44 protein-coding genes are annotated in these 40,997 nt (G+C 65.9%); 13 read left to right on the forward strand and 31 right to left on the reverse strand.

Annotation, left to right across the window (positions count from 1 at the left end; translation table 11 throughout):
* Nucleotides 1–106: 106 nt before the first annotated feature.
* Both R2834_22885 and R2834_22890 read right to left on the reverse strand, forming a co-directional pair.
* On the reverse strand, nt 107–304 hold the full coding sequence (locus R2834_22885) for a hypothetical protein (GenBank protein MEZ4703192.1): 198 nt from the start codon (nt 302–304) through the stop codon (nt 107–109).
* Between the two features lie 137 nt (nt 305–441).
* A complete protein-coding gene (locus R2834_22890; GenBank protein MEZ4703193.1) occupies nt 442–1,317 on the reverse strand; it encodes a PfkB family carbohydrate kinase in 876 nt (291 codons plus the stop codon).
* A gap of 102 nt (nt 1,318–1,419) precedes the next feature.
* Here R2834_22890 and R2834_22895 point away from each other — a divergent pair, with 102 nt between their 5' ends.
* The 8 genes from R2834_22895 to R2834_22930 all read left to right on the forward strand — a co-directional run bounded on the left by R2834_22895 (nt 1,420) and on the right by R2834_22930 (nt 6,985).
* Nucleotides 1,420–2,586 (forward strand): MFS transporter, encoded by a 1,167-nt coding sequence (locus R2834_22895; GenBank protein MEZ4703194.1) that lies wholly within the window; start codon nt 1,420–1,422, stop codon nt 2,584–2,586.
* A 151-nt stretch (nt 2,587–2,737) separates the two neighbouring features.
* Nucleotides 2,738–3,667 carry an ATP-binding cassette domain-containing protein gene (locus R2834_22900; protein ID MEZ4703195.1) on the forward strand — a complete coding sequence of 310 codons (930 nt, stop codon included), beginning with the start codon at nt 2,738–2,740 and terminating at the stop codon, nt 3,665–3,667.
* A 36-nt stretch (nt 3,668–3,703) separates the two neighbouring features.
* Nucleotides 3,704–4,411, forward strand: a complete 708-nt coding sequence (locus R2834_22905) for an ABC transporter permease subunit (protein MEZ4703196.1) — start codon at nt 3,704–3,706, stop codon at nt 4,409–4,411.
* A 114-nt stretch (nt 4,412–4,525) separates the two neighbouring features.
* The gene (locus R2834_22910) at nt 4,526–5,515 is read left to right on the forward strand and encodes a GldG family protein (GenBank protein MEZ4703197.1); all 990 of its coding nucleotides are present in this window, start codon (nt 4,526–4,528) and stop codon (nt 5,513–5,515) included.
* Nucleotides 5,509–5,841: a hypothetical protein gene (locus tag R2834_22915; GenBank protein ID MEZ4703198.1), complete on the forward strand. Its 333-nt coding sequence runs from the start codon at nt 5,509–5,511 to the stop codon at nt 5,839–5,841. The genes R2834_22910 and R2834_22915 overlap by 7 nt, the downstream gene beginning before the upstream one ends.
* Nucleotides 5,842–6,096: 255 nt before the next feature.
* Nucleotides 6,097–6,309, forward strand: coding sequence for a hypothetical protein (locus tag R2834_22920; GenBank protein MEZ4703199.1), 213 nt, complete (start codon nt 6,097–6,099; stop codon nt 6,307–6,309).
* A gap of 213 nt (nt 6,310–6,522) precedes the next feature.
* Complete coding sequence (locus R2834_22925; protein MEZ4703200.1) at nt 6,523–6,678, forward strand: hypothetical protein; 156 nt, start codon at nt 6,523–6,525, stop codon at nt 6,676–6,678.
* Nucleotides 6,679–6,688: 10 nt separating this feature from the next.
* Entirely contained in the window at nt 6,689–6,985 is a 297-nt protein-coding gene (locus tag R2834_22930) for a hypothetical protein (protein ID MEZ4703201.1), read from the forward strand.
* 37 nt (nt 6,986–7,022) lie between these two features.
* Here R2834_22930 and R2834_22935 read toward each other — a convergent pair whose 3' ends face one another.
* From R2834_22935 to lptC, 8 genes are all read right to left on the reverse strand, one after another.
* Nucleotides 7,023–7,715: an SIS domain-containing protein gene (locus R2834_22935; protein MEZ4703202.1), complete on the reverse strand. Its 693-nt coding sequence runs from the start codon at nt 7,713–7,715 to the stop codon at nt 7,023–7,025.
* Nucleotides 7,597–7,956, reverse strand: a complete 360-nt coding sequence (locus tag R2834_22940; protein ID MEZ4703203.1) for an SIS domain-containing protein — start codon at nt 7,954–7,956, stop codon at nt 7,597–7,599. The genes R2834_22935 and R2834_22940 overlap by 119 nt, the downstream gene beginning before the upstream one ends.
* Complete coding sequence (locus R2834_22945) at nt 7,847–8,077, reverse strand: hypothetical protein (protein MEZ4703204.1); 231 nt, start codon at nt 8,075–8,077, stop codon at nt 7,847–7,849. The genes R2834_22940 and R2834_22945 overlap by 110 nt, the downstream gene beginning before the upstream one ends.
* Before the next feature lie 354 nt (nt 8,078–8,431).
* Nucleotides 8,432–8,611 carry a hypothetical protein gene (locus tag R2834_22950; GenBank protein MEZ4703205.1) on the reverse strand — a complete coding sequence of 60 codons (180 nt, stop codon included), beginning with the start codon at nt 8,609–8,611 and terminating at the stop codon, nt 8,432–8,434.
* Between the two features lie 377 nt (nt 8,612–8,988).
* Nucleotides 8,989–10,020: a 3-deoxy-7-phosphoheptulonate synthase gene (locus R2834_22955; protein MEZ4703206.1), complete on the reverse strand. Its 1,032-nt coding sequence runs from the start codon at nt 10,018–10,020 to the stop codon at nt 8,989–8,991.
* A 127-nt stretch (nt 10,021–10,147) separates the two neighbouring features.
* Nucleotides 10,148–10,915, reverse strand: coding sequence for an LPS export ABC transporter ATP-binding protein (gene lptB / locus R2834_22960; protein ID MEZ4703207.1), 768 nt, complete (start codon nt 10,913–10,915; stop codon nt 10,148–10,150).
* Between the two features lie 76 nt (nt 10,916–10,991).
* Nucleotides 10,992–12,476: an OstA-like protein gene (locus R2834_22965; GenBank protein ID MEZ4703208.1), complete on the reverse strand. Its 1,485-nt coding sequence runs from the start codon at nt 12,474–12,476 to the stop codon at nt 10,992–10,994.
* Nucleotides 12,477–12,486: 10 nt separating this feature from the next.
* Nucleotides 12,487–13,029: an LPS export ABC transporter periplasmic protein LptC gene (gene lptC / locus R2834_22970; GenBank protein ID MEZ4703209.1), complete on the reverse strand. Its 543-nt coding sequence runs from the start codon at nt 13,027–13,029 to the stop codon at nt 12,487–12,489.
* Nucleotides 13,030–13,294: 265 nt separating this feature from the next.
* On the opposite strand from lptC, the gene R2834_22975 reads away from it, so the two are divergent.
* The 3 genes from R2834_22975 to R2834_22985 all read left to right on the forward strand — a co-directional run bounded on the left by R2834_22975 (nt 13,295) and on the right by R2834_22985 (nt 15,281).
* Nucleotides 13,295–13,654, forward strand: coding sequence for an STAS domain-containing protein (locus R2834_22975; protein MEZ4703210.1), 360 nt, complete (start codon nt 13,295–13,297; stop codon nt 13,652–13,654).
* Between the two features lie 62 nt (nt 13,655–13,716).
* Nucleotides 13,717–14,160, forward strand: coding sequence for an ATP-binding protein (locus R2834_22980; protein ID MEZ4703211.1), 444 nt, complete (start codon nt 13,717–13,719; stop codon nt 14,158–14,160).
* Nucleotides 14,157–15,281, forward strand: a complete 1,125-nt coding sequence (locus R2834_22985) for a SpoIIE family protein phosphatase (protein ID MEZ4703212.1) — start codon at nt 14,157–14,159, stop codon at nt 15,279–15,281. The genes R2834_22980 and R2834_22985 overlap by 4 nt, the downstream gene beginning before the upstream one ends.
* Before the next feature lie 74 nt (nt 15,282–15,355).
* On the opposite strand, the gene menE is transcribed toward R2834_22985, so the two are convergent.
* From menE to menB, 3 genes are read right to left on the reverse strand one after another with little or no spacing between them, the layout of a single operon-like run.
* Nucleotides 15,356–16,837: an o-succinylbenzoate--CoA ligase gene (gene menE, locus R2834_22990; GenBank protein MEZ4703213.1), complete on the reverse strand. Its 1,482-nt coding sequence runs from the start codon at nt 16,835–16,837 to the stop codon at nt 15,356–15,358.
* Nucleotides 16,830–17,741 carry a 1,4-dihydroxy-2-naphthoate polyprenyltransferase gene (locus R2834_22995; GenBank protein ID MEZ4703214.1) on the reverse strand — a complete coding sequence of 304 codons (912 nt, stop codon included), beginning with the start codon at nt 17,739–17,741 and terminating at the stop codon, nt 16,830–16,832. The genes menE and R2834_22995 overlap by 8 nt, the downstream gene beginning before the upstream one ends.
* 3 nt (nt 17,742–17,744) lie before the next feature.
* The gene (menB, locus tag R2834_23000) at nt 17,745–18,569 is read right to left on the reverse strand and encodes a 1,4-dihydroxy-2-naphthoyl-CoA synthase (GenBank protein MEZ4703215.1); all 825 of its coding nucleotides are present in this window, start codon (nt 18,567–18,569) and stop codon (nt 17,745–17,747) included.
* A 152-nt stretch (nt 18,570–18,721) separates the two neighbouring features.
* On the opposite strand from menB, the gene R2834_23005 reads away from it, so the two are divergent.
* Nucleotides 18,722–19,021 (forward strand): Dabb family protein, encoded by a 300-nt coding sequence (locus R2834_23005; protein MEZ4703216.1) that lies wholly within the window; start codon nt 18,722–18,724, stop codon nt 19,019–19,021.
* 6 nt (nt 19,022–19,027) lie between these two features.
* Here the strand turns inward: R2834_23005 and R2834_23010 are convergent, their stop codons facing one another.
* The 10 genes from R2834_23010 to R2834_23055 form a co-directional block, all read right to left on the reverse strand.
* Entirely contained in the window at nt 19,028–19,768 is a 741-nt protein-coding gene (locus R2834_23010; GenBank protein MEZ4703217.1) for a CPBP family intramembrane glutamic endopeptidase, read from the reverse strand.
* Nucleotides 19,769–19,774: 6 nt separating this feature from the next.
* Nucleotides 19,775–21,520 carry a 2-succinyl-5-enolpyruvyl-6-hydroxy-3-cyclohexene-1-carboxylic-acid synthase gene (menD, locus tag R2834_23015; GenBank protein MEZ4703218.1) on the reverse strand — a complete coding sequence of 582 codons (1,746 nt, stop codon included), beginning with the start codon at nt 21,518–21,520 and terminating at the stop codon, nt 19,775–19,777.
* Nucleotides 21,495–22,922: an isochorismate synthase gene (locus R2834_23020; GenBank protein ID MEZ4703219.1), complete on the reverse strand. Its 1,428-nt coding sequence runs from the start codon at nt 22,920–22,922 to the stop codon at nt 21,495–21,497. The genes menD and R2834_23020 overlap by 26 nt, the downstream gene beginning before the upstream one ends.
* 50 nt (nt 22,923–22,972) lie before the next feature.
* Nucleotides 22,973–23,644: a histidine phosphatase family protein gene (locus tag R2834_23025; protein ID MEZ4703220.1), complete on the reverse strand. Its 672-nt coding sequence runs from the start codon at nt 23,642–23,644 to the stop codon at nt 22,973–22,975.
* On the reverse strand, nt 23,641–24,270 hold the full coding sequence (locus tag R2834_23030; GenBank protein ID MEZ4703221.1) for a hypothetical protein: 630 nt from the start codon (nt 24,268–24,270) through the stop codon (nt 23,641–23,643). Before R2834_23030 ends, R2834_23025 begins: the two co-directional genes overlap by 4 nt.
* Nucleotides 24,271–24,400: 130 nt before the next feature.
* A complete protein-coding gene (locus tag R2834_23035) occupies nt 24,401–25,090 on the reverse strand; it encodes a DUF4230 domain-containing protein (protein MEZ4703222.1) in 690 nt (229 codons plus the stop codon).
* Nucleotides 25,091–25,093: 3 nt separating this feature from the next.
* A complete protein-coding gene (locus R2834_23040) occupies nt 25,094–26,128 on the reverse strand; it encodes a hypothetical protein (GenBank protein MEZ4703223.1) in 1,035 nt (344 codons plus the stop codon).
* Nucleotides 26,129–26,199: 71 nt separating this feature from the next.
* Nucleotides 26,200–27,702 (reverse strand): oligosaccharide flippase family protein, encoded by a 1,503-nt coding sequence (locus tag R2834_23045; GenBank protein MEZ4703224.1) that lies wholly within the window; start codon nt 27,700–27,702, stop codon nt 26,200–26,202.
* An 18-nt stretch (nt 27,703–27,720) separates the two neighbouring features.
* Entirely contained in the window at nt 27,721–29,022 is a 1,302-nt protein-coding gene (locus R2834_23050) for a polysaccharide pyruvyl transferase family protein (GenBank protein ID MEZ4703225.1), read from the reverse strand.
* Nucleotides 29,019–30,101 carry a glycosyltransferase family 4 protein gene (locus R2834_23055; GenBank protein ID MEZ4703226.1) on the reverse strand — a complete coding sequence of 361 codons (1,083 nt, stop codon included), beginning with the start codon at nt 30,099–30,101 and terminating at the stop codon, nt 29,019–29,021. Before R2834_23055 ends, R2834_23050 begins: the two co-directional genes overlap by 4 nt.
* Before the next feature lie 179 nt (nt 30,102–30,280).
* Between R2834_23055 and R2834_23060 the strand changes: the two genes are divergently transcribed.
* Nucleotides 30,281–31,861 (forward strand): c-type cytochrome domain-containing protein, encoded by a 1,581-nt coding sequence (locus R2834_23060; GenBank protein ID MEZ4703227.1) that lies wholly within the window; start codon nt 30,281–30,283, stop codon nt 31,859–31,861.
* Here R2834_23060 and wecB read toward each other — a convergent pair whose 3' ends face one another.
* The 8 genes from wecB to R2834_23100 form a co-directional block, all read right to left on the reverse strand.
* Complete coding sequence (gene wecB, locus R2834_23065; GenBank protein MEZ4703228.1) at nt 31,862–32,947, reverse strand: UDP-N-acetylglucosamine 2-epimerase (non-hydrolyzing); 1,086 nt, start codon at nt 32,945–32,947, stop codon at nt 31,862–31,864.
* Between the two features lie 20 nt (nt 32,948–32,967).
* Complete coding sequence (locus R2834_23070) at nt 32,968–34,263, reverse strand: glycosyltransferase family 4 protein (GenBank protein ID MEZ4703229.1); 1,296 nt, start codon at nt 34,261–34,263, stop codon at nt 32,968–32,970.
* 5 nt (nt 34,264–34,268) lie between these two features.
* Entirely contained in the window at nt 34,269–36,782 is a 2,514-nt protein-coding gene (locus tag R2834_23075; GenBank protein ID MEZ4703230.1) for a YfhO family protein, read from the reverse strand.
* Nucleotides 36,783–36,824: 42 nt separating this feature from the next.
* Entirely contained in the window at nt 36,825–37,112 is a 288-nt protein-coding gene (gatC, locus tag R2834_23080) for an Asp-tRNA(Asn)/Glu-tRNA(Gln) amidotransferase subunit GatC (GenBank protein MEZ4703231.1), read from the reverse strand.
* A 3-nt stretch (nt 37,113–37,115) separates the two neighbouring features.
* Nucleotides 37,116–37,922, reverse strand: a complete 807-nt coding sequence (locus R2834_23085) for a sugar phosphate isomerase/epimerase (GenBank protein ID MEZ4703232.1) — start codon at nt 37,920–37,922, stop codon at nt 37,116–37,118.
* 77 nt (nt 37,923–37,999) lie between these two features.
* Entirely contained in the window at nt 38,000–39,316 is a 1,317-nt protein-coding gene (locus tag R2834_23090) for a type II and III secretion system protein (GenBank protein ID MEZ4703233.1), read from the reverse strand.
* Nucleotides 39,317–39,531: 215 nt separating this feature from the next.
* Complete coding sequence (locus tag R2834_23095; GenBank protein MEZ4703234.1) at nt 39,532–40,536, reverse strand: hypothetical protein; 1,005 nt, start codon at nt 40,534–40,536, stop codon at nt 39,532–39,534.
* Nucleotides 40,537–40,581: 45 nt separating this feature from the next.
* The coding region (locus tag R2834_23100) for a hypothetical protein (protein ID MEZ4703235.1) at nt 40,582–40,997 on the reverse strand (416 nt) is incomplete at its 5' end.

Genomic DNA, 40,997 nt, shown 5'->3' on the forward strand with positions numbered 1-40,997 from the left:
CAGCGAGCCTCATCACCGCGAGCAAAGCGAGCCTCATCACCGCGAGCGCAGCGAGCCTCATCACCGCGAGCGCAGCGAGCCTCATCACCGCGAAGCAAAGCGAGCCTCACACTTCCGTCTTCTCGCTGTTAGCGGCGAGGGTGCGTTCGAGGAGCGTTTCGACGTAGCGCTTCCCATCTTCTACCGTCATGTAGGACCACTTGAGGGTCCAGCCCAGCTGCCGCCACTGTTGGTAATCCGGTATGTCCGAAAGCCGCTCGCCGAAGGAGATCGGAAACTTGCGGTATTTCACTTCACGTTGCATGACGCGTACTGTGCCTGGATGGAACGAACTGACTGCTTCCCGGGGGCAGCCGGCAAGTCCTAGCAGTATCGCAACCTTCCGGCAAGCCTATAGCGTTGTGACAGAATTGCCATCGTCGGGAGGAGCCGGCGGGGCGGCTAATGCCCGCCGAGGCGTCCGATGACCTCGCCGGCCCGCGCCGCGCCGGCGGCCCCTATCGCGGCAAGCGACGCGCCGCCGCCCTCCCCCATGCGTCCCCCCAGACGGACCAGTGCGGCGAGGGCGCCCGCCAGAAAGGCATCGCCGGCGCCCGTCGGGTCGATGCAGGCCGTCTGCGGTGCGGGGACGTGGACCGATTCCGAACCCGCCGTCAGCCAGGCCCCGCGCGCGCCATCCGTCAGGATCCGGAGGGCGAACGACGACGCCGGCGCGGCGCGCTGGATCCACGCCCACTCCGCCGGCCCCGACGCCAGGAGGTCGACGTCACCCAGGAAGGCGACGAGGCGTTCCTGGGCATCCGGCGGAATCCGGTCCAGTGGGATGTTCGGGTCGAACGATACCCATCCCCCGCCGGCGCGTACCCGCCGGGCGAGCGCGCCGGCCGTCGCCGCCGTGACCTCGCCCAGGAAGGCCGTGCCGTTGACGTGCAACACAGCATCGGGTGGATGCAGCGCGTCGGCCACGTCCTCCAGCGGCAGGGTCTGGTCCGCGCTCCGGCGGTTGACGATGTCGACGTCGCGCCGGCCGTTCGCGCCGTAGGCGATGAACGCGCGCCGCGTAGGCCGGTCGGGGTCCACGCCGAGGTAGCAGGTCGAAACGCCCCGGCGCTCCAGTTCTTCCCGAAGGAAGCGGCCGGCGGGATCGTTGCCCACGCGGCTCATCAGCACGGGTGCCACGCCGAGGGTCTGGAGACCCACCGCCACGTTGGCCGCCGCGCCGCCGGCGCACTGCCGGAACGTGCGCGTCTCGGCGAGGGGACGGCCCTCGACCCCGATGTAATCAACGATCACTTCACCCAGGCAACCGATCTTCATGTTCTTCACCGGAGTATACTGCCGATTTCCTGGCCGGCGCGCCGGTTATCCTCTTCCTGCAACGCGATAGTCGCCATGGGTGCCTCTTTGCCTCCTTCTACCTTGCTGACGGCTACGGCAGGATCCCCGCCGCCCTTCAGCCGCGTCGCGCCATATATCGGGGTGTTTTTTGTGCTGGGGCTGGCGCCGGCCGCGCTCGGCCCCACACTGCCCGCGCTCGCGGAGCAGACGGGCGTCACCCTGAAAAGCATCGGCTTCGTGTTTACGGCGCGCATGGTGGGGTATATGGTGATGACCTTTTTCATCGGCCGGCTGATCGACGGCCGCGCCGGCCATCCGCTCATCGGAGGCGCGCTGGGCACGATGGCGGCGATCATGCTGCTGGTGCCGCACATCCACTCGCTGCCGTTGCTGTTGCTGCTGCTCGTCTTCCACGGCTCGGCCAGCGCGACGGCGGATATCGGCACCAACACCCTGCTGCTCAGGACGTTTCGCGAAAAAGTGGGACCGTACCTGAACGGGCTCCATTTCTGCTTCGGCGCCGGCGCGTTTCTCGCCCCCATCCTCGTCGCCCAGGCCTTCCGCTTCACCGGTCACCCGCTGTTCGCCTACCTGGGCATCGGCGTACTCGCCATCCCGGTCGCGATATGGGTGATCCGCATCCCCAGCCCCGAGGTCACCGTCCGACCGCACGGACATGTCGAGGCGCGCCCCGACCTCCGGACGATGTCCATGCTGGTGTTCTTCTTCTTCATGTACGCCGGCATCGAAGCCGGCTTTTCGGGCTGGATCTACACCTACGCCATCGAGCGCGGCCTCGCCCGGGTAGATACCGCCGCGTACCTCAACTCGACGTTCTGGGGCGGACTGATGGTGGGCCGGCTGATGTCGGTCTACGTGTCGAGACGCTACCTTCCCCGCCAGATCCTGCGGGTGCACCTCATCTGGGCGATCGTGAGCATCGGCATGGTGGCGGCAAGCACCGTCCTGCCGGCGCTGATCTGGGTCGGGGCGCTGAACCTGGGCCTGGCGGCGTCGACCATTTTCCCCACCGCGCTCGCCTTCGCCGAGCGCAACATCCCGCTGAGCGGCAACATCACGAGCCGTTTTTATCTCGGCAGCAGCATCGGATCGATGACCTTGCCGCTCCTGACCGGCTTCCTGATCGACGCCGTGAGCCCGGAGGCCCTGACGATCATGGTCGGCGTGTGCGCCTTCGCAGCCCTGGCCGATATGCAGCTGATCATCGGAATGTGGAAGAAATCGTGAAGGCACCAAATGCCCACAATAGGGCCCGGCGGACGGTCGTTATCGCCATGCTGGCGACGCGCCCCCCGGCGCACTGTGTTTTATCAGGAAATCCGCTATTTTCCGGTCGCGGTCGTGGACCGCTCCACGTGCTGTACGAACACCCTGCATCATGATTGAGGTAAACGGACTCACCAAGACGTACGGATCCGAACGCGCGGTGAACGCGATATCGTTCGAGGTCCGTCAGGGAGAGGTGCTTGGCTTTCTCGGGCCGAACGGCGCGGGCAAGACCACGACGATGAAGGTCATCACGTGTTATCTCCCGCCTTCCGAAGGCACCGTCCTCGTGGACGGGCTCGACGTCCGCAAGGACGGTCTCGAAATCCGACGCAAGATCGGCTACCTCCCCGAGCACACGCCGCTATATCACGACATGCAGGTATACGACTACCTGTCGTTTGTCGCGGCGATGCGCGGCGTGCCGGCCGGCGACCGATCGAACCGCATCGCCCAGATGGCCGACGTATGCGGCCTGGGCTCCGTGCTCTCGAAAAAGATCGACGCCCTGTCCAAAGGCTACCGGCAACGGGTGGGCCTTGCCCAGGCGATGATCCACAACCCCCCCATCGTCATCCTCGACGAGCCGACGTCGGGCCTCGACCCCAACCAGATCGTCGAGATCCGGGAGCTCATCAAGGCCATCGGCACAGAGCGGACGGTCATCCTCTCCACCCACATCCTTTCGGAAGTGGAAGCCTCGTGCGATCGCGTGCTCATCATCAACAAGGGCTCGATCGAGGCGGACGGCACGCCGGACGAGCTGCGCACCATGTACCGCGGCGCGCAGCAGATCCGTTTCGGCCTCCAGCACGCCGGCGCGGACGTGGCCCCCGCCCTGGAAGCCTGGGCAAAGGCCCGCATCACGGGCCAGCTCGTTCAGGACGGCGAGACGCTCTTTACCCTGTCCACCGACCTCAAGGAAGACCTCCGGCCCGAACTCTTCCGCATGGCGGTAGACCGGGGCTGGACGCTCACCGAGCTGCACCGCAACCAGGCCAACCTGGAAGACATCTTCCGTCAGCTCACCACCACGGCCTGACGGCCGGCCGCCTCATCGTTTGTTGTCGCTACGATCATGCATGAAACCTGGACCCTGACGAAGCGCGAGTTGCACGCCTATTTCGACAGCCCGGCGGCGTACGTCGTGCTGAGCGTGTTTCTCCTGTTCACCGGCTGGTTCTTCAGCAACCCGCTGTTTATCGAAAACGTCGCGTCCCTGCGTACGTTGTTCGAGTTCGCCCCGTTCATCTTCCTCTTTTTCGTGCCGGCGATCACCATGTCGCTCTTCGCCGAGGAGCGCCGCGCCGGCACGCTCGAGCTGCTGCTCACGATGCCCATCCGCGACTGGCAGATCATCGTCGGCAAGCTGCTCGCCGCGACGGTGCTGCTCATGGCCGCCCTCGCGTTGACCTTCGTATACGCCATCACACTCTCCATCCTGGGCGACCTCGACTTCGGGGCCACTGCCGGCGGCTACCTCGGCCTCCTGCTCTTCGGGATGTCGTGCGCGTCGATCGGGCTCCTCGCGTCCAGCCTGACGCGGAATCAGATCGTGGCGTTCATCCTCGGATTCGCCATCATTTTCGTGCTGTACATGCTGGATAAGGTGACGCTGTTCGTCCCCCAGTCGCTCGCCGGCATATTCCAGTATCTCAGCCTGGATTACCACTACAAAAACCTGCTGCGCGGAGTCATCGACACGCGCGACATCCTGTACTACCTGTCGGTTACGGGATTCGCCTGTGTGCTGACGGCCTACAACCTGGCCCGCCGGCCCGAATGACCGCGTCGCCCCGGTCTGGCCGGGCGCCGTGCGTCGCGCCGCCAGACCGGGACGCTGCATGTACCTGCAACATCTCCGAGACGCAAGCTTTTGCATCTCGGCAAGGACAAACCCATGAAACGCGACTGGAATACCCGTACGGCCCTGCTCCTGATCGGCCTGATCCTGGTGGCGGTCAATCTGGTCGGCATGAACCTGTTCGGCCGGCTCGACCTCACCGACGACCGGGTCTACTCGTTGTCCGACGCCTCGATCGACATCGTCGAATCCCTGCCCGACCCGATCACGATCAAGGCGTTTTTCACCGACAACCTGCCGGCGCCCTATAGCGACAACCGCCGCTTCCTCAAGGATAAGCTCGACGACTACCGGGCCTACGGCGGCGCCAACGTACAATACGCGTTCGTCGATCCCGTGGACGATGAGGAGCTGCAACAGGAAGCCGCCCGCTACCGCATCCCGCCCGTCCAGATCCAGGTCTTCGAACAGGACAACGTCCAGTTCAAGAACGCCTATATGGGCGTGGCCATCCTCTACGGCAACAAGCGGGAAGTCATCCCCGTGTTCGAGGACCGCGCCACGCTCGAATACGACATCACGAGCGCCATCCGCCGGCTCACCCGGGACGCCCTGCCCTCCATCGGATTCCTGAGCGGACACGGCGAGCCCGCGCCGGCGCAAGCGATGCCGTCGTTCTATCAGCAGCTCGGGCGAAACTACGAGCGCAAGACGATCACCGTGGTCGATTCCACCGGCCGGCTCAGCGAGGCGCCCGACGCGCTGTTTATCGTCGCGCCCCGGGATTCGCTCCCCGAAGCCCACCTGCGCGCCATCGACACCTATCTGATGGAGGGCGGCCGGCTCGCCGTGCTCCTCAACCGCGTGGATGTGATCATCCAGGCCGGCCAGGCCTTCGAACACAACACGGCGCTCGAATCCCTGCTCGCCTCCTACGGCGTGGGGCTCCACACCGACCTCGTGATGGACGAGCAGAACGCCCCCATCTCGGTGCAGCGCCCGATGGGCTCTACACGGTCAGCCAGCAGATCCCGTATCCGTTCCTGCCCGTCGTCACGAATTTCAACGCCGGCAACAACATGGTGAACCGGATCGGCAGCGCCATGCTGTTCTTCGCGAGCACCGTGGACACCTCGCTGGCCCTGCCGCCCGGCGCGACGCGTGAGATCCTGGCGTCCAGCACCCAGCGAAGCCAGCTCCAGGAAGGCTTTTATGATCCAGCCGGCTTCCCGCCCGAGATGAACTTCTCCGACGGGCCGTTCCCGCTCGCGGCCGCCTACACGGGTCCTTCCCCAGCGCCTATGAGCCGGGCGTCCAGAGCGCCGGCACGCGCATCGTGCTGGTGGGCGACGGCGATTTCATCAACGAGTCGATCGTCGGCGCCGTGCCCGCAACATCAACCTGGGGCTTAACATGGCCGACTGGCTCGTCCAGGACGACGCGCCTCGCGATCCGGTCCAAGAGCAACGAACCGCGGGTCCTCCGCGAGACGTCGGAAGGCGCCCGCGCCTGGATCAAATACGGCAACATGCTCGCGCCCCTGCTCCTGCTGGTGGCTTCGGCCTCTTCCGCTGGCAGAAACGCCGTTCGAGGCAGATCGTGCTGGCGCCCTGAAGCGCCGCGCGACCGCCATCGACTCCACCAACCTCGCTTCCCGCACCGATCCCATGCAACAACGTCAACTCCTCTGGTTGCTCGGCGCCCTCGTCGTCCTCGTGGGGATTGCTTTTGCAACAGGCTCTTTCAACAAAAACGCCTCCACGCTCGACCTCCCGGCGCTGAAGATCCCCGGCAACGAACTGACGCGCATCGTCATCACGCGCGGCGGATCGCCGTTCGCCTTCGAAAACAGGAGGATGGATGGCAGGTCGTCGAGCTGATCGCCGGCAAGGCCGATAGCGCCCTCGTCGCCCAGCTCATCGCCAACCTCACCGCCATCGAGCTGGAGACCATCGTGTCGAACAACGAGGAACGGTATGCCGAATACGGCCTCGGCGAGGGGGAAAAGCAGGTGGACCTCATCTGGCCGAGCGGCGGCAAGACGATCCTGATCGGCGGCAACGGCCCCGATCTCCAGTCGTATTACCTGCGCATTGCCGGCGACCGCCGGGTGCACCTCACGAAGGGCCGCCCCCAACCTGCCGGACGACACCGACCGCTGGCGCGACAAAACCGTCCTGGCCATCCCGCGCGGCAACATCGAGAAGGTCGTCGTCTCGGGCCGGACGCCGGCTACGAACTCGCACTGACCGCCGAAGGATGGTCCATCTCCATCGACGGAGACGGCAGCGAACCGGCGGACTCGTCCGCGGTGATGGACTGGCTCTCCCGCTTCGCGCCCTCAAGGCCGCGGGCTTCATGCGCGGCACCACGGCCGCCGACATCAAGGCCAACGCCACGCATCAGGTCCACTTCAGCATTCCGGGCGCCGGCACCCAGACCCTCTGGATCGAGGCGCGCGAAACCGAACTCGCCGCCACGGCATCCGGCCAGGACACGGCCTACCGGCTCAACTTCAACCAGCTGAGCAGCTCACCCGCAAGCCGGCACCTTTGAGAACTAGCGCCGGGCTTCGCCGCGCGTCACTCCACCGTCACGCTCTTGGCCAGGTTTCGGGGCTGGTCGACGTTGCCGCGCAGGACGGCGATGTGGTAGGATAGCAGCTGCAGCGGAATCGACGCGAGGATCGGCGAGAGGAACGGCTCGGTCGGCGGGATGTGGATGACATGCTCGCACAGCTCGTCGAGTTCGTGATTGCCTCCTCGGTGATCGCGATGACCGAGCCCTGGCGGGCCACCACCTCCTCGATGTTGGAGATGACCTTGTCGTACGTCCCGTCTTTCAGGGCGATGAACACCACCGGCATTTGCCGGTCGATGAGCGCGATCGGCCCGTGTTTCATTTCCGCCGCCGGATATCCTTCCGCGTGGATGTACGAGATCTCCTTCAGCTTGAGCGCGCCTTCGAGCGCGACGGGGAAATTATAGCCGCGCCCGAGGCGCAAAAAGTTCGTCGCGTAGCGGTACGTGGCGCTGAGCGAGCGGATCTCCTCGTCGATCTTGAGCACCTCGCGGACCTGGTCCGGCAGGCCGGCCAGCGCCCGAGGTGATAGGCCATCGCCGCCGGCGTGAGCGTCCGCCCCTCCGCCAGTTTGAGCGCGATCATGCTCAGCACGAGCACCTGCGCGGTGAACGCCTTCGTCGACGCCACGCCGATTTCGCCCCGCATGGAGGTACACACCGGCGTCCGTCTCGCGCGCGATGGTCGAGCCGACCGCGTTGCAGATCCCGAGCACCGGGACGCCCTTCCGGGCTGCGCTCGCGCACGGCGGCCAGCGTATCGGCCGTCTCGCCGCTCTGCGAGATCACGAGCACGATGTCTCCCTGGCGCAGAATCGGGTCGCGGTAGCGCAATTCGCTAGCGTATTCGACTTCCACCGGGATGCGGCCAGCGCTTGATGAGGTATTCGCCCACGAGGCCGGCGTGCCACGACGTCCCGCACGCGCAGATGATGATGCGGTTCGCATCCCGCAGCGTATCCATCACATCGATCAGGCCGCCGAGCAGGATCCGGTTTTCATCCACGAGGACACGGCCGCGCATGCAGTTCTCGAGCGAGGCCGGCTGCTCCATAATCTCCTTCAGCATGAAATGCGGATAACCGCTCTTTTCAATCTCCTCGAGATCCCATTCCAGTGTGCACCTCCTTCTCCAGCGGCACGTTGAGGATAGTGCGCACCTGATAGCCGCCGCGGCGGACTTCCACCATCTCGCCGTCGTTCAGGTAGACGACCTGGCGCGTGTGCTCCACGATCGCGGAGGCGTCGGAAGCCAGAAAAACTCGCCATCCCCCACGCCCAGGATCAGCGGACTCCCCTTCCGGGCCGCCAGCAGCAAATCGGGATCGCTCTGGAGACGATGACGATGCCGTAGGTGCCGGCGAGCTGCGTGAGCGCCTGCTGCATCGCCTGCGGCAGCGGCAACCTGCCTGCGGATCGTCGATCAGATGCACCAGCGCCTCGGTGTCGGTCTGACTCGCACAAACGTATACCCCTGCCGCGTCAGGCGTTCGCGGATGGTCTGGTAGTTTTCGATGATGCCGTTGTGCGCCAGCGCGAAATCGCCGTCGGCCGAGACGTGCGGGTGCGCGTTGATGTCGCTCGGGAAGCCGGCGTCGCCCAGCGTGTGGCCCGATGCCCAGCGTCCCGTTCATCCCGCCGGCGTTCAGCGAACCCGTCAGGTCGCTCACCTTCCCCTTCTTCTTCCGAACCGTCAGCACATCCTCGACGGTGGCGATGCCCGCCGAATCGTAGCCTCGGTATTCGAGACGCTGAAGACCTTGAACGAGAATGGGCTGGGCCTGACGATGCCCGATATATCCGACAATGCCGCACATAAGCGCTGGAAATCTAGGGTGAGATGAAATGCGGGGAGACGCACCGGAGGCGCCCCGATCACGGATCGTGCCGAACGGATGGGCGACGCGTCGGAGAAACGCGGAAGGCGCGTCGGGAGGTGGCTGCCGGCCCGATTCCCAACGCCGCCCCGATAGCGAGGTTTCAGCGGCCGGCGGGCGAGGCGACCGTCCGCCCCACGGCTTCCGCGATGAGCCGGATCTGCTGCATGAGTTCGACGAACTGCTCGAAAAAGAGCGCCTGGGGACCGTCGCGCAGCGCCGATTGCGGGTCGGGGTGGATGTCGATCAAGACCCCGTGCGCGCCGGCGGCGACGGCCGCGCGCGCCATCGGCGTCACCTTGTTGCGGAGCCCGATGCCGTGGCTCGGATCGGCGAGGACGGGAAGGTGGCTCTTGGACTGCACCACAGGGATCGAGGACAGATCGAGCGTATGCCGCGTGTACGGCTCGAACGTCCGGATGCCGCCCTCGCAGAGCATGACGCGGGCGTTGTTCTGGGTCAAGATTTTTTCAGCCCCCATCAGCCAGTCCTCGATCCGGGCGGCGAGGCCGCGCTGCAGGATCACCGGCTTGCCGGTCCGCGCCACCTCCGACAGCAGCACGTCGTTCTGCATGCCCTGCGCCGCCACGAGGAAAATGTCCGCCGCGTCGGCGGCCTTTTCGACCAGCGCCTGGTCGGCCACCTCGAGCACGAGGCTGAGGCCATGCCGGCTTGCGATGGCGCGGATTAGATCGACCCGATCGTCCGCCGGCCACTGCGGCGTGTGCGCGGCCTTCTTCGGGCGCAACAGACTCGTCCGCAGAAACCGCACGCCCTCCGACACCAGCAGGGTGGCCACCTGCTCCAGTTGTTCCTCCGACTCGAACACCCGCGGTCCGGCCATCACCGCGACCCGGTCGCTCCCGATCGGAATGCCGTTCACCTCGATTACCGTATCGCTGCGCCGCCAGGTCCGGCTGGCGATCTTGTAGGGATCGGTGACCCGATACACCTCGGCCACCCCCTCCAGCACCTGCACCTGACGCAGATCGAAATCAGGCCGCACACCGATCGCGCCCAGCACCGTCTGATGCACGCCGCTCGATCGATGCACATCGAACCCGAACCGACTCAGCCGCCCGATGACGGCCTCGATCAGCTCCTCTTCCACACCGGCTTGCATGACTACGACCATGGGGGAAACGGATTTGAGATTGAAGATTAAAGATCAAGGATCAAGGATGGAAGCCATGCCGTGTTCGGGTACCGGATGTTTGATCGCCAAAACATCCCTTAAACCATGAACCTTAAACCTTGAACCCCTACTTGTACCGCTCCAGGGTAAACTTCTCGCCAAGATAGCGTTTTCGCACTTCTTCGTCGCTCGCGAGGGCCTCGGCGGTGCCCTGTTTCAGAATGCGGCCTTCGTAGAGCAGGTAGGCGCGGTCGGTGATCGCCAGGGTCTCGTGGACGTTGTGGTCGGTGATCAGCACCCCGATCCCGCGGTCCTTCAGGCCGGCGACGATCGACTGGATGTCCTCCACCGCGATCGGGTCGACGCCGGCGAAGGGCTCATCCAGCAAAAAAAAGCGCGGATCGGACGCCAGGGCGCGCGCGATCTCGGTGCGCCGGCGCTCTCCGCCCGACAGCATGTAGCCCTTCGACTTGCGCACCCGTTCGAGCCCGAACTCCTCGATCAGGCTGTCCACGCGGTACGCCCGCGCCTTCCGGTCGAGCGACTGGAATTCCAGCACCGCGTGCAGGTTGCCCTCCACGCTGAGATGGCTGAAGATCGACGCTTCCTGCGCCAGATAGCCAATCCCGTAGCGCGCCCGCTTGTACATCGGCACCCGCGAAATATCCCGGTCGCCGAGCAGGATCTGGCCGGCGTGCGGCTTCACCATCCCGACGATCATGTAGAACGTCGTCGTCTTGCCCGCCCCGTTCGGCCCCAGCAGCCCGACGATCTCGCCCTGCGCCACATCGAGGCTCACGCCGGAGACCACCTCCCGCTTCTTGTAGCGGCGGACCAGGTTGCGCGCCCGGAGAACGAGCGTGCCGGCGGATGCCATGTGTGTTGCTTCTTCCATTTTCCCGTCATCCTGAGCCGCCGCGATCCCATCGCGGCGCGTCGAAGGACCTTATTTTAACGGACGCTGCACCCTGTCACGGTTCGTCGCGCTCACCGGCCGCGGCGCGGAACGCGTCGAGCCGCGTCTTGCGCTCCGGATCGAGCAGCCGTTCCATCGCCGGCCGGCGTTCGGGCTGCCAGCGGAAGCCCTGCAGCTCGAACGGAGAGGGAATCAACGCAACGGGATACATCACGTTCTGCGTTCCGGACAATGCCTTGAATAATTTCAGCTCATTGTTGGCAAACTGAAGCAAAATCGTATCGCCCGACGCGCGGACCGCGCCATCGACCCCGCCGGTGTCGTTGCTGCGGTAGTAGATCGCCTCGGCCTGGGGCCAGACCCTCAGGCTCTGGAGGGAATCCTCCCGAAACAGCCCCATCAGGTTTTCGCCGCGCAACTGGTGGATGCGCTCGATCGTCGTATCCTCCTGCGCGGCAAAGGCGTTGCCCCGCACGAGGAGGGAATCGATGGAGCCGGCGGTCGCCGTGGCCCGCAGGCTGTCGCCCGTGATCTGGTAGAACTGGTACCAGGCCATCGGCTCCTCGTAGAACCGGTTCGACTCGCGCAAGGGCCTCCCTTCCAGCGCGATCCGGTCGTACACCGACGAATCCGCCACCGCCGCGAACTTGCGCTGCCATACCCGGACGGAATCCACGGCGATCAGACGCTGGAGCGAGTCTTTCCGGAACACATCCAGCCGCGTGGCGCGCATCAGCAGCGTGTCCGTGTCGACGCCCGTCGAATCCCGCCGGAACTGGGCAAGCAGGGCGTCGCCGACGATGTTGCTGATCCCGTTCCGGTTGTCGTTGAAGGCGTAGTCGCCGAAAAGGTAGGACTGCGAGAGGGAATCGGATTCGGACACGCCCTCGCCTCCGCCGATGCGCTGCACGAAGACGCGCCCACGCCCGATGGAGATTTCGGTCTCCCGGAAATAGGTGACGGAGTCGGCCTCGAGGTGGGTCCGATCTTCGTCCAGCACCACGTCGTGATAAAACTCGGCGCGTTTCTCGTCCGAGAAGTATTCGCCGCCCTTGCTGCGAAGCACGGTGAGGCTGTCCACCAGCCGCACGTCGCGGTCGAACACCGTGCGCTTTTCGTTCGCGTAGTACCAGGCAGACGGCGCGTAGACGTCGACATCGCCATCGGTGAGCCAGACGTTGCCGGTGGCGCGCCCTTCCTTGATGCGGGTGTTGTAGACTATGCTGTCCGCCCTCAGCGAGTCGCCGCGTTCGACGATCATCACGCGTCCGGTGAGGACCACCCGGTCCCGTTCCAGATAGCGGATGACCCGATTGGCCCAGAGGCGGGTGCTGTCCTGGACGAGCCGCACATGGCCTTCGAGGATCTGCACCGGGTCGTCGCCGACGTTGCCGCGCGAGAGGCGGTCGGTGTTGAGGATCTGGACCTGTTTCTCCGTGGAATCGCGCGGCGTAAGGCCCTGCGCCCGCGCGCCGGCCCCGCCGGCTGCCCCCCAGAGCGCCGCCGTCGCGATCGTTGCCAGTATCCAGTGCAGCCTCATGACGTGGCGTCTATTGCTCCTCGACCAGTACCTGCCCCGTAACCCGCGACAGCGTGTAATGCTCCAGATCCTCGTCCGCGTCCAGCTCGTATCCCTGGACCTGCTCTTTCGGGGTGGTGATGCGGACGAAGCCCGGCGTCGTGACCTTGCGGTCGGTCTCGTCCCACACGAGATGCTCGGTTTCCAGCCGCTTGTTGTCGTAGGTGTCCACGATCACGTTGCCGCGCGACTCGAACCGGCGCTCCGTCTCGTAATAATAGAGGATGTCCGCCACGAGCACGGCCGAGGAGTCGCCGGCCTCGTCGAACAAAAACGCCGTGACGCGCTCCTCCGGGGCCGACTCGTCCGTGCGCAGCAGCAGGTAGGTGCTGTCCGCCTGTTCGATCTTCGCCATGTAGCCGGCGAGGATGGTCACGCGCGGCCGCTCCCCTTCCGCCACGCTGAATCGGGCCCCCCAACTTTCCTGCGCCGGACGCTGATCCAGCTGAATTTCTTCCCGCGTCGGCACCTCGCTCCCTACGGGGCGGCAGCCGGCCGTAACGAAATACACCATGAGCACGGCAAGGGCCGGAACGCTTGCGTAAGAGACTGGTTGTATGGGCACGTTCCGTTTCATTCTGATGGCGGAGCATCGGGCATATCGATCTCCCGATCATCTTCTCTTCTTCCCCTGCACGTCCAGTCCCCTCCGGTCAACGATACTGTTTCGCTTGAACGCGAGAGGTGCGAAAAGGGTTTTACTTTTCATAGCGCGAGCCGATACCCAGTGAGACCTCTTACGCTCTAGGTAACGGTATATCTTCTTAACTGAGACGCACATGAGCTTTAAAATCGAGCCTCATGACCAGGAAACGGCGGTCGTAACCGTTGGCAAAACGCTCGACTTTCGTAACGCCGAGGCCTTCAAAACTGCCTGCCAGGAACATGTGGATGCGGGGAAACACAACTTCATCCTCGACTTCACGGACACCGGCATCCTCGACTCGACGGGTCTGGGATCGATCTTCTCCCTGTATCGGAAGGTCTCGCCGCTGAACGGCCAGGTCGTTTTCGCTTCGATCTCCCGCCCCGTGCAGGTGGTCGTTCAACTGACCCGCACGTATAAGGTTTTTCGTCAATTTCCGACGGTCGAGGATGCGCTCGAAGCGCTTCAGCAGGGCATTCCCTCGCATCGGTAGTTGACGCGGTCGGTTTCGTAGAACCGAACACCTTGTGCCCCGGGTTATCTATGTACAATACGATGCACTATTTCACGGACCTGGATACCCTCGTCGATGATGTGCATGGCCTCTTTGAGCGCTGGGAAGAACAGTACTCAACGTGCGAGCCGTTCTCACTGGATACGCTGATGGCCGCCAAGCTGGCCATCCACGAGTGGGTTGCAAATCTGAAGCGTCACGCGACATTCGCCGTACCTGACCCCCGCGTGGGGTTGTGCGTTTCCCCGAGCGCCGACGGCCTCGCCTGTGTCGTGGAGGACAACTCCGTAGGATTCGACCTCGACGGGTACTTCAAAAAACACGGCTCAATCACCCAGGTCCTTCCAGAAAGTGGCATGGGATTGCATTGGATCAAGTCATTCGCGAACAATCTGCGCTACCAGCGGGCCCCGAGCGGCTGCCAGCAGCTGGCGTTTTTTGTACCGGACAATAACGATCCCTCTCTGGACATCCTGTTTTCATGAGCGATTATTCGATCCTGGTCGTTGAAGACGAAGAGATCCTGCGCAGACTCCTCGAAATTCGCCTCAGCAAGCTGTACACCGTACGCACGGCGGAGAATGGAGAAGATGCCCTGGCGAAGGTGGCTGAAAACACGCCGGACCTGATCATCTCGGACATCATGATGCCCAAGATGGACGGATTCCAGCTGCAGCAAACCCTCCAGGAGCAGCAGAGCACGCGCGCGATCCCGTTCATCTTCCTTACGGCAAAAGCCGACGACAACAGCCGGCTCAAAGGCCTGCGCATGGGGATCGACGACTATATCACGAAGCCGTTCGACCTCGACCAGCTCCTCTCCCGGATCGAGCGCCTGCTCGAACGGACGCGGCTCTTCCAGACCCAGCTCGACGCGCGCATCGGCCAGGACTTCTCCAACAAGCTGATGCCCAAGCGGCTGCCTGAAGTGGATGGCTATGCCGTCAGCTACTTCAACCGGCCCCGCGAGCACGGCGGCGGCGACCTCTTCGACTGGACGGAGGCATCCCCCGGCGTCTACTTCTTTACCATCGGCGACGTCATGGGGAAAGGGCTTCAGGCGAAATTCTACGCCTTCAGCTTCCTCAGCTATATCCGCGGCACGCTCTACGCGATGCTCAAGACGACCCAATCGCCGGCCGACCTCATCCGTCGCGTCAACCAGATCATCATGGAAGACGAGATGATGGAGGACACCTTCGCCTCGCTCCTGCTGATGCGCTGGGAGCCGGCGAAAAACGAGATTACCTACACCAATGCCGGCCACTGCCGCCCCGTCCTCGTCTCACCGGACAAGACGGAGGTGGTCCCGTACAGCGACGTCATCCTCGGGCTGGACAAATACGCGGAATTTGTCGACACCACGATCAAGATGCCCGCCGGCGCCTCGATCGTTACGTATACCGACGGCCTGCTCGAGCAACGCCTCGCCTCCGGCGAGATGCTCGGCGAGGAAGGCATCGCCCGCCTTTCCGCCAGCGCCATGAACGATACGGACCCGATCGCCGGCATGCTCCGCCGCATCCTCGAACAGAGCAAGGAGCCGACCTTCGCCGACGATATCCTCGTCTTCTGGCTCAACCGCCTCGTCGAGCAGCACGCGTGATCGTGTGAGCGGGACGTCTGGATGGTTCAAGGCGGTAGATTCAAGGTTCAAGTCACAGGCAACCAGGCCGCCACTCAACCAGGCCCCTCCTCAAGAGGAGGGGCGGATCCCGAAGACGCAACGCGTCGTCGGGACGGGGAGGTCCGCAACGTGGAGGCCGCCCGCTCCGCAAACCACGGCCGCGGCGGCTTCAATCCCGCCGGCGCATCCGCCGGCCACGGCGCGATCCCGACCGGCAGCTTGAACCGTGGCAACCCCTCCGCCAGCTGACGCAGCAGCGCGTCCTCCCCACCGTACGCCGGTCCGGTCTCCACAAACGCGAACGGCCGTTGGCCGTAGACGGCATCCGGCACCGGCACCACCAGCGCCCGCAGCACGCCGGCGCACCGCACCAGCGCCTGCTCGATTTCCTCCGGCTGGATGTTTTCGCCCCCTGAGATAAAGAGGTTATCGCGCCGGCCGCGCACATGGAGCAGCCCCTGTTCGTCGAGCCGCCCGAGGTCCCCCGTCGCATACCACCCCGCCTCGTCGAACGGCTGCTGCAGCCCGTCCGCCGTCAGATAGCCGGCGAAAAGTGTCTTCCCGCGGACGTGGATCTCGCCGGCCCCGTCGATCCGCAGCTCGCGATAGGGCAGCAACGCGCCCGAAGAGCGCAGCTCGGCCAGTCCGGCCCCTGCCCGCGTCGTCGTCACCTGAGAGCCCATTTCGGTCAGTCCGTATGTCGTATGGATCGGCCAGCCCCGCTCCAGTGCCCGTTCCAGCAAACCCGACGGCACCTGGCTGCCGCCCAGCAACACTGCCCGCAGCGCGCCCGGCATCACGCCGGCGTCGAGGAGCCGTATCAACTGCGCGGGCACGAGCGAGAGGTGGGTGATGTCCCCCTGCCCGAGGCGTTCCTCCAGCGGGGTGGACGAGGGCAACACGCCGAGCGACGATCCGGCGAGAAAGGTCCGGAACAGCACCCCGATGCCCGAGACGTGGTACAGCGGCAGCGCCAGCAGCCACCGGTCGCCGGCGCCGAGGGGCATGTTCTGCGAGGCCCCGAGGGCGTTGAAGTAGAGCTGTCCGAAACGGAGCAGCGCGGCGCGGGGCCGGCCGGTGCTGCCAGAGGTGAACAGCGCGGCCGCCGGCGCATCCAGATCGAACGCCGCCGGTCGCTCCTCCCCGTCATCGGACGCGAAGGCGTCGCCGGCGCGCCACGGTATCGGCCGCGCGCCGGCGCGGGTCGTCCCATCCGCCGCCAGCAGGAAACCGATGCCCAGTTCGTCGATCCGCGCGTCGATCGCCGCGGCCGGAAGCCGGTCGCTCAGGGGGCACACGACCGCCCGCCGGCGCATCGCCGCCCAGAACGCGGCGATGGCGTGCCGGTCCGCCGGCCCGATCGTCGCCACCCGATCTCCCGCGCCAACCCCCTCCGCCGCCATCGCCGCTTCCACGCCGGCGATCATCCGATCCAGGGCCCGATACGACAGCGTCCCCGCGGCGTCGACGAGCGCGGGCGCCTCCGGCGTCGCACGGCCCCGCTCGGCTATCGGACAGGGCAGCGCATCATACATTCCATCCCACCGCGAACACGATGCTGTAGAGGAGCAGCAGCCTCGCGGTGGCGCCCAGCATCGGGTTGAGGATGGCCGGGGCGCGCTCGCGTCCGAGCCGGCCCACCATCGGCAGGCCGGCCAGCGCCACCGCCGAACAGAGCAGCACGGGCCAGTGCCCCCCGGTCGCCACCGCCAGCCAGATCGGGATCAGCGCGGCCGCGACGAGGCACACGCCGTACAGTCCGACCCCGAAACGGCGCCCAAGCCGCACGACGAGGGTGCGCTTCGCAGCCAGTCGGTCCTCTTCCACATCGCGGACGTTATTCACCAGCAGGATCGCCACCGCCAGCAAGCCCGGCGCGAGGCCGGCCTGGAGCACCAGCGGGTCGATGGCAAGCGCCTGGACGTAATACGTCCCGCCCACGGCGACCGGGCCGAAAAAGATCAGCACGAACAGATCCCCCAGCCCCAGGTACGCGAGCGAATAGCGGCCGGCGGTGTAAAGAATCCCCGAAACCACCGACGCGACCCCGATGATCACCACCGGCAAGCCCCCCCGCCACATCAGGTAACCGCCGGCGACGACGGCAAACACGAAGGTCAGGTACGCCGCGAGCCGGATGGCCTCGGGGCGGACCAGGCCGGCCTGGGTGACGCGGACGGGGCCCTTACGGGCTTCGGTGTCCGCGCCCTTCAGGAAGTCGGCGTAGTCGTTGTAGAGGTTCGTGCCGATCTGGATGCAGATCGCGCCCACCAGCGCCAGCACGGCCGACACGGGGTGGAAGACGCCGGCCTCGAACGCCATCGCCGTCCCCATCAGCACCGGGGCCAGCGCCGCCCACAGCGTTTTGGGGCGCACGGCCGCCCACCAGATGGCGAACCGGGACATCGCGGCCGGCTGCGCGGAGGGGATCGTGTTCATGGATCAGGGGCGATAGGGGAACTGCCCGAAATCGGGCTTTCGTTTCTCCAGATACGCCTTTTTGCCCTCCTGCCCTTCCTCCGTCATGTAGAAGAGGAGCGTGGCGTTGCCGGCGAGTTCCTGGAGCCCCGCCTGCCCGTCGCAGTCCGCGTTCAGGGCCGACTTGAGGCATCGGATGGCGAGCTGCGAGTTGGCGAGAATCTCGCGGCACCACTGCACGGTTTCTTCCTCCAGACGCTCCAGCGGCACGACAGTATTGACGAGGCCCATGTCGAGGGCCTGTTGCGCGTCGTAGGGCCGGCACAGATACCAGATCTCCCGCGCTTTTTTCTGTCCGACGATGCGCGCCAAGTAGCTGGCCCCGTAGCCGCCGTCGAACGACCCGACCCGGGGGCCGGTCTGCATGAACTTCGCATTTTCGGCCGCGATCGTGAGGTCGCAGATCACGTGGAGCACGTGGCCCCCGCCGACCGCCCAGCCGGCCACCATCGCGATCACCGGTTTCGGGCAGCTGCGGATCTGCCGCTGGAAGTCGAGCACGTTGAGCCGCATGATGCCGGAGCCCTCCTCGACATAGCCGGCGTCGCCCCGGATGCGCTGGTCGCCGCCCGAGCAGAAGGCGTCCGGCCCCTCTCCCGTGAGGATGATGACGCCGATCCGCTCGTCGTCGCGGGCATCATTGAGCGCCTCCATCATTTCCTTCACGGTCAGCGGACGGAAGGCATTGCGCACCTCGGGCCGGTTGATCGTGATCTTGGCGATGCCTTCGGCTTTCTCGTATCGGATATCGGTATAGGCCGCAGCCTGCTTCCATTCAATAACGGACATATTAGGTCGGGTTTGGTGGTCGGTAATCGGCGGGGTTCAGGGGCGCCCGGGACGGGGATCAATCTGCGCGCGGCACTGGAATGGGAGCGGTGTACCTCGTATCATGGCGTCGCTTTTGGACACCCCCACGCATCAGCAGAACACGCAAACGTATGGTCATACACAACGTCTACTTCTGGTTGAAAGACGGCATCACGCCGGCGGAAATCGCCACCTTCGAAGCGGGCGCCCGCAGCCTGCTCACCATCGACGGCGTAACCGGCGGGTATGTCGGCAAGCCGGCCGCCACGGAGGCCCGGCCCATCATCGACCGGTCCTACAGCTACGGCCTCGTCGTCATGTTCGACGACATCGCCGGCCACGACGCCTACCAGGTCGATCCGATTCACGATGCCTTTCGCGAACTCGCGCACCTGTGGACGCGCGTGCAGATCTACGACATGAGCTGCTAGACGCCGTCACGGCATGGGCGCGCCGACGCGGCTTCGGGCGCCCTCGCGGACGAAGCGCATCTCGGGGTTGAACAGCACCGCCCAGTAGTCGTTGGCGATCGCCAGGCAAATGTGGCTCAGGTAGCCGGCCCACACCGACCCCGTCTCGAGCGCCACGAAACCCAGCAACAGGCTGTAGGGCACCGTGGCAAACGTCTCTTTCGCCCCCTTCGGGATATGGGTCGCCGTCGCCAGCGCCGAGCTCAGCGCGACCGCCGTCCACGGGTTGGAAAGCGAGGCCGAACCGATGACGAGCAGACCGCGAAAAAGAAATTCGTAGGCCAGCAGATAGATCATCCAGGCCAGTCCGTTCTGGGCGACGAGTTGCCCATTCCACTCCATCGCCCGCACCTGGGGATAAAAGGCCTGCATGTCCCTCGCCCGCGCGGAGAAATAGGGTACCGGCAGCGCACAGAGCGAGAGGATGCTGCCCCAGACCAGCGTGGCCTGCCAGTCGGGCACGCCCAGCCCCCATTCGGAGGGCGACTTGCCCATCAGCATCCAGACCAGCAGCGCCGGCAATCCGCCCAGAAGCAGCGTCCCCAGGTACTTCTGGGCCAGGGGCTTTTTGATGCCGGCGGGGTCGATGCGCTGTCGTACGCGCGCATCGAAGGCCTTGGACGAAGAAACGAACCAGTACAGGGAGAACACGCTGACAGCCATCAAGATGATGACAAACTGCGCTACATCGCGTTGAATCCAGGTCATCTGAACCTATTGGGGGCTAAAAAGGGCCGTGATCGCTTGGTCGAGTGCCCGGTGCTCGTACAGGTTGGCTTGCCGATCGGTACGCACTTCGATCAGGCTCGGTCCGGGACGCGAAAGCGCCGCAAAAAACGCTTCGCGGAACGCCCCCTCGTCCGCCGGCGCCGCATAGGGGACGCCAAACAACGAAGCCGCGTGAGCGAATGCGTGGTCATGTGGCGTCGCAAAATAGTGTTCAAACACGTGAGGAAAAGTTGAAATTGGCAAAAAGGAGAAAATTCCTCCTCCCTGGTTGTTCACCAGCACCACGACGAGCGGGCCTCGCGCCGCCTTCAGGAGCGGCATCGAGTTGAGATCGTGCAAAAAAGCCAGGTCGCCCATCACCAGGATGACGGGGCCCTCGTGGCCGATGGCGACGCCCGCAGCGGTGGCGAACGTCCCGTCGATCCCGCTCGCCCCGCGATTCGAGACCACCAGCGCGCCGGCGCCCGAGGACGCGGCAAAGCGGTCCATGTCCCGGATCGGCATGCTGCTCGCCAGGCACAACGCGCTCCCTTCCGGCACCCACCGGGACACCAGCCGGGCGACAGCCGGCTCGGTGAGCGCCCCCCCTGCGACATGGGCGTCGAGCGCCTCGCCGGCGCGGCGATCCGCCTCGCGCCACGCGTGCAGCCAGCCGGCTTCCGCCGCGTCCGCCGGCTGCGCGGCGAGCCTCGTGCAAAAGGCGGCGATATCGGCCTCGACCCGGTGGCTCACACCGTGCAACGGATCGAGACGATCGCCCGAGGGATGCACGACGATGTGAACGGCCTCAGGATGGCTCGCCGGCAGCGAAAAAAGGCGTTTTGACGTGAGCCGATCGCCCACCTGCAGGATGCAGTCGGGCGCGTGCGCCCCGGCGAAAGCCGGCGTGCCGACGAGCATCTCGCCGTGCGCGATGGCGCCGGTGGTCCGGGCATCCAGCCGCAGCTGGGATCCGATGTCGGCCACCAGCGGCCAGCCTCGCGCAGCCGCCAGCGCGGCCACCGCCTGCGCCGCGGCCGTCGACGGCAGCCGCCCCGCAAGGATCAGCCCCCGCCGCGCCGTTCGCAGCACGGCCTCGGCGCGGGTGTCGCCGGCCGGCACGGAAGCCGGCTGTTCGTACGTCGTGAAGGGCGCCTCGCCGGACCGCCAGCCGGCGACCGGACCGCCGTACGCTTCGGCATCGAACCCGCTCGCCGTCGGGGCGAGCGGCTCGCGAAACATGGCGTTGAGATGGACCGGCCCGGTTCGGGCGGCGTGCACGGCGGCGTCGATCGTGGTGAGCACGTAGCCGGGGGCGATGTCGACCGTGGGCGCCGGCAGGTCGACGAAGCGCCGGACATACCCACCGAAGAGCTTCACCTGATCGATCGTCTGGTTCGCCCCGGTGTCCCGCAGTTCGGGCGGGCGGTCGGCGGTGAGCAGCACCATGGGCACGCGGTCGGCGGAGGCTTCGACGATCGCGGGGAAGCCGTTCGCCAGCGCCGAGCCCGACGTCGTCACCCAACACGCCGGCCGGCCCGTGGCGCGGGCATACCCGAGCGCGGCGAAGCTCGTCCCCCGCTCGTCGTAATGGATCGTGTGCGTGGCGCGGGGGTGTTCCGCGATGGCGACCACAAGCGGCGTCGAGCGCGACCCCGGCGCGAGAAAAAAATGATCGACGCCGCAGCGCACGAGTTCCTCGACGACGAGATAGGCCCAGAACTGGTTAATATTTGACGTCGCGGAGGTCAAGGCCGAGTACGGTCAGAAAATCGCTGATCTTGTGTTCGATTTCGGCCCACTCCTTCTCCGCCTCCGAGCCACGAACGATGCCAGCGCCGGCGTACAGCGTGAGGGCGCGGGGCGAGACCTGCCCGGAGCGGATGCCGACGGCGAACTCGGCCCGGTCGCGCCCGATCCAGCCGACCGGCCCGGCATACCAGCCGCGGTCGAATCCCTCGCCGGCCCGGATGTCCTGCATGGCCTCGCCGAGGGGGACGCCGCCCACGGCGGGCGTCGGGTGAAGCCGTTCGAGGATGTCGGCGTCGCCGGCCGAATCGGCCAGGGAGCCCTCGATCAGCGTGCACAGGTGCCGGCCTTTCGCCAGCTCCATCAACCGGGGTTCGTCGTCGACACGGACATCGACACAGAGGGCCCTCAGCGCCTCTTCAATGTTATCCCGCACGAAGGCCTGCTCGCGGCGGTCCTTGTCGCTATGGAGCAGCTCCCGTTTCAGCTCGGCGTCGCGCTCCTGCGAGGCGCCGCGCGGCCGCGTGCCGGCCACGGCCTCGCTCCGGATCCGTCGGCCCTCCCGCTGATACAGCCGCTCGGGCGACGCCCCCAGAAACTGGGCGTCCGCATCGAACTGGAACAGGAAATGGAAGCAATGCGGCGTGGCGGCCTGGAGGCGCTGGAGCAGCAGCGTGGCGTCCAGGCGTTCGGCGAAGGTGAACCGCGAACGCCGGGCGAGCACCACTTTTTCGAGCGCGCCCGACGCAAAACGCTGGATCGCGCGGTCGATGGTGGCGGCCCAGGCATCGTGCACCGGCACATCCTGCCGCGCGATGGGCACCGGCAGCGCATACTGGCTCGCCAGCGGTTCGGCGAGGCGGGCGGCTTGCTGGCAGATGGCCGCCGGCTGATCGAGGTCCGCCGGCACCACGAGGTTGCACACCAGCGTCGAGCCGGCCTCGGCCGGCTCCAGGACGAAGCGCGGCAGTACGAACCGGCCGGCCCCGAATCCCTCCCACTCCGCGGCGGCGTCGCGATCCAGGTCAAAACGCATCCCCCCGAAAAAGCGGACGCCAGGGTCGGCGTCGCGCAGGAGCGGCGTCAGCGTGCGTCGAATGACCTGATAGGGATCCCCCTCCCCGAGGCGCACGTCGAGCGCGATGCCGACCGCGGCGCGGGCATCCGACTCGTCGCGCCCGCACCAGAACAGCCGCTGCGTCTCCGGTTGGGCGCGCAGCCAGTCCAGCGGATCCATGTACGGCACCGCCACGCGCACCTGATGGATGGCCGGCGAGCCGGACGGATTCCGGCGCAACGCGCGGAGCGCGGCGTCGATGGCTTCCTCGAGGCCGGCCACCCAGCGATCTCCCCCGGCCATGACGCCGGTTTCCGACCTATCGTCCTGTCTGATCGTAGACTTCATGGCACTGCGCGGGCCGGGCCCGTTTGGCATGTGGATACGGCATGGCCGGACTACTCGCCCTGCGGGATGCCCGCCTCTTCCAGGTGTACGACGCAATCCAGCACCTGCGCCTCGAACCGACCGTCGACCAGGACGAGGTGGTTGAGCGCCGTATTGCGATGATCCAGTTTCTCCATCTGCGCCAGCCCGTATTCCGGAAGCAACGACGCCAGGATGATCCTCAAAAACCGACCGTGCGTGACGACGAGCACCCGCTGCCCGGGATGCGCCTGCACGATGTGGTGGATGGCCGCCAGCCCGCGACGCTGCACATCGTAGACCGACTCGCCCTGCTCGACGGCATAGTCGTACTCGCCGGCGCCCCAGCGATCCCGCATCTCCCGGAAGGCGAGTTTCAGCTCCGGTGAACGCGGCCGGCCCTCGTACACGCCCCACGACATTTCCTCCAGATCCGACAACCGGTGCACCTGCGCCGCGCCGACGGCCTCGGCGACGATATCGGCGGTTTCGCCGGCCCGCGTCAGGGTGCTCGCAAAGATCGCGTCCAGCTCGAGCGTCGCCGCCCGCCTGGCCAGCGCGCCCGCCTGGAGCCGGCCCGTTTCGTTCAGAGGGACGTCGACGCCCCGACCCTGCACGATCCGCTGCCGGTTGAAATCGGTCTCGCCATGACGAACCAGAAACAGATGCGTGGCGGCGGCAAAACGTGGAAATTCGGTCGTCATCGGCCTCCGAGATGCTGTAGAATCTGTCGTTCGATACGGTCCAGCTCCGGCAACGATACGCGATACCGCATCGCGGCGCGAACGATCGTCGACCGCAGCACCTGATCGGCCATGGGGATCGGATAGAGCCGCTTCGTAAGCCGCTGCAGCACAGGGGCCGCGGTGCGCTCGACGAGCCCCCAGCGGAACAACACAAAGCCGGCGATGCCCACGACGACCTGGGAATACGCCCCCTGCACGCCGAACTGGCTCAGCACGACGATGTAGGCGAGGGCCTGGGCGGGAAGCGCCTGCAGGAGTTTCAGCACCGGATCGAGCCAGCGGGAAACCAGGAGGGGGCGGAAGGTCTGCACCAGCAGAAAGACGAGCACGGCCAGCGGCAGCGCCGCTGCGGCCGGCGTCAGGTACAGGAAAAGCAGCAGCGACCACAGGCCGGCCGTCTGCCCGGCCAGGCACCAGCGGACCGCCTGGGCGATCAGCCGGCCCAGATCGGTATGCTCGAGCACCGGCGCGGCAAACGCGGTCAGATCCGCCTCGGATACCCGAAACCAGATCCCCTCCGCCGTGAAGATCCCTTCCGGCGTGTCGACATAGCCCGCTTGTGCGTCGAAACGCGAGTGTCTCATGATGGCGTGCAGCATCGCGCAATTCGCTTCTTTCGCCGGGGACGTCCGCCTCCTGATCGCGCATGTTGTGCGGTAACGAGAGACGACTATCAATAGTTTCAATAATTTTTGAAAGCCGGATCGCCGCCGGTCAACGCGGCGGTTCGACGATCGTCGGCGCGATGCGTACGCGTACCTGGGGATGCTGAACGCCCACGGATTGCAGCGCGGGGACCAGCAGGCGCTGGAGCGCCATTTCGGTATTGAGCAGCGGTTGACCCGACCGCTCGATGTGCGCGACCGCCTCTTCGCGCAGGGCGTCCTGCGCCGCGATGATGGCGCGTCGTTCGACGTTCCGGCCGCTCCGCGCGCTCAATCGCGCCCACCCCACTTCCGTCTGCACCATCATCCCGCCAAGGTCCGGCTCGACGGATTCGATCTGGATGCCGGAGACGGTGATGACCAGGACGCTGTCGCTCGTGAAGGCGATGGTCTCGGGAGAAAGCGAGGACAGGTCGATCCCGTAGGCGGCCACGCCGGGCAGCCGGACGGTGGAGCGGGTCGTCCCGAGCGATAACGACTCGTCGAAATACTCGGGAAACAGGTATTTGGTATTGGCCTCGGTGATGTCGGCCGTGATATCCAGCCGGCCGGTGACCAGAAACGCCGCCGGCGTCTCGCGCTGCAGGGTCGTGATGACGACCTGTTCGATATCCGACTCGGTAAACCGCGGCAGAAAGAGGGACGGCTGCCGCATCAGCCAGATGCCGCCGGCGGCGCCCAGCACCAGCAGCACCGCCGCGAGCGTCAGGCGATATGTCCAGCGGGTAAGCAGCGGCATGGGCTAGCGATCCACGAGCAGGTCGTAGTAGCGTACGCGGGAGGGCGCGACCTCGATGTCCAGCAGCACGATGTCCTGCGGCAACTCGATCCGCGGGATGATGTAGCCGGTCGTGTCGCTCCGGATGTCGTCGTAGGTAACGGCCGCGAGGAAATCCGGCGCCTTCTGGGCCAGATCGTACTGCGGCAACGGCACCCGAAACCGCACCGTCACCGACGGCGGATCGAGCTGGATCGATTTGGCGGTGGACGGCACGCCGCCGATCATCACGTCCAGCACGCGGGTCCCCTCCGTGAACTCCGCCGCGCGGGCGCGCAGCGCGACGGAACGGATGCCGAGTTCGACGATGCCCACAAGGGAATCCTCCAGCGCCACCCGCACCGAAAGCGAATCCTTCAGATCCGGATAGGCGACGTGGCGTGTCGGCCAGGATTGCAGCGTTTGGATGAGGCTCTCGGGACCGGACACCACGACGGAATCCGGGGAGATCGTCGGCGCTTCGAGCAGGGCGTGCGTCGGGGGCACGTCGATCGCGGCATCCAGGGCGATGGGGATCTTGCGCGTTTCCCGTTTTTCTTTTTCGAGGGGATAATACCGGGGATAGGTGCTTTCCAGGCGGATGTCTTCGGGCAGACTCGCGCGCGTGGCCTCATCCAGATCGATCACGGAGGCCTCGGCGCTCAGCCGGATCGTCGGCCGGTGGTAGAAGAGCCGCAGCAGATGCATGCCTTCGCTCTGGACCTCGGCGCGGACGGTCGCGGGCGGCAAGGCGCTCAGGGCCTCGTCCGCCGGCAGGTTTTCGAGCTGGGTATCGAAAACGAAGGTGCGCGAGTAGGTCTCGGCCAGCGAGCTGAAGAACCACAGGAGGATCGAAAAGAAAATACACAGGGAGATGGTCAGCCCCCGATGGGCGGGCGCCTCGTAGCGGTCCCCTTCCTTCCGCCGCGCGCGGTTCGAGCGCGAAAACAACTCGCTCCTCGTCAGGGGAGCGAGCCATGCGCGCAGGGGCGATGGAAGCTTTTTTTTGGATTGATCCATCGAGGTCGGTGTGGTGAGGCAGCGGTGCGCCGGCATGCGCCCGATGAACGGTAGAAATGCGCGGTAGCGCGCTACGTTCCTTCCGAGCCGGCGGCGGGCCGTCCGCTGCGGCGGGCGCGGAGGGCCTCCCAGCCGGCGCGCAGCTCCTCGCGCGAGTACAGCCCGAGCCAGGCGCCCAGGGGAAGGTACGACAGGATGAGCCCGATCCGCGCGGTGAGACGCATCCCCGTCGACCAGTCGGCCGTCAGCGCGCCGGCCGCATACAGCGCCAGGATCAGCCCCACCGTGAGCCCGAACGTGCGCCACGGATATCCCATGCGCATCTCCCGCTCGGCGCGGCGATACGCGCCGCCGGCGAGGGCCGCATACGAGCACACCGTCGCCACAGCGGCCCCCATCGAGCCGGCCACCGGGATGAGGAGCAGATTGAGCACGATGTTGAGCAGCGCCGCCCCCACGACCAGCACACCGATCACCGGCGTCTTCCAGGCCGCGTAGAGGACATTGGTGATGATGACATAGTTGCCATACACGTAGAAACCGAACGCGAGGGGCAGCACGAGTCCGGATGCGTCGAGATAATGCGGATCCGCCCCGATCCGCGTCAGCACGAGCGTCCCGTCGTACGCGAGCAGCGAGAGGGCCAGAACCGCCCAGCCGGCCCAGACCGTGTAATGCCGGAAGGTGCGGCGATGCAGTCCGTGGTCCCCATCCCCCAGCGTTTTTAACCCGATGACGGTGAACGCGAGCTGGAAGCTCTGCACGACAAGCAGATTCAGCACCCCGCTGATGCGGGCCGCCCAGTCGTACATCCCCACCGTTTCGGCATCGGTGAGGCCGTTGAGCAGGTAGCGGTCGCCGGCGTTGAGCACCAGGCTCGCCAGACTCACCATCACGAGCGGCGAGCCGTACCGGATGAGCGGCTTGAGCAGCGACCCATCGAAACGCCACCGGATGCGCTGCAGGCTCCCGACGAGCAGCACGGCCGTGCTGGCGCCGGCCGACCACATGTAGGCCTCCATGACGCCATAAAGCCCCTCCTGCCGCACCACCAGGAAATAATAGACGCCGCCGAGCAGCAAGCCCATCTCCAGCGCCATCGCGAGGGCGAAGAGGCCGGCGCGCTCCTGGATGCGCAGCAGCATCATCGGAACGGCGCCGACCGTCTTGAACACGACGTAGGTGCCCAGCGCCATCAGGATAAGGCTGCGGTCCGGGCTGCCGAGGATCAGCCGCGACAGTCCGGTGGCCCCCGCCTGAAAGGCGAACCAGGCGAGCACGCTCACGCCGATCGTGGTGACGAGCGCCGTAAAGGGCAGCCGGTCCCGCACGCCGGCCATCTCCCGATCCGCCATGAACTTGAGCAGCCCCGTGCCGATGCCGAGCCCGACGACGAAGATGCCGATCTGGGACGTCGCCATGAGCAGCGCCAGGTAGCCGTAGTCGGAGAGCGACAGGTAGCGCGAATCGAGATAAAACGGCGCCAGCAGCAACCCGCTGAGCTTGACAGCCACGTTGCCGATCGCGTACAGACCGCTTTGTTTGATGATGCGCAGCAGGGGTCGCTCAGCCATCGTACGTTCCTCGGCGGGTCATTCCGTTGCGATGGGCAGGGCGCGCAGCAGATCGACCGCCCGCTCGGTATGCCGGTGGATCCCCTCGACCCGATCGCTCAGGATCCGGCGCGCCTCGGGCAGGCGGGCAAGCAGCGTGTCGATGGTCTTCGTCAGTTCCTCGCCGCGCAGGGTGTCGATGTCCATCGTCGTAGCCGTGCCGGCCCAGGCCGCATAATCCACCAGCTCCATCAGCTCCCGCGTCTTGAACTCGTAGACGATCGGCGCCACCGGCGTCCCGGCCAGCATCGACAGGATCGCCATGTGCATCCGCGTCGCGATGACGAGATCGAAGCCGGCGAGCGCTTCCAGCAACGCCTCCGGACGGTGGAAGTCGGCGTCGACGCGGACGCGCGGGCGCACGGACGCGGGCAGCAGGTCCACCACCTGCCGTCCGACCCCGGAATCGTCGATCCGGTAGGCCGGCACGCCCTGGCAGGTCGACAAAAAAACGACCTCCGCATCGTAGCGCGTCACCAGATGCTCGACCCCAGCCGCGACGGCCTGCAAGTAGCCGCGCATGCCGTCCTCCGGCGACTGGTTCCGGAAATGCTGCCACGACCGCACCGACACCGCCACGCGCGGCCGGCCCTCGTCCGACCGCACCGGCCGGCGATCCGGATCCCGGAGCGCAAAGACGACATCCGGCATCACGTGAACCCGGTCGTTCGCGACGCCGATGTCGCGGAGATACCCGAGCGACTGCTCGTCCCGGAGCAGCACCAGCTGCGCGTCGTCGAACACGGCGCGGAGCTTCTTCCGGTGCGCCGGCCGGTTGAATGGCCCGAGCGACTGGGTGTAGAACACGAGGGGCTTGCGCAGCAGGCGTGCGATCGTGAACTCGAAGAGGCGCGGGGCGAGGCTGTAGTGCTCCACCAGGTACGTGCCACCGGTGCTGACGATGAGGTCGGCGCCGGCATAGGCCTCGAACGCGGCCCGCTGCCGACGGGTCAGGAGCAGCCGCGCCAGGCGCGGCCGGCCGCCGGCGTGAAGCCGCGCCGCCGCGTAGGCCCGGGGCCGGGCCAGATGCCACATCGCGAACCGGATGACGCCCCAGATGCGGCGCAACCATCCGTCTCGCGCCGGCATCAGGAAGGCGTTGACGAGCGCCTCGCGCACGATAAATTCCGGATAGAGCGCCGCCGCGGCGTCCGGCCTGGCCTCGCAAATTTCGATGTGCGCATCCGCGCCGAAGGCGGTTCGCAACTGACGGACGATGGCGATCAGGATCGCCGCGTCGCCGCCGTTCAGCAGGACGGTATTGGTGACCAGGATCTTCATGCCCCTTCGATCAATTCCTCAAAAGCCGCCATCATCCGAGCCTCCCGGTGGCTGCGCTGGAAGTGCTGTTCGATCTGCCGGCGCGCCGCGGCGCGCATCCCGTCGTCGGCCGCCAGCGCGCTCCGTATTGCCCCTGCCACGGCGCCGGCATCGGGCGCATCGACGAGGAAGCCGGCCGGCCCGACGGCCGCGGGATTCCCGAACACGCGGCTCGCGACGGGGATGCAGCCGCAGAGCATGGCCTCGCACAGGACGTTGGGCATGCCTTCGGCGCGGGAAAGCTGGAGGTAGACGGCCGTTTGCTGATAGATGTGGACCAGGGCTTCGCGGGGGATCTGGCCCTCGACCGTCACGTTGGCCGGCGCCCGAAGCCCATCGCGGATGAACGCCTGCATCGCGTCGGAGGCCCCGATCACCCGGAACGGGATGTCGGGCATGGCGCGCGCCGCATCCACGACCAGATCGATGCCCTTTCGCCGCAGCGTCTGCTCGCTGTCGATGAGGCCCACCGTCGTCACGGAGGGCGTACGCCGGCTCGGGCCGATGGGCCACCGCTCGGGCACGTAGCCGGTGGGCATGAACCGGTGCGGCGTTCGCACGTCCGGCGCTTGGGCGCAGACGCCGAAACTCCGCGTTTCAGGGTAGGCGCTGAACCGGTTTTCGGAACAGATGAGCGCCTCCGCCACGGGCAGCAGCATCGAGGCGTTCCGCAGCACGTACCGGGCCAGCGGGGCCCGCCACAGGCTCTGATAGACGCCGTAGCCCAGTTCGGGCAGATGGATCGCATCGTAGCCGCCGAGCGACACGGCGACGGGGACGGCGTGCCGGAGCCCTGCCAGGACGGGGTTCGCCATGTGATAGTCGGCGAACCAGCCGAAAACGAGGTCGGCGCCCGGCATCTCGCGCGCGAGCCACTGACGCTGCTCGCGCCACAACCTCCGAAACCCCCGCCACGTACGGGCGCGCTCCACATCGAAATGAAAAGGGACGAGATCGACGCGCCGGCCCAGCATCTCCAGATCGTCGCGCACGAACGAAGTCGGGCTCAGATAAACAAATAGAACGCGATATGTCCTCATCGAACCGGGTTGCCGCCTTCATTGGGGCATAGAATACGCCCGTTGAGGGGATTTGTATCAGCGGGGCTAGTCGTTTCTATGTTTTTTTTTATTATTGAGCGTCTAAACCCACTCGGATCCTGAATATGCACACCCCTATGCGTGAGACGCGACTCCTTGCCGGCGCTGGTCGGACAGCCATGCTGGTCGTACTGGTACTGATTGCGCTCGCAACATCCGCCCTCAGCCCGTCGCCTGCGGCGTCGCCGGCCGGGCTCGTTCAGGAAGCCGACGCCGGCCCCGAATCGCCCACCCCGCTGGTGTCGCGCCTGCTCGACATCGACCCGGACAACCCGTCCGACTGGATCGTTTTCTTCGGCCGGTTTCACCCGCTCGTCGTCCACCTCCCCATCGGCCTGCTCCTGCTCGCGTTTCTGATGGAGTACCTCTCCCGCGGCAAGCGCTTCGCCGAACTGAAGCCGGCCGTGTCGTTCACGCTATTCCTGGGTGCCCTGAGCGCCGTCGGCGCCGTGTGCGCGGGCCTGCTGCTCGCGGCGAGCGGCGACTACGGCGGGGACGACATCTGGTGGCACAAATGGCTCGGCATCGGGGTGGCCGCGCTGGCCGTCGTCGCCTATATCTTCAAGCGGAAGACGCTCGCGCCCACGCCGGCGCCGCGCTCCCGCACGGTCTACGGCGCCTCGCTCTTCGCCGCCGTCCTCCTTCTGACCGCGGCGAGCCATTTCGGCGGCACACTCACGCACGGCGAAGGCTACCTCACCAGCTACATGCCGGAGCCCTTCCGGTCCATCGCCGGCATCCCGCCCCGCGACCAGGCCGAGGCGGAGATCGTGATCGAAAACCTGGAAGAGGCCGCGGTTTATCCGGACATCATCCACCCCATCCTCGATGCCCGGTGCGTGAGCTGCCACAATCCCCGAAAGATCAAGGGCGAACTGCTCCTCGAGACGCCGGAAAACATCATGAAGGGGGGTGAGAACGGCGCCATCCTCGCCGCCGGCGACGCCGCCGGCAGCGAGCTGTTCCGGCGCATCACGCTCGACGAAAACCACGACGACCACATGCCCCCCAGCGGGCGGCGGCCCCTCACCGACGACCAGATCGACCTCATCGGGTGGTGGATCGACAGCGGCGCTTCGTTCGACCACAAGGTCGCGCAGGTCGAGGTGCCGGCGAAGATCCAGACCATCCTCGACCGCCTCACCGAGAAGAAGGATGAATCGCTCGCGATCCAGGTCCCGCCGGCCGATGCCGACGCCCTCGCGAAGCTGGCCGAACTCGGCGTCCTGGCGATGCCGCTATCCGTCGAAACCAACCTCCTGCAGATCCAGGCCATCAACGTCCGCGACGCGTTCGGCGACGAGCAGATGGACCTGCTGCGCCCCATCGCCGAACAGATCGCGTGGCTGAACCTCGGCAACACGAAGGTGACGGACGCCGGCCTCGCCACCGTCGAATCCTTCGTCAACCTGTCGCGGCTCCATCTGGAAAAGACGGCCGTCACCGACGCCGGCCTCGCGCACCTGTCCGGGCTCCAGTACCTGAGCTACCTGAACCTCTACGGCACGGGGGTGACGGACGCCGGCCTGACCCACCTCGAACCGCTCAAAAACCTCAAGGCGCTCTACCTCTGGCAATCCGGGGTCACCGCCGAAGGCGCGGACCGGCTACGCGCGGCGCTGCCCGGGATCGACATCAACATGGGCTGGGAGCTGTCGACGCCCGAGGCCGAGACCCCGCCGCCGACGTCCACCGACTGATCATCCCCGCAGCAGGTCGCCGATATGGCGGGCCACGGCGTTGGATGCCGATTCGGTCGGCCCCGCGAAGAAAGCGTGACGCGGGGCCTTGCCGGCGTCGGTGATCCCCTGGTAGGCCTCCCGGATGGCGGCCGGATCGGACCCGACGAGCTGATTCCATCCGCCGGCGAGGGTCTCCGTCCATTCGGTCTCGCGCCGCAGCGTCACGCACGGGACTTGCAGCCAGAAGGCTTCCTTCTGGAGGCCGCCAGAGTCGGTAAACACGGCCTGCGCGTGCGAGAGCAGCTTGAGCATGGCCAGATAGCCGAGCGGATCGATCATCAGGACGGTCTCCGGGGGCACAAAATCGCCCAGGCGGGCCCGCGTCCGCGGATGCAGCGGCATCACGACCGGCACCCCGAGCCGCCCGAGGCCGGCAAAGATCCGTTTCAGCGTGGGCGCGTCGTCCGTATTCTCCGCCCGGTGCACGGTCGCCACGACATACTCGCCCGGCGCAAACGGGATGAGGCGCTCCAGGTCCACGCGCTCGTCCGCCCGGGCCGCAAAATGCCGGGTCGCGTCGTACATCACATCCCCGGTGAGGTGCACCCCCTCCACCATGCCCTCGCTGGCCAGATGCCGCACGGCATTTTCGGTGGGGCAACACAGCAGCGTGGAAAGCCGATCCGTCACGATGCGGTTGATCTCCTCGGGCATGGCGCGGTTGAACGACCGCAAGCCGGCTTCGACATGGACGATCGGGTGCCCGAGTTTCGCGGCGACGATCGCGCCGGCCAGCGTGGTATTCGTATCGCCGTACACCTGGATGGCAAGCGGGCCCCGGAACGAGCGCAGCACCTCTTCGAGCCGCTCCATGATGCGCCCCGTCTGCGCCGCATGCGATCCGGACCCGACCCCGAGGTCGTAGTCGGGCCGCGGCACGTCCAGCTCCTCGAAAAACACCTGGCTCATGGCGGCGTCGTAGTGCTGCCCGGAATGGATGACGCGCTCGGCGATGCCGGCCCGCGCAAGGGCGCGACTGACCATCGCCGCCTTCACGAACTGCGGGCGCGCCCCGACTACGGTCACCAGTCGACGATGTGGCATGGAGGATGGGGTTACAGTCGTTAGCGGGGCATGGAAAGGCGGGTCAGCAGGTCGGCCAGCTCGCCGGCCTGGGCGCGCCGGCTGTAACGCGCCGCCGCCTCCGCCGTGGCGCCGCGCGCCGGCGTCCCGTCTCGCCAGGCAGCGACCCAGCGCTGTAGACTAGTCGTCACGCCGGCGACGTCCTCGTAGTCGCACGCCGCGCCGGCGCCGGCGTCCAGGACGATTTGCGCCGTCTCGCCGTCCGGCGGCCCCAGCACCAGCACCGGACGCTGCGACGCCAGATACTCAAACACCTTGCCCGGAATGATGTCGTTGGCGGCGCGCACGCGGTTTACGGCCAGCAGCAGGACCTGCGACGACACCACGTGCCGGACGGCCTCGCGATGCGGCATGTAGGGCAGATAAACGACCTGCCCATCCAAGCCAAGCCGGCTCACCTCCTCCCGGACGCGCGCGTCCACGTTGCCGACGAGCCGGACTTCCACGTCAGGATTCTGCAGCGCCGCGAGCGCCCGCCACAACGCATGCGGGTTGCGGTCGGCGTTCATGTTGCCGACATGCGTGATGACGAACCGACCGGTGTCGGGAAACGGCTCCTGATCGAAGTCGGCCTCGTCGTAGCCGTTGTAGATGTTGACGCACGGCGTCGCCGTCCGCGCCGCGAAGGCGCGCTGGACGGCGGGGCTCACCGTGACGACGCACTGCGCCTCGTCCAGCACCGATTGTTCGAGCGCGCGGTTGCGCCGGCTCGCCCAGGCCGACATCGGCAGCGCGTCGAGGTAGTCGATGTCGGTCCACGGGTCGCGGAAGTCGGCCACCCACGGGATGCCGAAACGCCGATGCAGCGCGCGGCCGATGAGGTGCGTCGAGTGCGGCGGGCCCGTCGTCAGCAGCACATCCGGGCGGTGCGCCGCGATCGCGGCGGCGCCGGCGCGCGTGGCGTAGGGCACCCACCCCACCCGGGCGTCGGGGATGAACAGGTTGGCGCGCACCCAGCGGGCGAGCCGCTCCACCCTGCCGGGCGGCTTGTCGGACAGGAAGCCCACCGTCACGGCATCCGATTTCGACTTGCCGCTCAACGCCCCGTACCAGGAATACGGATCCCACGCCCCGGTACGGATCACGTCGATGCTGGCCGGCACCTCGCCGGCCATCGCGGGGTCCAGATCCGGATAGGCGGCGGACTCCGGAGCGACGGTGAGCACCCGCGGCGACCAGCCGCTTGCCGGGAGATACTTGACGAATTTGAGCGTCCGCTGCACCCCCGACCCGCCGGAAGGGGGGAAATAATAGGCGATGTAAAGGACGCTCCGCACGCGCATCAACGCCTGGTCCGTACGTACCCCAGCCCGAGCAGCGCCAGCACGCCGCCATAGGTCAGCAGCGTCGCGATGAGCGACAGCGTGTACCCCAGCCGCACGCTGGAGGGATCGAAGCGCATCTCGACGGTATGCGCCCCCGCCGGCACGACGACGCCCCGGATGAGATAATCCACCTTCTCGATGGGCGCCTCGACCCCGTCGATCGTGGCCGTCCATCCGGCCGGGTAATAGACCTCGCTGACGACGAGCAAACGCGGGGCGTCCGTCTCGACCGACCACCGGATCTCCCGGGGCGAAAATACCTCGAGGTCGACACGCGCCACGGCGTTCGAGTCAATCGGTGCCGGCGCGAGATCCAGCGGCGTCTCCACGATGGCCGTCTTTCCCACATCGAACGACGCGCTCCGCAGCCGATCCCAGATCTGCTGGTAATCCTGCATCACCTCCACCTCGCCGACGAAATGCGCGCGCGGCTCGACATCCACCTTCTCGAACACCCGATAGCCAGTCTGATCGCCGGTGTATACGGGCTGAAGACCCGGCACCGGACTGCCGGCGACCACGTACTTCACACCCAGCAGGTCGAGCGCGTTCGGGTTCGGGATGCCCGTCGATGGATCGAACAGGAGGTGTTCGAGATAATCCTGATACAGCCGGAGCTTCGCGCCGTGGTAGCCGCCGAGCGACTCGTAATGGAACGAAGGACGAGCCGTGACGGACGGGTGCCGGCCTTCGAGCGAGAGCACGCGGAAGTGCCCCGGCCCGCCGGCCTGCGCGACCTGGTCGATGAGGTACCGGTCAAAATCGTAGGTCTGGATCTGATCCTGCGACGAAGCGGCATCGACCAGGATCTCGCTGTTGAGATAACGCCGGTCCACCCCCCAGAGATCGACCACGACGAGCGCGGCAAAGAGGAATGCCCCGACGCCGGCGGGAATCGTCCCGCGGCGAACCAGCACGATGGCGCCCATCCCCAGCACCAGGAAGATCAGCGACCGCACGGCGTCTTCGCCGAACATGTCGCGCCGCTCCTGACTGGCATTCGTCAGATACTGGCGCGCCGCCTGAACGACGCGGGGGTCCGACGGCGACACGTTGTTGCCCGAGGCGATCTGCTGCACGGCCATCTCGTATTCGCCCGGCCGCTCGAACGAAAAAAGCGACGCCTTCCCGCCGAGCAGGACGACGAGGAACAGGATGACCGATCCGAACACGATAAACGCCGGCGTCTTCCAGATCGGCGTCGCGTCGGTTTCCTCCGTCATCACCCCGTGCAGTCCGATCGCGGCGAGCGCCGCCAGCACCAGCGCCACGATGCTCAGCCAGGTCTCCGGCACCCGGAACGCATCGAACATCGGGAAATGATCGAACATCAACCGGTTGAGCAGCGAAAAGTGTTCGCCCAGCGAAAACAGCGTCATCACCAGCGCGGCGATGCCGAGCGCGAGCACCTTGCGGTCGCGGTAGCGCCAGATCGCGAGGATCGCGAGGGCGATCACGAGGCCGCCCACGTAATGCGGACCGCCCGTCGAACCCTTCGGGCCCCAGTACGCCGCGGAGCCGCCAAAGGCGTGCGCCACGAGCAGCGTCAGCAGCTCGCCGACACCCTGGCTCCACCCCATCGCGTACGTCCAGTCCATCGTGCCCGGCTCGCCGCCGACTTCCGCGCCCCGGATCGTGTAGTTCTTGTATTCCGAGATCGCGAGGTAGGGATGCGCGACCATGAGGATACCGAGCACGCCGCCAAGCGCGAGCCAACCCGTCGATTTGAGAAAGCCGGCCCGATCGGCCGATCGCAGGGCGCTCACCCCTTCCACCACCCACCAGATGCCGATCACCCAGACCGCGTAATAGGTGATCTGGACGTGCCCGGCGCGGAGGTTGACCGCGAGCGCTATCGCGAACAGCAGCCCGCCCAGCAGGCCGGGGCGCTTCAAGGCGTAGGCAAAGGCTAGCACCAGCCAGGGCGCGAAGGCCAGGGCGATAAACTTGGAGTTATGACCGGCGGCGAGAATGACGGGCATGTAGGTCGTCAGACCGTAGGCGACGGCGCCGAATACCGAACTCCAGACGCTGCCCGTTAGAAAAAACGCGAGGAGATAGGCGCCGACGAGCATGACGATGAGATGCGACGAGGGCCAGATCACCCCGCGCAGGAGCCGCGGGATGTCGTCCACCTGCGGGGCGCCTTCGGGGGTCGATATCAAATAGCCCGGCATGCCGGCGAACGCGTTCGTGGCCCACAGCGCCTCGTCGCCCGTCGCCTCCTCGTACGAAATCATCGACTGCGCCATGGCGCGCCAGCTGACCGTATCGTAGGCGATCAGCGACTTGCCCGAGAAATGGATCGCGCCGAAAAACGTAAAGGAGAGCGCGACGAGGAGCCCTATCGCCATCGCGTGCTGGTAGAGCGGGCGCTGGAAGGGTCCGGCCAGACTTCCTGCCGCCGGCGTCACCGGGCTGGATTTCGACGCCGCGCCGGCGGTCGATTTTTTCTTCTTGTGGGATGCCATGTATTCAGGGATGGAGAGCCGCCGGCGAGGCGGTGGGACGGCTCATTCGATGACTTTCGGGACTCGAAAATACGTGCCGTCCGCATCAGGTGCATTCTTGAGCGCCTCCGCATGGCTGATCCGCTGCTGCGCGGCATCCTCCCGCTCCACATTGTACAGGTCGATCACATGCGACATCGGGGGCACCCCATCGGTGTCCAGCTCGTTCAGCTTCGCCATGTAACCGAGAACCGCCTCCAGGTCCTCGACCATGCGCGCCTCTTCCTCGGGGGTGAAGCGCAGCCGGGCCAGCGCCGCCATGTATCGTACGTCTTCGCGGGTGATTGCCATCGTTCAGGTTGCCAGGTGGTCGGAAGGTCGTGCGGCGGTTTGCCGGATCAGTTCATGGAGGCGCGTGGCGGCGCGAAGGCCTTCTTTCGGCTTGGGCTCGACCTGGACGCACAGGCTGAGCGGCCCGGCGTATCCGATGTCGCGCAGCTCCCGAAGCCGGGCGCCCCAGTCCACCGCGCCCTCCCCGAACGAGGCCGGCCGCCAGGACTGTTTCGCCGGCAGGGCGTCGGCGCAGCGGACAAAACCCAGCCGGTTCGCCAGCCGAGGCAGGCCGTCCGCCGGATCGTCTCCCTGCATCACGGCCGACGCGGGATCCCACCCGGCCCGTACGGCCGGATGATCGACCCGATCCAGCAGCTCCGCCAGCGCCTGGGCATGGGGCGCGCAGGTGTCGGCCTCGTGAAACACGATCAGGTCGACGCCGGCGCGCGCGGACCGGTCGGCCGCGCGGCGAAGCGCATCGGCCGCCGTGGCGGCGTGCTCCGGCGACGAAGCAAACGACGACACGATCAGGCGCGTGCAGCCGATGCGGGTGCAAAAGGCCAGCGTGTCGTCCAGCGAGGCGATCTCGTTCATCCATCCCGCCCGATCCTCCGCCGGCCCCAGAAAGAGGCCCGGATCGATGGCGGCCACCGGCAGTTCGTTTTCCTCGAGCCGGCGGCGGAGCCGCGCCTCGTTGACAAACGGCACGCGCTCGCAATGTTTGCCCACGGCGCGCAACTCGACGGCCTCCAGCCCCCACAGCATCGTATAGTGCAGGGCGCGATCCAGGTCGCACGTAACGCTATCGGTGAGCCAGGTGGGGATCATGGAAACGGGCGGGGACAAAAAAAGGGCAGCACGCTGCTGCGTGCTGCCCGTGATAAGACCAAACGTTCCGAACGTTCCTAGTTGTTATCCGGATAGGTCACTTTGCGCGCCTTCGAGGCGTCGAGCCGGCGAACATCCTCTTCCAGCTGACGGCGGCGGCGTTCGAGCAGCTGATCCGGGAACGGACGCTGGGTGCGGACGTCGAGCTGGTCGAGCAGGCGCGCCTGGATGATGATCAGGAGTTCGCGCTGCGTCTTGTCGGTCCGGTTGTACCCGAACAGATAACGCAGCCCGAAGAACCATGGCGGGAGATCCTTCAGGATCGGAACGCCGCGGCGGGTGATCGTTTTCTGCGTCGTATAGAGCCCGCCGATGACCGTCTGCTCGCCATCGAGCAGCAGCACCTGCGTGTCGGCGCGGTTTCGCGCGATCACGATGCCGGCTTCCGACGGCGAGCTGTTCGAGTTTTCGACGGCGACGTCGAGGTGAATGAACTCGATCACCTCGGTGCCGAGCGAGTCGCTTACGGTCTCCCGGATCACGGTCGGCGTCACGTCGATGATGATACCCGTCGAGAAGAACTGCGTGATCGTGTTGCCGGCGAAGTCGCGCTGCTGCACGGGCACGTCGCTACCTATCTGGATATTGCCCTTCTGGCCGCTCTGGACCGTCACGGTCGGGCTGGCGATCGTCTCGCCGAGGCCTTCCTGTTCAAACGCGCGGATCAACTGGGTGAGGCCAGAGAAACTGACCCGGTCCGGCCCGATGATGTAGTTGTCGACGCTGCTGAAGACATTCTCGGTATTGATGAAAATGCGCGGGATGTCCTGGTTGCCGTTGTTCGTATTGCCCGAGCCCCCGCCAAAGGAACCGCCGCCGGCGCCCCCGCTGCCGCCGCCGCGGCTGGCCTGCGGACCGAACCACACGCTCCAGTCGATACCGAGTTCGAGCGACTTCGTGAGGTTGGCGTCGAACAACACGGCGTTGATCTGGACTTCACGCGTGCCGGCGGTCGCCGGAACGACCTGCGTCACCGCCGGATCGACCGGCCGGCCGGCGGCCTGGTCGGCATTCATGACGAGCGGCGTCGCCTGGGCCGCCTGGATAATGAAGTAGCGATCGGTCTCGCGATACGTCAGCCCCTTCAGTTCGAGCACAAACTCCAGCGCGTCGAAAAACTGCAGGTTGGTGATCGTGACGCCGATCGGTTCGGAGCGCCCTTCCGGGTCGATCACCTGCTTCCCGGTCACCCGGTCGAACACCGGATTGATAAACTCCAGGAACTGATCGAACGGCGTCGACGGAAGGAACGACACGAGTTGATCGGGAGGAACGTAGGTACGGATCTGCCGCGGTGGGCGATCCTGCGCCTGCGCCGTGGTAACGGCCGTCATCCCCAGAAAAAGTAGTACAGTGAGCCAATAAGCCGGCCGAGTGCGGACCGCAGTTGGGGTAATCCAATTCATCATGCTCTCCTAATATCACACGTCAGGGAGATGCCGGTGCTCGAGATGCCAAGAGCCGTGCGGCTGGAGGCAGCTACCTACCGCCGCAAGAAGCGTTATCCCCGGACAAATAATTAGATGCTTTCAGGACCCTATCAAAAACCTTACCGATTACCGGTCGGTGCTAGGAGTGTTCCTCCGATCGCCTGCCGGTAACCCTGCTGCGTATCGAGTGTCAGATCGATATTATCAATGATTCCACCCTTGTTCAAGCGGGCCGATACGCGCCCTTCCACGGGATCGATATCGGTGATCGCGCCGAGGTATACGGGGTCGCCGACACCGAGCTGACGATATCCATCCTTGTCCTTGAACACGGCCTTTCCACCCACGATAGAAACCAACTGCGTGCCAGGATCTTCGATTTCCAGGTAGCCGTCGGTATTCGGCGGAATTTGATCCAGAATACCTGGATAAAACGGGTTGACCGCCGGCGATTCATCCGGCAAAATATCTTTCGGAACCGGAGGAAGCTGCCCCGACCAGCCCACGGGCAGCGACTGCCCCTCGAGCATGTCGGCAAAAAGATCTTCCGGGGCGCTCACCCCTTCCGTGCCGGAGAAATAGGCGTTCAACGACATCCGGAAGGAGACCATCACCTGGAGCTGCGGCTTCCCCTTCTCCTTGTTCTCCGTCACCAGATCGATATGATCGAGGCTGAGATTCTCAATTCGATAAAAGTTGCGGTTGTTCTCGATGCTCCAGATGAACTTGTAGAGGCTGCTAAAATACCCGCGCCCGTCCACCGTGAAGGTGTGGTAGCTGATATTCGGATCCTCTTTCGTGCCGGTCGCCGTCACGTCGAAGTTCTTGAAGCCGGCGGTCGTGAGGCCGTTCAGATACCCGATCACGTCCGGGCTCTTGAGTTCCTCCGGGATGATCTTGTAGCGCGCGAACCACCGCCGCGTCGCATCGCGCGCGGACTCGCGAGACTGGGTCTCGGTGAGGAACAGCTGCTCCAGCTCGGCCTTCTTCAGCCGGGCCACCTTTTCGGCGCGCATGACCTGATCCAGCTCCTCGCCTTTCGCGCGCATGACGTACACACCAAAACCGATAACGATCAGCCAGATGGCCGCCATGACGAGGATACTATAACCGACTTTCGACATGCTCTACAACGATCGGTGAACGATGGACGTGGAGAAACGACGCGCTCACTGGGCGGTCGGTTCTTCGAGATGGTTGACTTGCTCGCGCAGATATTTCGCGGCTTCCGGCAGTTCGATGACGATCGGCACGCGCATGCGGAAGGTGAACACGGGCGCCTCCCGAATCTCGGAGAAGACCTGCGCCTCGATGTTGCCGTCGATGCGTTGCGCCAGCTGCACGATCCGGTCGCGCGACGTCGCGTTGCCGCTGATTTCCAGCATCTGCCCGTTCGGACGCCAGCTGTCGATCCAGATGCTCCCGACTTCGGACGTCTCGCGGGAGATCTTTTCCAGCGTCCGGCTCCACTGGTCGCTGCCGTGCAGCAACCCGTCCAGCACGTTCAGGGCATTCAGGTAGCTGGCCGTGACGGCATCGAAGCTGTCGATCCGCGCCTGCAGCTGCCGGGGGTCGGCTTCCATGA

It is taken from the genome of Rhodothermales bacterium (assembly GCA_041391505.1).
In the GTDB taxonomy this organism is placed as follows: domain Bacteria; phylum Bacteroidota; class Rhodothermia; order Rhodothermales; family JAHQVL01; genus JAWKNW01.

What these genes read in the sequence shown, in the direction of transcription:
- R2834_22980 (MEZ4703211.1), top strand. Translation starts at nt 13,717, where the DNA reads ATGCACTATTTCACGGACCTGGATACCCTCGTCGATGATGTGCATGGC.
- menE (MEZ4703213.1), bottom strand. Translation starts at nt 16,837, where the DNA reads ATGTATGATGCGCTGCCCTGTCCGATAGCCGAGCGGGGCCGTGCGACG.
- R2834_23025 (MEZ4703220.1), bottom strand. Translation starts at nt 23,644, where the DNA reads ATGACGACCGAATTTCCACGTTTTGCCGCCGCCACGCATCTGTTTCTG.
- R2834_22995 (MEZ4703214.1), bottom strand. Translation starts at nt 17,741, where the DNA reads ATGAACACGATCCCCTCCGCGCAGCCGGCCGCGATGTCCCGGTTCGCC.
- wecB (MEZ4703228.1), bottom strand. Translation starts at nt 32,947, where the DNA reads ATGCCACATCGTCGACTGGTGACCGTAGTCGGGGCGCGCCCGCAGTTC.
- R2834_23030 (MEZ4703221.1), bottom strand. Translation starts at nt 24,270, where the DNA reads ATGAGACACTCGCGTTTCGACGCACAAGCGGGCTATGTCGACACGCCG.
- R2834_23060 (MEZ4703227.1), top strand. Translation starts at nt 30,281, where the DNA reads ATGCTGGTCGTACTGGTACTGATTGCGCTCGCAACATCCGCCCTCAGC.
- R2834_22965 (MEZ4703208.1), bottom strand. Translation starts at nt 12,476, where the DNA reads ATGAGGCTGCACTGGATACTGGCAACGATCGCGACGGCGGCGCTCTGG.
- R2834_22955 (MEZ4703206.1), bottom strand. Translation starts at nt 10,020, where the DNA reads ATGGTCGTAGTCATGCAAGCCGGTGTGGAAGAGGAGCTGATCGAGGCC.
- R2834_23075 (MEZ4703230.1), bottom strand. Translation starts at nt 36,782, where the DNA reads ATGGCATCCCACAAGAAGAAAAAATCGACCGCCGGCGCGGCGTCGAAA.
- R2834_23055 (MEZ4703226.1), bottom strand. Translation starts at nt 30,101, where the DNA reads ATGAGGACATATCGCGTTCTATTTGTTTATCTGAGCCCGACTTCGTTC.
- R2834_22900 (MEZ4703195.1), top strand. Translation starts at nt 2,738, where the DNA reads ATGATTGAGGTAAACGGACTCACCAAGACGTACGGATCCGAACGCGCG.
- R2834_23050 (MEZ4703225.1), bottom strand. Translation starts at nt 29,022, where the DNA reads ATGAAGATCCTGGTCACCAATACCGTCCTGCTGAACGGCGGCGACGCG.
- R2834_22920 (MEZ4703199.1), top strand. Translation starts at nt 6,097, where the DNA reads ATGCAACAACGTCAACTCCTCTGGTTGCTCGGCGCCCTCGTCGTCCTC.
- R2834_22945 (MEZ4703204.1), bottom strand. Translation starts at nt 8,077, where the DNA reads ATGCTGAAGGAGATTATGGAGCAGCCGGCCTCGCTCGAGAACTGCATG.
- lptC (MEZ4703209.1), bottom strand. Translation starts at nt 13,029, where the DNA reads ATGGTGTATTTCGTTACGGCCGGCTGCCGCCCCGTAGGGAGCGAGGTG.
- R2834_23020 (MEZ4703219.1), bottom strand. Translation starts at nt 22,922, where the DNA reads ATGAAGTCTACGATCAGACAGGACGATAGGTCGGAAACCGGCGTCATG.
- R2834_23005 (MEZ4703216.1), top strand. Translation starts at nt 18,722, where the DNA reads ATGGTCATACACAACGTCTACTTCTGGTTGAAAGACGGCATCACGCCG.
- R2834_22930 (MEZ4703201.1), top strand. Translation starts at nt 6,689, where the DNA reads ATGGTCCATCTCCATCGACGGAGACGGCAGCGAACCGGCGGACTCGTC.
- R2834_23040 (MEZ4703223.1), bottom strand. Translation starts at nt 26,128, where the DNA reads ATGGATCAATCCAAAAAAAAGCTTCCATCGCCCCTGCGCGCATGGCTC.
- R2834_22985 (MEZ4703212.1), top strand. Translation starts at nt 14,157, where the DNA reads ATGAGCGATTATTCGATCCTGGTCGTTGAAGACGAAGAGATCCTGCGC.
- R2834_22915 (MEZ4703198.1), top strand. Translation starts at nt 5,509, where the DNA reads ATGGTGAACCGGATCGGCAGCGCCATGCTGTTCTTCGCGAGCACCGTG.
- R2834_23010 (MEZ4703217.1), bottom strand. Translation starts at nt 19,768, where the DNA reads ATGACCTGGATTCAACGCGATGTAGCGCAGTTTGTCATCATCTTGATG.
- R2834_23090 (MEZ4703233.1), bottom strand. Translation starts at nt 39,316, where the DNA reads ATGACGGCCGTTACCACGGCGCAGGCGCAGGATCGCCCACCGCGGCAG.
- R2834_22885 (MEZ4703192.1), bottom strand. Translation starts at nt 304, where the DNA reads ATGCAACGTGAAGTGAAATACCGCAAGTTTCCGATCTCCTTCGGCGAG.
- R2834_23095 (MEZ4703234.1), bottom strand. Translation starts at nt 40,536, where the DNA reads ATGTCGAAAGTCGGTTATAGTATCCTCGTCATGGCGGCCATCTGGCTG.
- R2834_22905 (MEZ4703196.1), top strand. Translation starts at nt 3,704, where the DNA reads ATGCATGAAACCTGGACCCTGACGAAGCGCGAGTTGCACGCCTATTTC.
- R2834_23035 (MEZ4703222.1), bottom strand. Translation starts at nt 25,090, where the DNA reads ATGCCGCTGCTTACCCGCTGGACATATCGCCTGACGCTCGCGGCGGTG.
- R2834_22940 (MEZ4703203.1), bottom strand. Translation starts at nt 7,956, where the DNA reads ATGCGAACCGCATCATCATCTGCGCGTGCGGGACGTCGTGGCACGCCG.
- gatC (MEZ4703231.1), bottom strand. Translation starts at nt 37,112, where the DNA reads ATGGCAATCACCCGCGAAGACGTACGATACATGGCGGCGCTGGCCCGG.
- R2834_22975 (MEZ4703210.1), top strand. Translation starts at nt 13,295, where the DNA reads ATGAGCTTTAAAATCGAGCCTCATGACCAGGAAACGGCGGTCGTAACC.
- R2834_23045 (MEZ4703224.1), bottom strand. Translation starts at nt 27,702, where the DNA reads ATGGCTGAGCGACCCCTGCTGCGCATCATCAAACAAAGCGGTCTGTAC.
- R2834_23085 (MEZ4703232.1), bottom strand. Translation starts at nt 37,922, where the DNA reads ATGATCCCCACCTGGCTCACCGATAGCGTTACGTGCGACCTGGATCGC.
- menB (MEZ4703215.1), bottom strand. Translation starts at nt 18,569, where the DNA reads ATGTCCGTTATTGAATGGAAGCAGGCTGCGGCCTATACCGATATCCGA.
- R2834_22910 (MEZ4703197.1), top strand. Translation starts at nt 4,526, where the DNA reads ATGAAACGCGACTGGAATACCCGTACGGCCCTGCTCCTGATCGGCCTG.
- R2834_22890 (MEZ4703193.1), bottom strand. Translation starts at nt 1,317, where the DNA reads ATGAAGATCGGTTGCCTGGGTGAAGTGATCGTTGATTACATCGGGGTC.
- lptB (MEZ4703207.1), bottom strand. Translation starts at nt 10,915, where the DNA reads ATGGAAGAAGCAACACACATGGCATCCGCCGGCACGCTCGTTCTCCGG.